The following is a 56,921-nucleotide window of genomic DNA, read 5'->3' on the forward strand; positions in this document are numbered from 1 at the left end:
CGGCGGTGCTGCCGCCGGTGCGCGGCGCCGATCCGGCGGACCGGGTGCCGCGCGGCCTCTTCCGCGACGAGCACGACGCGGACCACCGGGGCGCCGGGGGAGACGGCGGCAACGAGCGCACGCGCGAGCTGCCGCAGATCGACCCGGCGACCGGCCAGGAGCGTCCGCGCCGCCGTTCGGACTGGGCGGAGGAGACCCCGCTCGACGACCTGCCGACCCTCGCGGACGAACTGCTCGGCCCGCACGACGGTGACGAGGACGGCGAAGGGCGACGCGGGCGGCGCCGCTGAGGGAGCCCGCTCCCTGGACGGTCGGGTTCCGGTGGGGCAGGCCACACCCCGAACACTCGTGCCGGTACGCAGAGCGATCTGCGTGCCGGCACGATCGCGTGGGGCGCCGGGATTTTCTACCGTGGTCAGTGCCACGCAGCGCAGGGCTCCGACCGGCGACCCCCACGGGGCCATGCCGCTTCACCTCCCTGACCTGCGGGGTTGTGCGCTCTGGCGTCCGCTGTCAGTGGGGTGCCGCACAATGGGCGCAGCAGCGACCGGAGGTAGGGAGGGGCAGTAGATGACCGTGTGGGACGACCTGGTGGGCCAGGAGCGCATGCAGGAGCAGCTGGCCGCCGCCGCCCGGGACGCCGACGCGCTCGTCACCGCCGAGCGGTCCGGTCAGCCGCGCCCCGAGGCGTCCAAGATGACCCACGCCTGGCTGTTCACCGGCCCGCCCGGCTCCGGCGGCCCCACCGCCGCCCGTGCCTTCGCGGCCGCCCTGCAGTGCGTCAGCCCGGACCGCGCGCTGGGCGGCATCCCGGGCTGCGGCTTCTGCGACGGGTGCCACACGGCGCTGATCGCCACCCACGCCGATGTCACGGTCGTCACCACCGAGGGCCTCACCATCGGCGTCAAGCAGACCCGTGAACTGGTGCGGGGCGCCCAGATGTCGCCGTCCGGCGGCCGCTGGCAGGTGATCATCGTCGAGGATGCCGACCGGTTCACCGAACAGGCGGCCAACGCGGTCCTCAAGGCCGTCGAGGAGCCCGCGCCGCGCACGGTGTGGCTGCTCTGCGCGCCTTCCTTGGAGGACGTGCTGCCCACCATCAAATCCCGCTGCCGCCACCTCACCCTGCGTACGCCACCGGTCGAGGCGGTGGCCGACGTCCTGATCCGGCGCGACGGAATCGAGCCCGAGGCCGCGTACGCGGCGGCGCGCGCCACCCAGGGCCACATCGGCCGGGCCCGCCGCCTCGCCACCGACGCGTCGGCGCGGGCCCGGCGGGCCGCGGTCCTGAAGGTGCCGCTGCGCGTCGACGACGTGGGCGGCTGCCTCAAGGCGGCGCAGGAGCTGGTGGACACCGCCGCCGAGGACGCCAAGCAGGTGGCGGAGGAGGTCGACGTCAAGGAGACCGAAGAGCTCAAGGCGGCGATGGGCCAGGTCGCGGGCGGACGCATGCCGCGCGGCACGGCCGGGGTGATGAAGGAGCTGGAGGACAAGCAGAAGCGCCGCAAGACCCGCACGCAGCGCGACAGCCTGGACCTCGCGCTCACCGAGCTGACCGGGTTCTACCGCGACGTCCTCGCGCTGCAGCTCGGCACGAGGGTGGCCATCGCCAACGAGGACGTACGCGACGCGGTGGACCGGATCGCCCGCGCCTCCGGCCCCGAGGGCACCCTGCGCCGCATCGAATCGATCCTGGCCTGCCGCGACGCCCTGGACCGCAATGTGGCCCCGCTGCTGGCAGTAGAGGCGATGACGCTCTCGCTGAGAGCGGGCTGAGCCCCGGGGGCCGCCTCCCGCCACCCCTTCCCGCTCCCCGACCGGTCGGGCTCCCGCTCGCGGGCCGGCCGGGTCCGACGGAGTCACCCGTACGAGCCGCGCCGTCGCGCACCCGCATGCATCGCGTTACAAGGCGGCTACGCTCCGGAGATGGACTCCAGGCGCCTGCTCCGTACCTCAGCCATCGCCGTAGCCACCACCGGCCTGCTCATCTCCGGCTGCTCGTCGGGCAGTTCGTCCACCTCCGCGACCGCGTCAGCGCACACCGCGACGGACGGGGACCCGGGCGGCGCCCCGAGCGCCGAGGAACTCGCCCCGTACTCCTCGCAGAAGCTGAGCTGGCGGGCGTGCGGAGTCGCGAAGTTCGAGTGCGCCACGATGAAGGCGCCGCTCGACTACGCGAAGCCCGCCGGCCCCTCCATCAACCTGGCGGTGGCCCGGGTGAAGGCCACGGGCCCCGGCAAGCGGATCGGATCGCTCCTGGTCAACCCGGGCGGCCCGGGGGGCTCGGCGGTCGGCTACCTCCAGTCGTACGCGGGCATCGGCTACCCCGCGCCGGTGCGGGCCCGCTACGACATGGTGGCCGTGGACCCGCGCGGGGTGGCCCGCAGCGAGCCCGTCGAATGCCTGACGGGCCAGCAGATGGACGCGTACACGGAGGTCGACCAGACCCCCGACGACCCGGCCCAACAGACCGCTCTGACCAAGGCGTTCAAGGAGTTCGCCGCCGGCTGCGAAGCCAAGTCGGGCAAGGTCCTGCCCCATGTGTCCACGGTCGAGGCGGCCCGAGACATGGACCTCCTGCGCCAAGTGCTCGGCGACGAGAAGCTGCACTACGTCGGCGCCTCGTACGGCACGTTCCTCGGCGCGACCTACGCCGAGCTCTACCCCTCCCGCACCGGCCGGCTCGTCCTCGACGGCGCCATGGACCCGTCCCTCTCCTCCCTCGACATGAACCGCGACCAGACGGCGGGCTTCGAGACGGCCTTCAAGTCCTTCGCGACGGACTGCGCCAAGCAGAAGGACTGCCCGCTGGGCCGCGGCTCGGTCGAGGACGCCTCGGACCGCCTCCGCGCGTTCTTCAAGGCCGCCGACGCCAAACCGATCCCCACCGGCCAGAGCCGCAAGCTCGGCGAGGCCCTCGCCACGACCGGGGTGATCGCCGCGATGTACGACGAGGCGGCCTGGCCGGAGCTGCGCACGGCCCTGGCCCGCGCCATGAAGGGCGACGGCGCGGGACTGCTCACGCTGGCGGACTCGTACTACGAGCGGGACGCGAGCGGGAAGTACGCGAACCTGATGTTCGCCAACGCCGCCGTGAACTGCCTGGACGCCCCGCCGTCCTTCACCGGCCCCACCGAGGTGACCGCGGCCCTGCCCTCCTTCGAGCAGGCCTCCCCGGTCTTCGGCGAGGGCTTCGCCTGGTCCGCCCTGAACTGCGCGTACTGGCCCGTCAAAGCCACCGGCACCCCGCACCGCATCGAGGCGAAGGGCGCCGCCCCCATCCTGGTCGTCGGCACCACCCGCGACCCCGCGACCCCGTACAAGTGGGCCCAGTCCCTCGCCGACCAGCTCTCCTCCGGCACCCTCCTCACCTACGAGGGCGACGGCCACACGGCGTACGGCCGAGGGAGCGACTGCATCGACACCGCGATCAACACCTACCTCCTCGACGGCACCCCGCCGGCCAAGGGAAAGCGCTGCTCATAGCCCCACCACCCCGCGCACCCGGGTGACCCCGGACCTGGTCAGAAGCACTCCAGAAACTGTGTAGACTTGGCGACGCTGCTGCTCGCACCATGGTGCGCAGAGCGGTGCCGCCTTAGCTCAGCTGGCCAGAGCAACGCACTCGTAATGCGTAGGTCTCGGGTTCGAATCCCGAAGGCGGCTCTGTGGAAGCCCCAGGACTCACTCGCCGTGACCTGGGGCTTTTGCTTGTCCGCGGCGCTCCTCACCGCACCGACCGGATCCGCCCCACCAGCACCGACCCGCCCACCCCGATCGCCCCCGCCAGCGCGTACAGCACGCCGTACCCGCCCAGGTGTGTCACGACCGGCGCCGCGATCGCCGGGGCCAGTACCTGCGGGAGGGCGTTGGCGATGTTGATGACGCCCAGGTCCCGGCCCCGATCGGCGGCGCTCGGCAGGACGTCGGTGAGCAGGGCGAAGTCGACCGACGTGTACACCCCGTAGCCGACCCCCAGCACCAGCGAAGCCACCACCGCGCCGGTCCACGTCTGCCACACCGCCAGCAGCAGCGTCGCCGCCGAGATGACCAGACCCGACCACACCACGAACACCTTCCGCCGGCCCGTACGGTCCGACCAGATGCCGCCGATCACCACCGTGGCCAGCAGCGTCACCGCGTCGAGCGCGGTCAGGACGAGCACCCCGGTGTCCGCGTCACCCTCGTACCGCACCGCGTCGGTCAGGTAGTACAGCAGATACATCGTGCTGATCGAGTACGACAGGTTCATCAGGAAGCGGGTCAGCCACGCCCACCCGAAGTCCGGATGGCGCCGCGGGTCGATCCAGAAGCCCGACACGAACTCCCGCCAACGGAACGGGGGCCGGGCGGACGCAGGCAGGCGCGCGTCCCGGCGCATCGCCACGTACGGGACGACCGCGAGGAGCGAGAAGACCGCGCACGCCACATACCCCGCCGCGATGCCGCCCGCCGCCGTCGCCAGCGCCGTCCCGACCAGGATGCCCCCGACCTGTGACACCCCGAGCCACCCGCCCACCAACCCCCGCCGCCGGTACGGCACTTGATCCGGAACCGCGGCGGTCAGCGCGGCGAACGACGCGTTCAGCGCGAGCTGCACCAGGCACCAGCCCGCCGTCATCGCCGCCACATCCGGCGCCCACGCCAGGACGGCCAGCCCCGCCGCCCCACCCGCGCCGCCCGCCACCACCCACGGGATCCGGCGCCCCACCCGCGCCGTCGTCCGGTCGGACAGCGCACCGAACACCGGGTTCGCCACCATCGAGACCGCGGCCCCCACACCCGTCACCAGAGCCAGCGTCGACGCCTTGTGACCGGGCGTGAAGTGCTCCGCCTGCCGCGCCAGGAGCAGCTGCAGCGGACCGAACCAGCCCACCCACACCCCGAGGTTGGCCAGCGACAACGCCCCCACCCATCGCCCGCCCGGCTCCCCGCCGCCCTCCCCGTCCGCCCCCTCCACCGGCACGCCCGGGGCCTCGGCCCCGGGCTCCGCCGTCACCGGGCTTCCCCGGCGGACCGCGGACGGCTGCGCGCGATCACGTCCCGGTACCAGGCGTACGAGTCCTTCGGGGTGCGCGCCAGCGTCTCGAAGTCGACGTGGACGAGACCGAAACGCTGCCGGTACCCCTCCGCCCACTCGAAGTTGTCCAGGAGCGACCAGACGAAGTAGCCGCGCACGTCGACACCGTCGGCCATCGCCCGGTGCAGGGCGCGCAGATGACCGTCGTGGTAGGCGATCCTCCGGGCGTCGGCCACCCGGCCGCCGGCCGCCGGATCGGGCCCGTCCCCGTACGAGCAGCCGTTCTCGGTGATGATCACGGGCGGAAGCGCGCCCCCGTAACGGGAGCCGAAGGCCACGAGCAGCTCGTGCAGCCCGTCGGGCACCACCGGCCAGCCGAAGTCGGTCCGTTCGGGACCCCCCATGCCGGGACCCTCCATCTCGAACAGGCCGAACGGCAGGTCCGGCGGGAGCGCGATCCCCGCGAGGCTGGTGGCGGCGTCCGGCGCCGGGGCGCCGACGAGCGCCGGGTTGTAGTAGTTGATCCCGTACCAGTCCAGCGGCGCGGAGATCGTCCTCAGGTCCTCGGCGACCGGACCCGGCATCAGCTCGGCCCAGCCCTCGGGGTAGGCGCCGGTGAGGACCGGGTCGGCGAACAGGCGGTTCATGAGCGTGTCGTACAGCTCGGCCGCGCCCCGGTCCTCGTCCGTGCCGCCGGCCGTACGCACCGGGCTGTGCGAGACCGCGATCCCGATCTCCCGCGCCCCGGCGGCGCGCAGCGCCTCAACTGCCCTTCCGTGGGCGAGCAGTTGGTGGTGGGCCGCGGGGAGCGCGTCGAAGACTAGGTCCTTGCCGGGGGCGTGCTCGCCGATCCCGTAGCCGAGCAGGGTGACCTCGGCCGGCTCGTTGATGGTGATCCAGCGCGGCACGCGGTCGGCGAGCCGCTCCGCCACGACCGAGGCGTACGCGGCGAACCGTTCGGCGGTGTCCCGCTCCAGCCAGCCGCCGCGCTCCTCGAGGGCGAGCGGGGTGTCCCAGTGGAACAGGGTGGGTACGGGGGCGATCCCGGCGGCGCACACCTCGTCGACGAGCCGGTCGTAGAAGTCGAGCCCGCGCTGGTTGGCGGGGCCCGTCCCCGTCGGCTGCACGCGCGGCCAGGAGACGGAGAACCGGTAGGCGCCGACGCCGAGTCCGGCCATCAGCGCGACGTCGTCGCGGTAGCGGTGATAGTGGTCGACGGCGACGTTCGCGTGCGTACCGTCCTTGATGCGGCCGGGCTCCTTGGTGAACGCGTCCCACACCGAGGGCCCCCGGCCGTCGGCGTCCACGGCCCCCTCGATCTGGAACGCCGAGGTGGACACACCCCACAGGAAACCGGGCGGGAAGGCGGGCAGGGGCGGCTGATCGGGCGGCGTCATGGGGGAACTTTTGGGGTGGGGGGCGGGTGCTGTCAATGGAAAGTGAACAACTTTCATGTTCCTGGTTCCGGTCGGACCCAGGCGACACGGGATCCGCTTCGGTCCGGCCGGCCCCACGCGGCCCGGAAACCGCGCGGAGGCCGACTGACGTCTATGGAACGCCGGATGACAGATCCTGTCCGCCCGTCCCGCCCACCCCGCCCCCTCCGCCGCCCGAGGAGCACCCCCGTGCAGACCCCCGCCGCCACCCGCTACCTCTACCTCGCCCGGCACGGTGACGCCGGGCACGAAGGGCCCGTGCTGACCGACGCGGGGCGGCGTCAGGCGGCGCTGCTCGGGCGGCGGCTCGCCGGGGTGCCGCTGGCCGCCGTGCACCACGGTCCGCTGGGCCGGGCCGCCGAGACCGCGCGGCTGGTCGCCGCCGAGCTGGACGGGGTGGCCCCGACGGAGGCCGCCTGGGCGGGGGACTACGTGCCGTACTGGCCGCGGCGCGACGAACTCCCGCCGGCCCACGCCGAGGGCATCCTCGGCTTCCTCGGCGATCCCGGGCCGGGGGAGCGGGAGGCGGGGGAGGCGCTGCTCGCGGAGGCGGTGGCCCGATGCACCGGGCCCGTGGAGGGGAGCGGGCCGCGCCACGAGCTGGTCGTCACCCACACCTTCCTCATCGGCTGGCTGGTGCGGGCCGCCCTCGACGCCCCCGACTGGCGCTGGGCGGGGCTCAACCACGGCAACGCGGCGCTCACCGTCATCCGGTACGCCCCCGGCAGGCCCGCCTCCGTCCTCCTCTTCAACGACCTGGCCCATCTGCCCGCCGAGCTGAAGTGGACCGGGTTTCCCGAGCGGTTCGCCACCGAGTTCGGGCAGTACGCGGTGTGAGCCGCCGTGGCCGGACGGCGCCCGCCGGGGCTACTTCGCGTCCGAGTAGCGCTCCACGATCGCCGTCGTGAACGGGAAGCGCACCGGTGTGTCGCCGAACGTGATCCGCCCGGCCAGCTCGCCGGCCTCGCGGATCGCCTTCGCCACCACGTCGGCCTCGTCGGCGGGGCAGTGCACGATCACCTCGTCGTGCTGGAAGAAGACCAGCTCGGCCCGGAGCCCGGCCGCGGTGATCGCCCGGCGCAGCGCGGCGAGCAGCAGCAGCGCCCAGTCGGCGGCGCTGCCCTGCACCACGAAGTTGCGGGTGAAGCGGCCTCGTGCGCGGGCGTCCCGCGAGGCGTAGCCGTAGGTGAACTCCCCTCCTGAGGAGCCGGGTTGGGGCTCGGCCTCCTGGGGGATGCCGGCCTCGTCGGATTCGCCCGCGCCGAGCGCCGGGGGGCTGGTGCGGCCGAGCCAGGTGCGGACCAGGCGGCCCTCCTCGCCGGCCTTCGCCGCGTCGTCCACGTACGCCACCGCGAGGGGGAAGCGCCGGCGCAGGGCCGCCAGGTTCTTCAGGCCGTCGCCCGAGGTCTGGCCGTAGATGGCGCCGAGCAGGGCCAGCTTGGCGTGGTTGCGGTCGCCGGAGAACGCCCGGTCGGACAGCGAGGTGTACAGGTCGCCGTCGTGGCCGGCGACCTCCATCAGGCCGGGGTCGCGGGAGATCGCGGCGAGCACCCTGGGCTCCATCTGGTCGGCGTCGGCGACGACCAGGCGCCAGCCCGCGTCGGCGACGACCGCCTGCCGTATCACCTTGGGGATCTGCAGGGCGCCGCCCCCGTTGGTGGTCCAGCGGCCGCTGACGGTGCCGCCCGGGGTGAACTCGGGGCGGAAGCGGCCCTCGCGCACCCAGTCGTGCAGCCAGCTCCAGCCGTGCGCGGTCCAGATCCGGTACAGCTTCTTGTACGCGATGAGGGGCTCGACCGCCGGGTGGTCGAGCTCGGCCAGCTCCCAGCGGCGGGTCGACTTGATGCGCATCCCGGCCTCGCCGAACGCCTTCACCACGTCGGCCGGCAGGTCCGGTCTGACCCGGCGGCCGAAGGCCGCCGACACCTGGTCGGTGAGCTCGGCGAGCCGGCGCGGCTCACCGCCGCCCCCGGTGCGCGGCGAACCGCTCGCGTAGCGCTCGCCCAGCAGCCCGTCCAGGAGCTCGCGGTGCACATCGGCGCGCCAGGGCAGCCCCGAGCGGTGCATCTCGGCGGCGACCAGCATGCCGGCCGACTCGGACGCGGTGAGCAGCCGCATCCTGGCGGGGTGTTCGGCGCGGTCGTGGCGGCGCTGCTGCTCGGCGTACACCTCCAGGAGCGCCTCGAAGGGGAGGCCCGCGGTGGAGCGCGGCTCGAACTCGAAGAGGGAGGACTGCGAGCCCGGTTCGGCGGCCCTGGGCGGCGGGTCGGGCGGCACGGGCCGGTTGCGGAGCCGGGCCCAGGAGGCCGCCGCCGAGCGGGGTTCGCCGTAGCGGCCCTCGTGGCCGAGGAGGAGCAGCTCGGCGTCCTCGATGTCGTAGCACCGCTCGATGCGGGCGCCCGCGGCGAGCAGCCGGGGGTAGATCTCGGCGGTGGAGCGCCACACCCAGCGGCCGACGTGCGGGCGCGCGAGGACGGCGGCCGTCAGGTCGGGCTCCTCAAGGATCCCGCCCAGCGGCAGCCCGTCGTCGCCGAGGGGCGCGAGCCGTGCTCCGCCGCCCTCGGTCGCCTCGATGGCCCACCGGTCCCACCGTTCGTTCACGCGATCGAGTCTGGCATCCGGCACTGACAACGGCCCGCCACCACGACAGCGACCCGCGCCGCGAGCACCACCGCGGTCACCACCGCGGTCACCCCCACGACCGCGGGCGCCTACGCCACCGTGTGCAGCAGTGCCGCCGCCTCGCCCCGGGAGCTGACGCCCAGCTTGGCCAGGATGTTGGCGACGTGGAACTTCACCGTCGACTCGCTGATGTGCAGCGCCTCGGCGATCGCGCGGTTGCGGTGGCCCCGGGCGAGATGGCCGAGCACCTCCGTCTCGCGCGGGTGCAGTTCGGACAGCGGGTCGAGGCGGGGGCCCGGCGCGGTGCCGAGCGGCAGGGCCGCGGTGACGGTGGTGCCCCAGCCGGGCAGCGCGTCCACGGTGAGGGTGCCGCCGAGCGCGGCGAGGCGCTGGGCGATCCGGTGGGTGTCGAGTGCGGCGCACGCCGGTTCGCCGGGCCCGTCGTCGCGTACGGACGCGATCAGCCGGCACTCCGCGATGCGCCAGCGGACGTGGACGCGGCGCACACCGTCCTGTCCGGCCTGGGCGAGGACGAGGGTGCGGACGGCGGCGCGGGCCAGGTGGGCGATCTCGGCCGGGACGGGCTTCTCGGCGGTCTCCGCCTCGGGCGGCGCGACCTCCAGGCGCACCTCGCAGTGGCGCAGCAGCGGTCTGAGGGAGTCGGCGAGCCGGGTGAAGGCCTCGCCGGCGGGTTCCTCGGTGAGCTGGTGGTCGCGGTCGGCGGTGGCGCGCAGCGCGACCAGCGCGGACGCCGCGAGGTCGACGGCGCGGGCGCGGGCGTCGCGGTCGTCCAGGCTCCGGGCGCGCAGCACGCCGAGCAGGGCGGTGAGCGCGGCTTCGTGGGCCTCGCCCAACTCGGCGATGACACGGGCGCGTTCGGCGGCTGTGGAGCGTGACTGGGCGAGCGCGCCGGGCACCGCCTCGATGGAGATGCGGGCGCGGTGGCCGCTCGCCAGGTCCCACAGGTGCTGCACGGTCGTCGCGTCCTGGGCCGTCAACTCGGGGCCCGTGCCGGTGCGTACGAGGACGAGCAGGGGCGGCTGCGCGGCCATCGGCGCGGCCTCGCTCGCGGCGGCGACCACGGCCCGCTCCACGCCGCCGATGACGGCCGTGCCCTGCCACACCTGGCCGGGGGTGACGAGCGGGGCGAGCGCCTGGAGCTCGGCGGCGGTGATCCGCCCGGCCGTGGCGGTCTCGCCGCGCGGGCCGGCGGGTGTGTGGGCGCCGGTCTCGCCGTGCGGGGCGCCGTGTGTCTTGAACGGCGAGTGGGCGCACTGCCCGGACAGTTCGGCGGCGACGGTGTGCGGGACGAGCGGGGCGGTGGCCGCGGAGAGGATCGGCAGGATCCGGTCCAGCGGGGCGCGCACCAGCTCAGCGGCGTGGGCGAGCGCGGCGGCGGTGTGCGCCGGGTCGGCGGCGCGGGGTGCGGTGCGGCTCGTGCGGGGCTCCATCGCCTCAGCGTACGGTCGCCGCGGCCGCCGGCGCCCCGCCTTGTGGCCAGGTCGAACCGGCCGGAAGGCGGGCCGGTCCGGGGCGGGCCGGCACGGACGCTTGAGCCAGGGCGCCGAGGCCAGCGCGGTGACGATGCGAGGAGTGCTGTGATGGAAGCGATCGTGTACGAGCGGTTCGGCGGGCCGGACGTACTGTCCTTCACCGAGGCCGACAGGCCGGAGCCGGGCCCCGGCCAGGTGCGGGTGAAGGTGGCGGCGGCGGGCGTCAACCCCGTCGACTTCCGTATCCGCAACGGCTGGATGCGGGCCAAGTTCCCGGTGACCTTCCCGATGATTCCGGGGCTCGAAGTGGCGGGTGTCGTGGACGCGCTCGGCGAAGGTGTCACCGCGTTCGCGGTCGGCGACGAGGTGTTCGGTCACTCCGACACCGGCGCCTACGCCGAGTACGCCCTCGCCACTCATGTCGTGGCCAAGCCGGCCGCCCTCGCCTGGGAGCAGGCGGTCGCCCTTCCGGTGGCGGGCGAGACCTCGGAGCGGGTGCTGCGGCGGCTCGAACTGGCCGCAGGGGAGACCTTGTTGGTCCACGGCGCGGCCGGCGTGGTCGGCTCGGTGGGGGTGCAGCTCGCGGTGGCCCGCGGTGCCACGGTCATCGGTACCGCGTCCCTGGACAACCACGCCTTCGTGCGTGAGCTGGGGGCGGTCCCGGTGGCGTACGGGCCCGGTCTGGTCGAGCGGGTGCGTGCGCTCGCCCCGCAGGGCATCGACGCCGTGTACGACGCGGCCGGCAAGGACACGCTGCCCGACTCGGTCGAGCTGCGCGGCGGCACCGCGTCGCGCGTCGTCACCATCGCCGCGCTGGACGCCGCCGAGCACGGCGTCGAGTTCAGCGGCGCCGCCCTGGCCGACCCGGAGCCGGTCTACGAGGCCCAGGCCCGCCTGGTCGCCGAGGGCCGGCTGCGCATCCGGCACGCAGAGACGTTCCCGCTCTCCGAGGCGGTCAAGGCCCTGGAGCTGAGCGAGGGCGGCCACGCGAAGGGCAAGCTGGTCCTCATCCCCTGAGGCCCGGCGGGCGCGCGCTCACCCGGTGCGGGCCGCCGCGCGGTAGCGGCCCGGCGTCGTGCCGTACTGCCGGCTGAAGGCGTGCGAGAGGGCGTAGGGGGTGCTGTAGCCCACGCGCCGGGCGATGGCGTCGAGCGCGTCGGGGGTGGTGCGCAGCAGCGCCGCCGCGCGGGTCAGGCGCCACCAGGTGAGGTACGCCATCGGGGCGCGCCCCACCAGGGTGGTGAAGCGGCGGGCGAGGGTGGCCCGTGACACGCCGACGTGGGCGGCGAGCCCGTCGTTGCTCCAGGGCCGCGCGGGGTCGTCGTGCAGGGCGTGCAGGGCGGCGGCCACCGCCGGGTCGTGGAGCGCGGCCGGCCAGCGTGAGGTGGTGCTGTCGGCCATCCAGGCCCGTACGAGGTAGACGAGGAGCAGGTCGAGCAGGCTGGGCAGGGCGATCGCCGCGCCGGGCCGGGCGGAGCCGACTTCGCGGCCCAACAGGTCGATGGCGGCGCGCAGTTCGTGGTGGTGGCCGACCCGGTTGGGGATGTGCACGACGTCGGGCAGGTCGGCGAGGAGCGGGTGGGTGTGGTGCCGGTCGAGCCGGTACTTGCCGCACAGCAGTTCCGTGTCGCCCTCGCCGTCGGGGGAGTTGGCCGCTCGGTGCGACCACTGGGCGAAGTCGACGGCCCGTGCGAGCGCCGCCGGACCGGCGGGGTGGTCGGCGATGACGTGTCCGCTGCCGTGCGGAAGGAGCACCGCGTCGCCGGTGTTCAGGGCGAGCGCCGTTCCGCCTTCGGTCCGCATCCAGCAGCCGCCCTCCAGGACGACGTGGAAGCCGGCGCCCTCGTACGGGTCGAGCCGGGCGCACCACTGGCCGCCCACCCGCAGCCGGGTGGAGGAGGGCTGCCCCACCCGTACCGCGGAGATCGCGTCGCTCACCAGATCCATGCGGCCAGCCTACCGCCGGGTCGCCCGTGGGTGAGGTGTTCGCGTATCCAGATGAGCCGGGAGAGCATTGGGTGTCTCATGGCGAACTGTCTAGAGTCGTGGCGACGGACAGTGAGCGGAAGGCGGCAGGGCATGCGGAGCATCACGCTGGGCGAGGTCGAGGTCATCCGGGTCGTGGAGTGGGAGGGCACCTTCGGGCCGGCCCGCGCGATCGTGCCCGAGGCGGGGATCGCGACGTGGGAGGAGCAGGAGGAGATGCTCGCGCCGCACTTCTGGGAGCGCGGGAGCGACCGGTGGATCGGCGCCCTGCAGACGTGGGTGCTGCGCAGCGGCGGGCGGACCGTGCTGGTGGACACCGGTGTCGGCAACGGCCGCGAACGGCCCGGCATGCCGATGTTCCACCACCGCGACACCGATTTCCTGGGGCAGTTGGCGGCGGCCGGGGTGCGGCCCGAGGACGTCGACGTCGTCGTCAACACCCATCTGCACGCCGACCACGTCGGCTGGAACACGGTGGCGGCGGGGCCCGGCGCCTGGGTGCCGGCCTTCCCCCGCGCCACCTACCTCATGCCGGCCGCCGACCACTTCCACTTCGACCCGGCGAACGGCCGCGACCTGCGCGTGGACGACGTCGAACTCTTCGAGGACAGCGTGGCGCCCGTGGTGCGGGCCGGGCAGGCCGTGCTGTGGGAGGGCGAGTACCGCATCGACGAGAACCTCGTCCTGGAGTCCGCGCCCGGCCACACCCCGGGCTCCTCCGTGCTGCGGCTCGCCTCCCGCGGCGAGCGGGCCGTGTTCGTGGGCGACCTGCTGCACAGCCCCGTACAGATCGCCCACCCGGCGCACAACAGCTGCTTCTGCGAGGACGAGGCAGGGGCCGCCGCCACCCGCCACCGCGTCCTGGGCCGCGCCGCCGACGAGCGCGAACTCGTTGTGCCGGCCCACTTCGGCGGCCCCGGCGCCTTCGAAGTGCGGCGCGAGGGCGGCCGGTTCGCGGTCCAGGCGTGGGCCTCCTACAGCGCGTAACGCGCGCCGCTCTCCCAGGCGCCGTGCAGCGCGGCGGCGAACGCGGCCGCCAGCTTGTGCTCGCCGCTGGGGCCCGGATGCGTTCCGTCGTAGGTGTCCGTGCGGATGTCGTAACTGTCGGGGACCGCGGCGAGTATCAGCGGCGATGCCGCCGTGTCGAGGTCGGCGACGGCCTTGGCGAGCAGCACGTTGAACAGGTCGACCTCGGCGGCGAACGCGGCGTCGTCGCGGGCCCGGATGTTCGGGATGACGGGCAGCGCCACCATGCGTACGCGCGGGTTGGCGGCGCGGGCGCCCGCGACGAACGCGCGCACGTTCGCGGCGGTCTGCTCCGCGTCCGTGTAGAACCCGAGGTCTATCAGGCCGAGCGAGACCAGCAGCACGTCCGCCCGGCTCTCCGCGACGGCCGGCCCGATCAGCGGCGCCATGTGCAGCCAGCCCTCGCCCCAGCCCGCGAGGTGGCGGCGGGCCGCGGCCGGGAAGTCGGGGGCGGCGTAGTCGTGCGAGACGGGCGCCCCGGCCGCCGGGTCGTACAGCGCGGTGCGCGGCCCGACGATCTCGTACGGGCCGTCGAAGGACGTTTCGAGGTGGCGCCACATGCGGTAGCGCCAGGTGAAGTCGCCGGGGCACCCGATGGTCATGGAGTCACCGACGAAGAGAAAACGCATGGGGGTCATCATTACCGATCGGTACGCCGGCGGCGACGTGACGGTCGACACCCCGACGGGCGGGGCGGGCCAGGGAGACTGGGTCCATGCGTTCGCTTCTGAGAGTGTGCGGGACGGCCGGCCTCGTCCTGCTGTGTGCGGCGGGTCCGGCCCTGGCCGACGACGGCGGCTTCACCATCAAGGATCCCCGGATCAAGGAGTCCAGCGGGCTCGCCGCGAGCCGCGCCCACCCGGGCATCTACTGGACGCACAACGACAGCGGCGACGGGCCGTACGTCTACGCCGTCGACGCGAAGACCGGGCAGACCGTCGCGCGGATCACCATGGCGGGCGTGGGCAGGCCGCGTGATGTGGAGGCGATCTCGATCGGGCCCGACGGCGACCTCTATGTCGGCGACATCGGCGACAACCTGGACGGCTCCTGGAACCACGTCTGGATCTACCGCTTCCCCGAACCCGCCGAACTGCGGGACCAGACGGTCAAGGCGACGCAGTACGACGTCCGGTACGCCGACGGGCCGCGCAACGCGGAGGCGCTGATGGTCCACCCCAGGACGGGACGGGTCTACATCGCCTCCAAACGCGAGAGCGGCGGCGGCCTCTACGAGGGCCCCGCCACCCTGTCGTCCTCCGGTACCAACGTCTTCCACCGGGTCGGCGAGGTGCCGTGGGTGACCGACGGCGCGTTCTCGCCGGACGGTACGAAACTGGCGCTGCGGGGCTACTTCGCGCTGGCCGAATACGCCTGGAAGGGCGGTGCGGGCGACCCGCTCGGCGACTGGCACGCGGTGCCCGGCACGCCGGTGCAGGGGCAGTCGGAATCGGTGACCTACACCCCGGACGGCTCGGCCCTGATGGTCGGCTCCGAGGGCGCGGAGAGCGGCGTGGTCCGCGTCCCCCTCAAGGAGGACGGCGCCAAGTCGGGCGCGGGGGGCGGGAGTTCCACCGGATCGGGTGATGGCGCGCAGAAGGGGAACTTCATGGTCGGCGCGATGGTTCTGGCGCTCGCCACCGCGCTGGCGCTGGGTGCGAAGCGCGTGCTGCGGCGGCCGAGGAACGGCTGAGGGGCGCCGGGGCGGGGGCGGGGGCCCGCGGTGTGCGCCGCGGGCCCCCGGTCGTGCGGCGGCGCCGGCCCGCTCGTGCGGCGGGCGCCGGCCGGGTCGGGCGGTCAGCGTTGGCCGCCCGGACACTCCTTCCACGCCAGGTGGTAGATGGTCTGGATGTCGCCGTCGGTGGAGTCCATGGCGATGAAGCTGTTGGCGTGCGGGTCCGAGGTGCCCGCGCTGGCGCGCAGCTCGGTGTTGATGTTGAAGTTGCGCTGGACGCCGCAGGGGGCCCACACCAACTGGCCCCAGTCGGTGGTGTCGTTGGCCTGCCAGTCGTCGTCGTAGGGGCCGGAGAAGGGGTGCGTTCTGCTCGCCGTGTCCGACGAGCCCTGGAAGTAGTACGAGGCCTTCTGGGTGGCGCTCGCCCCGCTCTCCAGGTGGGCGTAGCCGCGGTAGTCGGCGCTCGCCACGGCGTAGGTGAAGCCGGAGGGGACGTGCACGATCAGGTTGAGCTGGCAGTTCTTGCGGAAGTCGGTCGGCTTGGCGCCGGCGCCGACCTGGGCCAGGTACTGGCTGTAGGTGACGGTGAAGGCGGTGTTGTCGGGCGACACGGCGACCGCGGCGGTGCCGATGGGGCAGCCGGAGCCGTTGACGGTCGCGATCTCGATGACGATCTTGTCGGGCGGGGCGGTGATGCCGGTCGCGGCGGGCGCGGCCTGTGTGAAGAGCGACGAGGCGAGGAACGCCGCGGTGGCGGCGCCTGCGAGAAGTGCACCGGGCATGGGGTGATGCTCCGATCGGTTGTCGGTGGCCTTGCGGAACGTGGGGAGTCCAGCCGTACGTCCATGCCGTCGCGGGCGCCGGTGCGGTGGCGCCGCGCGACTAGTTGAGACATGGACATGTCAAACGTTCGGATCGGTCCGGCCGTGCTGCGAAGCGCCGGGCCGCCTTGGATGCTAGGGACCAACTCCCTTGCGGAATAGGGCGGTTATCGGCCGCTGTGGCACGCACGAGGGCCCGGCACCAGAGCGGTGCCGGGCCCTCACAAGGCGGGTGTGCCCCGGGTCAGAGCTGCTCGATGACGTAGTCGACGCAGGCCGTCAGGGCCTGGACGTCCGCCGGGTCGATCGCCGGGAACATCGCGATGCGCAGCTGGTTGCGGCCCAGCTTGCGGTACGGCTCGGTGTCGACGATGCCGTTGGCGCGCAGCGCCTTGGCGATCGCGGCGGCGTCGATGCCCTCCGCGAAGTCGATCGTGCCGATGACCTGCGAGCGCTTCGCCGCGTCCGTGACGAACGGGGTGGCGTGCTTGGAGTCCTCGGCCCAGCCGTACAGGGCGCTCGACGACGCCGCGGTGCGCGCCGTCGACCACGCGAGACCGCCCTGGCCGTTGATCCACTTCAGCTGCTCGTTGAGCAGGAACAGGGTGGACAGGGCGGGGGTGTTGTACGTCTGGTTCTTCAGCGAGTTGTCGATCGCGGTCGGCAGCGAGAAGAACTCCGGAACGTGCCGGCCGCTCGCGTGGATGCGCTGGGCGCGCTCCAGGGCGGCCGGCGAGAACACCGCGAGCCACAGGCCGCCGTCCGAGGCGAACGACTTCTGCGGGGCGAAGTAGTAGACGTCCGTCTCGGTGATGTCGACGGGCAGACCGCCGGCGCCGGAGGTCGCGTCCACGAGGACCAGGGCGCCCTCGTCGGCGCCGGCCACGCGCTTGATCGGGGCGGCGACACCGGTCGAGGTCTCGTTGTGCGTGAACGCGTACACGTCCACGCCGGCCTCGGCCTTCGGGTCCGGGTGGGTGCCCGGGTCGCTGCTGATGACGGTCGGCTCGTCCAGCCAGGGCGCGAGCTTGGCGGCCTTGGCGAACTTGGAGGAGAACTCGCCGAAGTTCAGGTGCTGGGACTTGGTGTCGATCAGGCCGTGCGTCGCCACGTCCCAGAACGCGGTGGAGCCACCGTTGCCCAGGATCACCTCGTAACCCTCGGGCAGGGAGAACAGGTCGGCGACGCCCTGGCGCACCTCGCCGACCAGGTTCTTGACCGGGGCCTGGCGGTGGGAGGTGCCGAGCAGGGAGGTGCCGGTGGCGGCCAGGGCGTCCAGCGCCTCGGTACGCACCTTGGAGGGGCCCGCGCCGAAACGGCCGTCGGCGGGCTTCATGTCAGCGGGAATCTGGATCTCAGCCACGGTCGCGAGCGTAGCCGGTTCCGGTGTGTCCGGGGTGCCGGGTCCGCCCGGTGAGACGGTCCCCACAACCCGCGGGGCTCCGCCCCACTGAACGCGACCGGTCGGCTCCGGGTGCCCTACGTCTTTAGGGGCGCGGGGAACTGCGCGGGTGCCCCAGCACGGTCCGCACCCGAGGTCCGGGGGTCGGGAGGATGCCCCACCCCGCCCCTTCCCTAAACCCTCCGGGGGCGGGAAAGGGGGCTGGGGTTCAGGAACTGGGGCTCTGCCCCAGACCCCGTTCGCGCCCGAAAGGCGCTCGTCCTCAAACGCCGGACGGGCTAAAGGGCGCTCGTCCTCAACGCCGGCCGGGCTGGACCGCGCTCGTCCTCAAACGCCGCCCGGCGCCGAGCAGTCGGACCGGCTGAGGAGGTCCGGAGGGGCACCCTGCCAAGGACAAGCCCTCAGCGGGCCGGGGGTCGGTCAGGTCAGGCGGACCGGGAGGTCGTGGAGGTCGTTCTGGGTGACTATCGGCTTGTTGCGGAGCGACGTCGCCGGGACCGCCAGGGCCAGGGAGGGGAAGCGGGCGTACAGGGCCGGGAGGGCCACCCCCGCCTCCAGGCGGGACAGCGCCGCCCCGGGGCAGACGTGCGGCCCGTGCCCGAAGGAGATGTGCCGGTTCGGGGTCCGGGTGACATCGAAGTCGCCCGCCGTCGGCCCGTGCTGCCCAGCGTCCCGGCCGATCGCCCCGAACGACACGATCAGCGCCTCGCCCGCCGGCAGCACCCGCTCACCCACCGCCACATCCTCCGTCGCGAAGCGGAACAGGACGTGCGAGGTCGGCGTCGACCAGCGCAGCGTCTCCTCGATCACGTTCTCCCACGGCACCGCCCCGTCGAGGACCAGCTTGCGCTGCTCGGGATGGGTCTCCAGCGCCACCACCGCGTTCACGATGAGACTGATCGTCGTCTCGTGACCCGCCGCGATCATCAGCTGGAGCGTGTTGGTGATCTCCTCCGTCGTGAGGTGGTCGCCGCCCTCCGACGCCGCGAGCAGCGCGCTCGTCAGGTCGTCGCCCGGCGCCCGCCGCTTCGACTCGACGATCCGCGCGAACAGCTCGCCCAGGTCCGCCATCATCTGCGGCACCTCCTGCGGCGGCGTCTGCGTCGAGAAGAACTTCTCGAACAGGGCCTTCAGACGCGGATGGTCGGCCGCGTCCACCCCCATCAGTTCGCTGACCACGTTCATGGGCAGGGGATAGGCGAACTCCGCCTTGAGGTCCACCACTTCACCCGCCGGCAGCCCCGCCAGCCGGTCCAGCATCGACGTCGTCAGCGTCTCGATGCCCGCCCGCAGCCGCTCCACCCGCCGCACCGTCAGCGCCTGCGCGACCAGCGTGCGCAGCCGGCGGTGCTCCTCGCCGTCGACGGTCAGCATCGACCGCCCCGGGTTGGCGAGACCGATCAGCGGCCAGTCCATCGGTATCTCGCCGCGCTGCCAGGCGCCCCAGCTGTTGATGTCCTTCACCAGGCGGGGGTCGGTCAGCAGCGCCCGTGCCTCCGCGTGGTGCGTCACCGCGTAGCAGCCCACCCCGCCGGGAAGCACGACCCGTACCAGCGGGCCCGCCGCGCGCAGCGCCGCGCTCTCCGCGTCGAGGTCGGCGACGAACGGGTCGAGAGTGAGGGCACCGCTGTGGTCCACGGGGCACTGCGACGGACTGCTCATCTGGCTGCTCCAAGGGCGGGAGTGGGAGTGAACATGACGGGAAGCTCGGTCAGGCCGCGCAGCCACGGCGACGGCCGCCGGGCCAACTCCCCGGCGGACACCGCGAGATCGACGTCCGGCAGCCGGTCGAGGAGCACCTCGATCCCGGTCCGGGCGATGACCTCGGCGACCTCCTGTGCGGGGAAGGGACAGCGGTGCTCGCCGTGCCCGAACGAGAAGAACGCGCTGTTGCCGCCGGTCAGCGCGCCCGCGTCGGTGCGCACCTGCGGGTCGCCGTTGGCCGCCGCGAGCCCCAGCAGCAGCAGATCGCCGGCGCGGATGTGCTGGCCGCCGAGCCGGGTGTCGCGGGCGGCCCAGCGGCCCGCCACGTTCTGCGTGGGGGTGTCCTCCCACAGCACCTCGTTCATCGCCTCACCGACGCTGTGCCGCCCGCCCGCGAGCGAGGCCGCGAACCGGTCGTCGGTGAGCATCAGCCGCAGCGAGTTGCCGATCCAGTCGGCGGTGGGCTGGTGCCCGGCGGCCATCATCACCATCAGGTCCTGGCCGACCTCCTCGACGCTGAACCCGTACGGGTTGGCGAGCATCCGCGACGCCACGTCCTCGCCCGGCTCGACCTGCTTGGCGGTGAGCAGCGCGTACATCGACTCGGCGAGGTGGCGCTGGCCCTCCAGGGCGCCCTCCCGGCCGTTGATCATGTCGTTCATCGCGGTGACCAGGCCGGGCCCCTGCTCGTCGGCGAACCCGTAGAGCCGGGCCAGGACGCGGACCGGCAGGAGCATCGCGTACTGGCCGACGATGTCGCAGCTCCCGGCGCCGCACAGCGCGTCGATGAGCTCGTCCGCGAACCGCTCGGCGTGGCTGCGCAGTTCGAACGGGTCGACCGCCTCCAGCGCCTCGGAGACCATCGCCGCCCGCTCGCGGTGGCGCTCGCCGACGGTGTAGAGGATCGACGGCTGCTTGCGCCCGATCATCGGGAGCAGCGGCCAGTCGGCGGGGATGCGGTCCCACTGGTTCCACAGGTCGGAGTCGCGCGAGAACAGCATCGGGTCGCTGGTGACCTGGTGCAGCTCGCGGTAGCCGAGCACCAGCCAGGCCGGCACGTCGCCGTCGAGGACGACGGGCGCCACGGCGCCGTGGTCGCGCCGCATGTCGCGGTAGAGCGCGTTCGGCTCGGTCTGGAAGCGGGGGCCGCTCAGCGGGACGGGGGCGGGGATCGGGCACGTCACGGTATGAGCTCCGGTGCTTGTCGCAGGCGTGCGAGATGTTCTACGAGAGTGATCAGTACGGTCTTGCTCGACTCGCGGGCGCGGGCGTCGCAGCGCAGCAGCGGCACCTCGGGCGGCAGGTCGAGCGCCTCACGGACCTGCGCCTCGGTGTGCGCGGGCCCGCCGAAGTCGTTGCACGCCACGACGAACGGCGTGCCGTGGTGCTCCAGACGGTCGATGGCGTACCAGGAGTCCGCCAGGCGCCGGGTGTCGACGAGGACGACCGCGCCGAGCGTCCCCGCGAACAGCCGGTCCCACAGGAACCAGAACCGCTCCTGGCCGGGAGCCCCGAACAGGTACAGGACGTTGCGCGCGTCCAGGGTGATGCGGCCGAAGTCGAAGGCGACGGTGGTGGCGGACTTCGCGCCGACCCCCTTGAGGTCGTCGACCGCCTCGCCCGCCTTCGTCATGGTCTCCTCGGTGTTCAGCGGACGGATCTCGCTGACCGAGCGCACCATGGTCGTCTTTCCGACGCCGAAACCTCCGACGACGACGATTTTGAGGCCATTGTCCGCGGTCCCCGCCAGGGCGGGCCGTTCAGAGATTTCGGAGGCCAACGAGCACCTGCTCCAGGATGTCGGGGTCGGGAAGGCGGTGGGCGGAGAGCGGATGGCGGGCGCTGATGCGGCCGGTGTCGTGCAGATCGGCGAGCAGGATGCGGACCACCGTCACGGGCAGGCCGAGCTCGGCGGCGATCTCCACGACCGCGGTCGGGAAGCGGCACATGCGCAGGATCGCCGCGTGCTCGGACTGCATGCCCGGTGCCGGTTCCGACTCGGTGACCACCAGGGTGACCAGGTCGAAGGCGTCCGAGCCGGAGCGGCTGCGGCCGCCGGTGAGCGTGTAGAGCCGGTCCGGCGAGTCGTCCCGGCCCGGCCGGCTCATGCCCGCGGCTCGGCGCTGAGGTAGTCGCCGAGCTGCTCCACCAGCTCGGACATGTTGTGTCCGACGAGCCCCGCGTCGGCGTCCTCGGCGGCGACCACCGCGAGGTGCGCGCCCTCGCCGGCCTCGACGATGAACAGGATGCCGCCGTAGAACTCGGCCATCGCGGAGCGCACCCCGCCGGAGCCGTCGCCGAACTCCATGGACGCCCCGTGCGACAGGCTCTGGATGCCCGCGGCGATCGCGGCGAGCTGGTCGGCCTGGTCGACGGAGAGCTCCGGAGTACGGCACAGCTTGAGGCCGTCACGGGAGAGCACCAGGCCGTGGCGGGCCCCCGGGGTGCGCTGGAGCAGGTTCTCCAGAAGCCAGTTGAGCTTCTCGTCGGTCGTGGTGCCGGTCATTCTGTGGTGCCTTCCGGGGTGGGGGACTTCGCGCGTACGGCCTGGCGGAAGCTGCTGAAACGGGCCGCGGCGTCCGATGCGGCGGCGGTGGCGCGGGCCGGGGCCGCCGGGGCGCCGGGACCCTCGGGGTGCGCCGCGGCCAGCGCACGGCCGCGCTTGCGTTTGGGCAGCCCGCTCTCGCCGAACTGCGGGAACTCGCCGCTGGTCTCACTGTCCGCGCCGGCTCCGCCGGGGGATCCGGGCGCCGTGGCGGCCGTCCGGGCGGCGGGGGCGGGACGGACGCCGGCCCGGTCGTCGGCCGGCTCGTGGACGGCCTCCGGCTCACCGGCCGGGGCCGGCGCCGGCGGTTCCGGTACCGGTTCCGGTACGGCGGGCTCCCGCGCGGCGGCGTCCCGCGCCCCGGGCTCCGGCGGCTTCAGGTCCTGCGGTACGTCGACGACGGGCGCGGCCGGGGCCTGGCCCGGTACCGCGGTGACATGGGAGATCAGCTCGTGCGGCAGCAGCATCAGGGCGCCCGTGCCGCCGCGCGCGGAGGGCCGGAACGACACCGTCAGACCGTGCTTGCGGGCGAGGCGCCCGACGACCGCGAGGCCGAGCCGGGTGCCGGAGAGCCCCGCGAGGTCCGACGACTGCCCGGACACGGCGAGTTCGGCGCGGCGCTGCTGCACCTCGCTCATGACGAGACCGCTGTCCTCGACGGTGATGATCACCCCGGCCGGCACCTCCTCCACGTACACATGGACCTCGGCGGTGGGCGGCGAGAAGTTGGCCGCGTTGTCGAGGAGTTCGGCGAGCGCGTGCATGACGCCCTCGGCGGCGTGCCCGGCGACGGCCGCGTCGCTGGTGGAGTGGAGCCGCACGCGCTGGTAGCCGCCGATGCGGCCCATGGCGCCGCGCAGGATCGACTCCATGACGATCGGCCGCGACCAGCGGCGGCCCGAACGCGCCCCGGTCAGGACGGCGATGGAGTCCGCGAGACGGCCGGCCTGCGCGGTGCGGTGGTCGAGGTGCAGGAGGTCGCCGAGCACCTCCTCGTCCGCGTGCCGGTGCTCCATGTCGCGCAGGTCGGCGAGCATGCCGGTGGCCAGCGCCTGCATGCGGCCTGCCGCGTTGGCGGTGGCGGCGAGCGCCGCGGCACGGGCCGACTCGGCGCGGCGCAGCTGGGCGGTGTGGGCCGCGATCAGGGCCTTGCGCTCGGCGGACTGCGCGGCGTCCAGGCGTACCGCGTCGGCGCTGCGCCGGGCGGCGTTGGCCTCCTGGGCGCTGATCTGCGCGTTGAGCGCGGTGAGCCGCTCGCGCAGCACACGGTTGCGCAGCACGGAGTACGTCGTGGTGTACGCACCGGCGCTGAGCAGGGCCGCCGCGGCTCCGAGGCTCCAGCCGACCAGATCGCGGGAGGCGGGCGCGGCCGAGACCACCGCCGCCGTGCAGAACGCGCCGGTGACCACCGCGGTGATCAGCAGGGCCAGCGCGGAGGGGCGAATGGGAGAGGGCGACGCCGTCATTGATCAATGCCTTACAGCGCTTATGGCGGGCGGGCGAGGGGGTGGTGGAGGGGCGGGCGAGGGGGACGGGTGGGGAAGGCGGTGTGTCTGTTCCACAGGGAACGAGGGGCAACTATAGGAGAGTTGGTGATCGATTTGGATAGTTCTTGGTGAACATTCCCGCTCATTGGGACCGTTGACCAGCCGCATTCAGGTCATCCGGGTAGTTTCAGGACACTCCATTCGTGACGCTGCGTCAAGTCCGCTGTGGTGAACGCTCGGGGCATCCTGGGTCCATGGCAGATGGCGCGAAGGGCCCGGGAGCGGAACGAGAACTGGCGCGGGAGCTGTCCCGGGTGGTCCGGGGCCGGGTGGACCTCGGGGTCACCGCCCGCGCCCTCACCACGATGGACGCCTCCAACTACCGCCGGGTCCCGCTGGGCGTGGTCGCCCCGCGCGACGCCGACGACGTGGCGGCCACCCTCGCGGTGTGCCGGACGTACGGGGTGCCGGTCGTGCCGCGCGGCGGCGGCACCTCGATCGCCGGCCAGGCCACCGGCACCGGGATCGTGCTCGACTTCACCCGCTTCATGCGCTCCCTCGTCTCCCTCGACGCCGAGGCCCGAACCGCCGTGGTGCGGCCGGGACTTGTCCTCGAAGTCCTCCGGGACGCCGCCGCGCCCCACGGCCTCACCTTCGGACCCGACCCGTCCACGCACAGCCGGTGCACGCTCGGCGGGATGATCGGCAACAACGCGTGCGGCGCGCATTCGGTGGCGTGGGGGACCACGGCCGACAACGTCCTTGATCTGACCGTCGTCGGCGCACGGGGCGACCGGTACCACCTGGCACGGGGGTGGGAGAGTTCGACAGCGCCCGATGGACTGCGCGATGTCGTCAGCCGTCATCTGTCACTCCTGCGCACCGGCTACCCCCAGGACCTGCCGCGCCGCATCTCCGGCTACGCCCTGGACGCCCTGCTCCCCGAACGCGGCGCCGACCTCGCGCGGGCGTTCTGCGGCAGCGAGGGAACGCTCGGCGTGGTCACCGAGGCCACCGTGCGTCTCGTGGAGTCGCCGCGCGCCCGCGCCCTCGCGGTGCTCGGCTACCCCGACGAGAGCGCCGCCGCCGAAGCGGCGCCCGGCCTGCTGCCGTACCGGCCGCTGACCGTCGAGGGCATGGCCGCCGATCTCGTACCCGCACGCGACGGCGCCGGACTGCCGCGCGGCGGGGCCTGGCTCTTCGTCGAGACGGGCGGGACGAGCGAGGCCCAGGCCCGCGCCCGCGCACAGGAGTTGGCCGAGGCGGGCGACGCGCTCGACACCGCCGTGGTGAGCGACCCGGCGGCGATGCGCGCGCTGTGGCGGATCCGCGAGGACGCCGCCGGCACCGCGACCCGCATGCCCGACGGCACCGAGGCGTGGCCGGGATGGGAGGACTGCGCGGTGCCGCCGGCCCGGCTCGGCGCGTACCTGCGCGCATTCCGCTCCCTGCTGGCCTCGTACGGGCTGCGCGGGGCGCCGTACGGACACTTCGGCGACGGCTGCGTCCACGTCCGCATCGACTTCGACCTGGTGAGCCCCGGCGGCATCGGACGCTTCCGCGCGTTCTCCGAGGAGCTCGCCGCACTCGTCGTGGCGCACGGCGGATCGCTCAGCGGCGAACACGGCGACGGGCAGGCCCGCGCGGAACTCCTCCCGACGATGTACGGGCCCGAACTGGTCGGCGTGTTCGGGGAGTTCAAGGACGCGTGGGACCCGGACGGGCTGCTCAACCCGGGCATCCTCGCGCGGCCCGCCCGCCTCGACGAGAACCTGCGCTTCGCGGTGCTGCCGAAGCGCGGGGCGGTGGACGTCGCGTTCGGCTACCCGCACGACGGCGGCGACTTCTCGGCGGCGGTGAGCCGCTGTGTGGGTGTCGCCAAATGCCGTACGGAGCAGGCGGGTTCGGCGTCGGTGATGTGCCCGTCGTTCCGGGCGACCGGCGAGGAGGAGCACTCCACGCGGGGCCGGGCGCGGCTGCTGCACGAGATGCTGGCCGGCGAGGTGGTCACCGACGGTTGGCGCTCGCGGGAGGTGCGCGACGCGCTCGACCTGTGCCTGTCCTGCAAGGGCTGCCGCAGCGACTGCCCGGTGGGCGTGGACATGGCCACGTACAAGGCGGAATTCCTGCACCACCACTACGCGGGCCGCCGCCGCCCGGCCGCCCACTACGCGCTGGGCCGGCTGCCCGAGTGGCTGCGGCTCGCGGCGCCGGCGGCGCGCGTGCTCAACGCGGCGGCCCGGGTCCGCCCGCTCGCGGCGCTCGCGAAACGGTTCGCGGGGATCGCGCCGGAGCGGACGATCCCGCGGCTGGCGGCGCGGACGTTCCTTGCGGAGCTGGGGGAGGGGGCGGAAGTACCGGAAGGGGGCGGGGTCGTGCTGTGGCCGGACACGTTCACCGATCACCTCTCCCCGGAGGTGGGCCGGGCGGCGCTGCGGGTGCTCGCGGACGCGGGAGTCGAAGTGGGGGTGCCTGCCGGGCGGGTCTGCTGTGGCCTCACCTATGTGTCCACCGGACAGCTCGACCGCGCGAAGGTGGTGCTGCGCCATACGCTCGACGTGATGGAGCCGTATCTGTCCGAGACGGGCCGGCCGGTCGTCGTACTCGAACCGAGCTGCGCGGCCGCCCTGCGCTCGGATCTGCCGGAGCTGCTCCCCGACGACCCGCGCGCGGCCCGCCTCGCCGCGTCGGTACGCACCTTCGCCGAAGCGGTCGAGGAGTGCGCGCCCCACTGGGTGCCGCCGCGGCTCGACCGTCCGGTGGCCGGGCAGACCCACTGCCACCAGCACGCGGTCCTCGGTGACGCCGCCGACCGCCGCCTGCGCGAGAAGGCCGGCCTCACCGGTGAACTCAGCGGGGGGTGCTGCGGTCTCGCCGGGAACTTCGGGTTCGAGCGCGGGCACTGGGAGGTCTCGCTGGCCTGCGCCGAGGACCAGCTGCTCCCCGCGGTACGGGCCGCCGCACCCGGCACGGAGGTCCTGGCCGACGGCTACTCCTGCCGTACGCAACTCGCGCAGCTGGCGGGCCGCCGGGCCAGACACCTGGCGGAGGTGCTCGCGGAGGGGCTCGGCGAGGGGGCCGGGGGGTGAGGGTCCGTTGCCCTCGGTGCCGCTTACATTGGATGGACGGAGTCATTCCGCTTGGCGTGGCCGCGACGACGCGAAAACGGTTGCGGCGGATGCGGGCGGTGCAGAATACTGAATCCGCTAGTTCAATGTGGTGAACCAGGAGTGGGGTGAGCGCCGGTGAATCCGGTCAAGGGCGCGGGTGCGGCCGAGCCGGTCGCGGCGGCCTCCGTCGCCGTACCCGAGGCCGCCGGTGTGGCGGCGGGCGGGGGTGCGGGTGCGCCCGGCGACGGCTCGCGGGGCCCGGCCGGCGGCGGACGCCGGGCGGCGCTCGGGTCGGTGGCGCTCGTGGTGTCCGGCGGCATCTCGGTGCAGTTCGGTGCGGCCGTCGCGGTGACGCTGATGCCCCGGGCGGGCGCGGCCGGCGTCGTGACGCTGCGGCTCGTCGCGGCGGCGCTCGTCCTGATGCTGGTGTGCCGGCCCAAGCTGCGCGGGCACGCGCGGGCGGACTGGGGCACGGTCGTCGTCTTCGGCGTCGCCATGGCCGGCATGAACGGGCTGTTCTACCAGGCCGTCGACCGCATCCCGCTCGGTGTCGCCGTCACCCTGGAGGTGCTCGGCCCGCTGGCCCTGTCGGTCTTCGCGTCCCGGCGCCTGGTCAACGTCCTGTGGGCGGGGCTCGCCCTGGCCGGCGTCGTCCTGCTCGGCGGGGGCGGCTTCGGCAGCCTGGACCTGGTCGGAGTGGCGTACGCGCTGGGGGCGGGCGTGTGCTGGGCGCTGTACATCCTGTTCAGCGCTCGTACGGGGCGGAGGTTCCCGCAGGCCGACGGGCTCGCGCTCGCGATGGCGGTCGGGGCGGTCGTGTTCCTGCCGATCGGCATCGCGCAGGCCGGGGGCGCGCTGATCGTGCCCTCCACGATGGCGCTGGGCGCGGTGGTGGCGGTGCTCTCCTCGGTGCTGCCCTACACCCTGGAACTCCTCGCCCTGCGGCGCCTGCCCGCGTCCACCTTCGCGATCCTGATGAGCCTGGAGCCGGCGATCGCCGCGGCGGCGGGATTCCTGATCCTGAACCAGGCGCTGTCCTGGCCGCAGGCGCTGGCGATCGCGCTGGTGATCGGGGCGAGTATGGGGGCGGTGCGGACGCAGATTCGGGGGGTTTCGGGGTAGCTCCGGGTGGTTCCCTTGCCGGGGCGGGTTGGGTTCTGCGGCTGGGCGGGGGTGCGGCTCCCCGGGGCTCTGCCCCGGACCCCGGCGCGTTTTCCCACCCACCCGCCCGTGCGGCTACGTGAGAGTGCGGCCCCCGGGCCCCGGGTGGGTTGGTTCGTGCGGCTGCGCGAGGGTGCACCCTCGGGGCTTCGCCCCTATCCGCGGTGGGCCGTTCGTGCGGCTACGTGAGGGTGCGGCCCCCGGGCCCCGGCCGGCCCGTTCGTGCAGCGGCGCCCGGGTGCGGCTCCCCGAGGGTTGCGACTGGCCCCGGCCCGTTCGTGCGGCCGGCGCCGCCGTCCAGGCGGGTGCAGCGCCGCCTCCCCCGCAGGGTGGAGTGGGACCGCGCCGTGCCGCCTCCCCCCGCGGAGCGGGGCGCGCTCAGTGGCCCTCCCCCGTATCCCCGGCGGGGCTCCGCGTTCAGCCGCCCTGGCCCGCGCTGCCCATGGGGCCGACCTTGACCTGGGCGCCGCCGGACTCCGTGACGGGGAGGGACGCGGCGCCGGGCCACGGCAGGGTGGCCGACTTGGTCTCTCCGGGCGGGGTCACCACGAGGCCCGTGATGCGGGCACCCGAGCCGCCCGAGTCGTTGGCCGGGTAGGTGATGCCGAAGAAGACCGACTTGCCGTGCTTGAGGGTGTAGGGCGTGGCCGCGGCCCCCGTGCGCTTGGCCGACACCGTGCCCGCGTTGGTCTTCAGGTCGACGCCCGCGAAGCCGGACACCATGCAGTCGTGGCCGCTGGAGTTCATGAACTCCACGGCCACGGTGCGCTCCGCGTCACCGCCCACCGTGGCGTCCGCCGCCGTGATGTTCAGGTCGAGGGTGCGGCACTTGGCGACCCCCTTGGCGCTCCCGGCCCCGCCGGACCCGCTGGAGCCCGTCCCGGCCGTCGTGGCCTTGCCGCCGCTGCCACCCGTGCTCTTGTCGCTGCCCTGGTCCGACCCCGTACCCGAGCCGGAAGCCGAACCGCCGCCCGTGGAGGGCGCGTTGGAGGCGGCGGGCGGGTCGCTCTGCGTGGAGCCGTCGTCGCTCTGGCAGGCCGTGAGCGAGAGACCCGCGGCAACGGCCAGGGCGGCGAAGGTGAGCTTGCGAACGCGCATCGGTTCTTCCTCAGTATCGGTTGGCTGGGTGGGCCGCTCGGTACGGTCGGTACCAGCGAGCGCTTGTGCTCAACATGACCACACGGAAGGGCGAATCGTTCCGCCCGCCCACCGCCTAAGACACTCCTGTTACACGCACAGATGTCGCACAGGCGGCGGCCTCTTCGCTGGTCGGCGACCCGGATGCCCGTCAACCGGCGTTCCTGGCACGTGTTTCCGTGCCGCTCGCGCACCCCTCCGCGGCAACTCCCTTTCCCGGCCCGCTGGGACAGAGCCGTGACTCGGCGGATCTTGACGGTCGCGGGGCGCGTCCCGTCGCGCGGCCGAAAATACATGCAAGCACGCTTGCTTGTTTCTGTGGGGGCTGCCATGCTCCGGGGCACACCCGCTGTCCGCTGTCCCGGAGGGGAGCGCACCGTGTCCGAACCGGCCGGTCCGACCGACGCCGCACTCGACGTTCTTGACGACCTGCGTGCCGAGGGCGGTGAACTCGACGTCCTGATCGGCGAGTTGAGTCCCGTCCAGTGGGGCACCGCCACCGCCGCGCCCGGGTGGACCATCGCCCATCAGGTCGCCCACCTCGCGTGGACCGACACCGCCGCGCTGCTCGCCGTCACCGACCCCGACGCCTTCGCCGCCGAGGTCGACAAGGCGGCTGCCGCGCCGGACACCTTCGTGGACGACGGCGCCGAGGCAGGGGCCCTGCTGCCGCCCGCCGAGCTGCTCTCCTGGTGGCGGGACAGCCGCGTACAGCTCCAGGACGCGCTGCGGGCGGCGCCGCCCGGGGCGCGGTTCCCCTGGTACGGGCCGCCCATGTCCACCGCGTCGGTGGCCACCGGCCGCCTGATGGAGACCTGGGCGCACGGACAGGACGTCTTCGACGCCCTGGGTCGCACCCGCAAGCCCACCGCCCGGCTCCGCCACGTCGCCCGCATCGGGATCCGCGCCCGTGACTACGCTTTCGCCGTACGGGGGTTGGAGCCGCCGGGCGAGGAGTTCCGGGTCGAGCTGACCGCGCCGGACGGCGCCGGCGTGTGGGCGTACGGACCCGAGGGCGCCCAACAGCGGGTCACCGGGCCCGCGTTGGACTTCTGCCTCCTCGTCACCCAGCGCCTGCACCGCGACGACACCGCTGTGACGGCCGAGGGCGCCGACGCCGAGCGCTGGCTCGGCATCGCGCAGGCCTTCGCCGGCCCCGCGGGCCCCGGCCGCCCGCCCCGCGCCGCCGAGGACGCCTCGTGAGCCGGGACGGGCACATGGGCGCGGGCTTCGGCGCGGGCCGCGTCCTGCGGATCGGCAACGCCTCCGGGTTCTACGGCGACCGCTTCGACGCCCTGCGCGAGATGCTCACCGGCGGCCCGCTCGACGTCCTCACCGGCGACTACCTCGCCGAACTCACCCTGCTCATCCTCGGCCGCGACCGGCTGCGCGACCCGCGGCTCGGCTATGCCAAGACGTTCCTGCGGCAGCTGGAGGAGTGCCTCGGGCTCGCACGGGAGCGCGGGGTGCGCATCGTCGCCAACGCCGGTGGTCTCAACCCGGCCGGACTCGCCGCCGCCGTACGGGAGTTGAGCGAGCGGGTCGGCGTTCCCGTACGGGTCGGCCATGTCGAGGGGGACGCCCTGCCGCTGCCCGAGGGTGCGCTTACCGCCAACGCCTACCTCGGCGGCGGCGGCATCGCGGCCTGCCTGCGGGGCGGCGCGGACATCGTCGTCACCGGCCGCGTCACCGACGCCGCCCTCGTCACCGGGCCCGCCGCCTGGTGGTTCGGCTGGGGGCCCGGGGACCACGACGCGCTCGCGGGCGCGGTGGTCGCCGGGCACGTCCTGGAATGCGGCACCCAGGCCACCGGCGGCAACTACTCCTTCTTCACGGAGTTCGCGCCCGGCGCGCTCGCCCGCCCCGGCTTTCCCCTCGCCGAGATCCACGCCGACGGGTCCAGCGTCATCACCAAACACCCCGGCACGGGGGGCGTCGTCGACGTCGGCACGGTCACCGCGCAGCTCCTGTACGAGACGTCCGGCGCGCGGTACGCGGGGCCCGACGTCACGGCGCGGCTCGACACGGTACGGCTCGACCAGGAAGGGCCCGACCGGGTACGCGTCACCGGCGTGCGGGGCGAGGCGCCGCCGCCCACCCTCAAGGCGGGGATCACCCGCATCGGAGGCTGGCGCAACGAGGTCGTGTTCGTGCTGACGGGACTCGACGTCGAGGCGAAGGCCGCCCTGGTGCGGGAGCAGATCGAGGACGCGTTCCGGCGCGCCAAGTCCCGCCCGGAACAGGTGCGTTGGGAGCTGTCCCGGACGGACCGGGCCGACGCGGCGAGCGAGGAGGCCGCGAGCGCGCTGCTGCGCCTCGTGGTGCGGGACCCCGACCCGGCGGCGGTGGGCCGGGTGGTGAGCGGCGCCGCCATCGAGCTGGCGCTCGGCAGCTACCCCGGCTTCCACGTCACGGCGCCGCCGGGGAAGGGGGCGCCGTACGGGGTGTTCTCGGCGGAGTACGTCGATGCGGGGGCGGTCGAGCAGGTGGCCGTACTCCCGGACGGCGTACGGGAGTTGATAGATCCGCCCGTCCGTACCGCCGCTTTGTCGCCGGTCCCGGAGCCTCCGCTGCCGGCGTCCGCCGTCGACCTCTCGGGCGGTACCCGGCGGGTGCCGCTGGGGGCCGTGGCGGGGGCCCGGAGCGGGGACAAGGGCGGGGACGTGAATGTGGGGGTGTGGGTGCGGTCGCAGGCGGCGTGGGAGTGGCTGGTGGGGGAGGTTTCGGTGGACCGCTTTCGTGAACTCCTGCCGGAGACGGGCGAGTTGAAGGTGGTGCGCCATGTTCTGCCGAACCTGTGGGCGCTGAACTTCGTGGTGGAGGGGCTGCTGGGGGAGGGGGTCGCCTCGCAGGCGCGGTTCGATCCGCAGGGGAAAGGGGTGGGGGAATGGCTGCGGGGGAGGGTGGTGGAGGTGCCGGCGGGGTTGGTGTGAGCTTCTCCTTCCCCACCCCGCCCCTTCCCGAGACCCTCCGGGGGATCGGCCGCGCGGGCCGGAATCGGGCCGGGGAGGGCCGCCCGCGCAGTTCCCCGCGCGCCTGGCGGCACGCATGCCCCTCGGGGTCCGCTGCTCGCGCCCATCGTCGTGGGGCCGTGCCCGTGTCGCCGCCCGGCGTCTCTGGCGGCACGCATGTCCTCCGGGGTCCGCTGCCCGCGCCCGCCGTGGGGGGGAGCCGCGCTCGCGTCACCGCCCCGTGTCCCCGGCCACGCGGTGTCGGCGGCACGTACACCGCCCCGCGCCCCCGGCCACGCGGTGCCGGGCGGCACGTACACCGCTGCTCCCGCCCCCCCATCAACCCCACCCACCAAGGAGCCCCATGCCCACCCTCCCCACCTCCCTCGATCCCGCCTCCGCCGAGTTCCGGCAGGCCGCCGACGCCATGCGGAGCAGGCTCGACGAGCTGGGCCGGGAGCACGGCAAAGCGCTCGCCGGCGGGGGCGAGAAGTACACCGAGCGCCACCGGCGGCGCGGCAAGCTCCTGCCCCGGGAGCGCATCGAGCTGCTGCTCGACGCGGACACGCCGTTCCTCGAACTGTCGCCGCTCGCCGCGTGGGGCAGCGACTACCCCGTCGGCGCCTCGATGGTCACCGGCATCGGCACCGTCGAGGGCGTCGAGTGCCTGATCACCGCCAACGACCCCACCGTCCGCGGCGGCGCCTCCAACCCGTGGACACTGAAGAAGGCCCTGCGCGCCAACGAGATCGCGTACGTCAACCGCCTGCCCTGCATCAGCCTCGTCGAGTCCGGCGGCGCCGATCTCCCCTCGCAGAAGGAGATCTTCATCCCGGGCGGCGCGATCTTCCGGGACATCACGCGGCTCTCCGCCGCCGGCATCCCGACCGTCGCCGTCGTGTTCGGCAACTCCACGGCGGGCGGGGCCTACGTCCCCGGGATGTCCGACCACACCGTGATGATCAAGGAGCGGTCCAAGGTGTTCCTCGGGGGGCCGCCGCTCGTGAAGATGGCGACGGGCGAGGAGAGCGACGACGAGTCGCTGGGCGGCGCCGAGATGCACGCCCGGACCTCCGGGCTCGCCGACCACTTCGCCGTCGACGAGCACGACGCGATCCGCCAGGCCCGCCGCATCGTCGCCCGCCTCAACCACCGCAAGGCGCACCCGGATCCGGCCGGTCCCGCCGAACCGCCGAAGTACGACGAGGAGGAGCTGCTCGGCATCGTCCCCGAGGACCTGAAGACGCCGTTCGATCCGCGCGAGGTCATCGCCCGCATCGTCGACGCCTCCGACTTCGACGAGTTCAAGCCGCTGTACGGGACCAGCCTGGTCACCGGCTGGGCCGAGCTGCACGGCTACCCCGTCGGCATCCTCGCCAACGCGCAGGGCGTGCTGTTCTCCGCCGAGTCGCAGAAGGCCGCCCAGTTCATCCAGCTCGCCAACCAGCGCGACATCCCGCTGCTCTTCCTGCACAACACCACCGGCTACATGGTGGGCAGGGAGTACGAGCAGGGCGGCATCATCAAACACGGCGCGATGATGATCAACGCGGTGTCCAATTCGCGCGTGCCGCACCTGTCCGTCCTGGTCGGGGCGTCGTACGGGGCCGGGCACTACGGGATGTGCGGGCGGGCCTACGATCCCCGCTTCCTGTTCGCCTGGCCGAGCGCCAAGTCGGCCGTGATGGGCCCGCAGCAGCTCGCCGGCGTCCTGTCGATCGTGGCCCGCGCCTCCGCGCAGGCCAAGGGGCAGCCGTACGACGACGAGGCGGACGCGGGGCTGCGCGCGATGGTCGAGCAGCAGATCGAGGCCGAGTCGCTGCCCCTGTTCCTGTCGGGGCGGCTGTACGACGACGGCGTCATCGATCCCCGTGACACCCGGACCGTCCTCGGGCTGTGCCTGTCGGCGATCCACACCGCTCCCGTCGAAGGCGCCCGCGGCGGCTTCGGCATCTTCCGGATGTGAGGGCCATGACCGAGCCGAAGGCCATGATCGAGTCCGTACTCGTCGCCAACCGCGGCGAGATAGCCTGCCGGGTCTTCCGTACCTGCCGCGAGCTGGGCATCGCCACCGTCGCCGTGTTCTCGGACGCCGACGCGGGCGCCCTGCACGTGCGCGAGGCCGACACCGCGGTGCGGCTGCCGGGGGCCACGCCCGGCGAGACGTATCTGCGCGGCGACCTCGTCGTCGCGGCGGCCCTCGCCGCGGGCGCCGACGCCGTGCACCCGGGGTACGGGTTCCTCTCCGAGAACGCCGGCTTCGCGCGGGCCGTGATCGCCGCCGGGCTCACCTGGATCGGGCCGCCCCCCGAAGCCATCGAGGCCATGGCCTCCAAGACCCGCGCCAAGGAGCTGATGGGCCTGCCGCCGTTGCGTCTCGACGATGTCGGGGAGAGCGATCTGCCGCTGCTCGTCAAGGCGTCCGCCGGGGGCGGCGGACGGGGAATGCGGATCGTTCGTCAACTGACGGATATCGACAGTCAGTTGTCGTCCGCCCGCGCCGAGGCGCTCAACGCGTTCGGTGACGGCGATGTCTTCGTCGAGCCCTACATCGAGGGCGGGCGCCACGTCGAGGTGCAGATCCTCGCCGACGCCCACGGCACGGTCTGGGTGCTCGGCACCCGTGACTGTTCGCTCCAGCGGCGCCACCAGAAGGTCATCGAGGAGGCCCCGGCGCCCGGCCTCGCCCCGGAGACCGCCGCCGAACTGCACGCCCTCGCCGCGCGGGCCGCGAAGGCCACCGACTACCGGGGCGCGGGCACGGTGGAGTTCCTGGTCGCCGACGGTACCGTCCACTTCCTGGAGATGAACACCCGCCTCCAGGTCGAACACCCCGTCACGGAGGCCGTGTTCGGAGTCGACCTCGTCGCGCTCCAGCTCCGGGTCGCCGAGGGCGGGGCGCTCGCGCCGGCCCCGCCCGAGCCGCACGGCCACGCCATCGAGGCCCGCCTGTACGCCGAGGACCCGGCCGACGGCTGGGCCCCGGGCACCGGCACCGTCCACCGGCTGGCCGTCGACGGTGTGCGGCTCGACCGGGGGTACGCCGACGGCGACACCGTCTCCGTGCACTACGACTCGCTGCTCGCCAAGGCCGTCGCCCACGCCCCGACTCGCGCCGAGGCCGCCCGCGTGCTGGCCCGCGCCCTGGAGCGCGCCCGCGTCCACGGCCCGGCCACCAATCGTGACCTGCTCGTCCGCTCGCTGCGCCACCCGGAGTTCACCGAAGGGGCCGCCGGGGGCGGTCTCGACACCGGGTTCTACGACCGTAACCTCGCCGAGCTGACCGTGCCTCCGCCCGGCGCGCACCACGCGGCGCTCGCCGCGGCCCTCGCCGACGCGAGCGCCCGGACCGGCCGGTTCGGCGGCGGCTGGCGCAACGTCCCCTCGGGACCCCAGGTCAAGCGGTACGGCGACCACGAGGTCCGCTACCGGCTCACCCGGCTCGGCCTCGAAGCGGACGGCCATCCCGGGGTCCGTCTCGACTCCGCGGAGCCCGGCCGCGTACGGCTCGAAATCGACGGGGTGGTAAGGGAGTTCGGCGTCCGCCGCTACGACGGCACCGTGTACGTCGACTCCGCTTCGGGGTGCCACGCCCTCGCCGTCCGTCCCCGCTTCACCGACCCCAGCGACCTCGTCGCGCCGGGCTCGCTGCTCGCCCCCATGCCGGGGGTCGTGGTGCGGGTCGCCGACGGGGTCGAGGAGGGCTGCCGCGTCGTCGCGGGGCAGCCGCTGCTCTGGCTGGAGGCCATGAAGATGGAGCACCGCGTCATCGCTCCGGCCTCCGGCACGCTCACCGCGCTCCACGCCGTCCCCGGCCGCCAGGTCGAGGTCGGTGCCCTGCTCGCCGTAGTCGCATCGGAGGACGAAGACGTATGACCGGTGTCATCGAAAGCCAGGAGAACAAGGATCTGCGGGCCGCGGTCGCCGCGCTCGGCGCCCGGCACGGCCGTGGTTTCGACCGCGCCGCCCTGTGGTCGGAGGCGGCCAAGCTCGGCTACCTCGGCGTCAACCTGCCGGCCGAGCACGGCGGCGGGGGCTGCGGCATGGCCGAACTGTCCATCGTCCTGGAGGAGTTGGGTGCGGCGGGCTGCCCGCTGTTGATGATGGTGGTGTCGCCGGCCATCTGCGGCACGGTCATCGCGCGCTTCGGCACCGAGGAGCAGAAGCGCACCTGGCTGCCGGGGCTCGCCGACGGCACCCTCACCATGGCGTTCGGCATCACCGAGCCCGACGCCGGCTCCAACTCGCACCGCATCACCACCACCGCGCGGCGCGACGGCGACGGCTGGATCCTGACCGGCCGCAAGGTCTTCATCTCCGGTGTGGACATAGCGGACGCGACGCTGATCGTCGGCCGCACCGAGGCTGTGTCTGATGGAAACAGGGGCCGCACGGGTGGCCTCAAGCCGTGCCTGTTCATCGTTCCGCGCGACACCCCCGGCTTCGGGCGCTCCCAGATCGACATGGAACTCCAGGCGGCGGAGAAGCAGTTCGAGCTGGTCCTCGACGACGTACGGCTGCCCGCGTCGTCGCTGGTCGGCGACGAGGACGCGGGGCTGCTCCAGCTCTTCGCCGGACTCAACCCGGAGCGGATCATGACGGCCGCGTTCGCGATCGGCATGGGCCGCTACGCGCTCGCCACCGCCGTCGACTACGCCACGACCCGCCAGGTGTGGAAGCAGCCCATCGGCGGCCACCAGGCCATCGCCCATCCGCTGGCCCAGGCCCACATCGAGCTCGAACTGGCCCGTCTGATGATGCAGAAGGCGGCCGCCCTGTACGACGCGGGTGACGACATCGGGGCGGGCGAGGCGGCCAACATGGCGAAGTACGCGGCGGCCGAGGCCTGTGTGAAGGCCGTCGACCAGGCCGTCCACACCCTGGGCGGCAACGGGCTGACCCGCGAGTACGGCCTGGCCTCGCTGATCACGGCGGCCCGGGTCGCGAGGATCGCGCCGGTCAGCCGGGAGATGATCCTCAACTACGTCTCGCACCAGTCCCTGGGTCTTCCCAAGTCGTACTAGGCGTACTAGGAGATCCCCCTATGGACTCCCCTGGCTCCACTCCCTCCACTCCCTCCACTCCCTCCGTTCCCTCCCGTGCCGTGGCGGACTCCGGCGCTCGTCGCGTCTTCCGCAGCGAGTACGCCGATGTGCCCGTCCTCGACGAACCCATCCACGAGGCGGTCCTCGCCCGCTCGACCGCCTCGTTCCCCGATGCCGTCGCGCTCGTCGACGGCGCCGACCCGACCGGCACGACCACCCTCACCTACGGCCAACTCGACGTCCGGCACCGCCTGTTGGCGTCCGAACTGGTCCGCTCCGGGCTGCGCAAGGGCGATGTGCTGGCGCTGCACAGCCCCAACACAGTGCTCTACCCGGTCATTTTCTACGGGGCGACGCGCGCCGGGGCGGCCGTCACCACCGTCCATCCGCTCTGTACGGCGGAGGAGTTCGCCAAGCAGCTCAACGATGCGGGCGCCCGGTGGATCGTCACCGTATCGCCGCTCCTCGCGACGGCCCGCCGGGCCGCGGAACTCGTCGGCGGAATCGAGGAGATCTTCGTCTGCGACCGCGCCGACGGCCACCGCTCGATCGTCCACGACCTCCTGTCCGCGGCGCCCCCGCGGACGGCCGGGGCGGACATTGCGATCGACCCCGCCGAGGACATCGCCGTCCTGCCGTACTCCTCGGGCACCACCGGCGTCCCCAAGGGCGTCATGCTCACCCACCGCAGCATCGCCACCAACCTGGCGCAGCTGCACCCGCTGGTGCCGATGGTGCCCGGCGACCGCATCCTCGCGGTGCTGCCGTTCTTCCACATCTACGGCATGACCGCGCTCCTGAACGCACCCCTGCGGGCCGGCGCCACCGTCGTCGTGCTGCCGCGCTTCGACCTCGACCAGTTCCTCGGCGCGATCGAGAAGCACCGCATCACCGGCCTGTACGTCGCCCCGCCGATCGTGCTCGCCCTGGCCAAGCACCCGGCGGTCGCCCGGTACGACCTCACCAGCCTCGAATACGTGGTGAGCGCGGCGGCCCCGCTCGACTCCCTGCTGGCGCAGGCCTGTTCGGACCGGCTCGGCCTGCCGCCGGTGCGCCAGGCGTACGGCATGACCGAGCTGTCGCCCGGCACCCATGTCGTCCCGCTGGCCACGGTGGACCCGCCGGCCGGCGCGGTCGGCAAGCTGCTGCCCTCCACCGAGATGCGGATCCTGCGCCTGGACGACCCGGCCCGCGACGCCGGGCCCGGCGAGGAGGGCGAGATCGCGATCCGGGGCCCGCAGGTGATGAAGGGCTACCTCGGCCGGCCCGAGGCCACCGCCGAACTGATCGACGCGGACGGCTGGGTGCACACCGGTGACGTGGGCCGCGTCGACGAGGACGGCTGGCTGTTCGTCGTCGACCGGGTCAAGGAGCTCATCAAGTACAAGGGGTTCCAGGTCGCGCCCGCCGACCTGGAGGCGCTGCTGCTCACCCACCCCGGCGTGGCGGACGCCGCCGTCATCGGTGTTCTCGACGCGGACGGCAACGAGGTGCCCAAGGCCTTCGTGGTGCGCGGGCCGGACGCGCCGGGCCTCGGCGCGGACGAGGTGATGGCGTACGTCGCCGAACGCGTCGCCCCGTACAAGAAGGTCCGCCGGGTCGCGTTCGTGGCGGCCGTGCCCCGGGCCGCGTCCGGCAAGATCCTCCGGCGTGAGCTGCGGCAACGAGAGAAGGACGACGCGTGACACTGATCAGGTCCGCCCATGAACGGGGCATCACCACCCTCGCCCTGGACTCGCCCGCCAACCGCAACGCGCTGTCCGCGGCGCTCGTCGCCGAGCTGGGCGCGGCGCTCGCGCGGTGCGCGGGTGACCCGGGCGTACGGGCCGTGGTGCTGACCCACACCGGCGGCACGTTCTGCGCGGGCGCCGATCTGAAGGCGCCGCCGGACCCGGAGGCGTTCGTCGCCCTGATGCGGGCCGTGGTCGGGCTGCGCAAGCCGGTCGTGGCGCGGGTGACCGGGCATGTGCGGGCGGGCGGCCTCGGGCTGCTCGCGGCGTGCGACATCGCGGTGGCGGGGCCCGGGTCGTCGTACGCGTTCACCGAGGTGCGGCTGGGTCTGGCGCCTGCGGTGATCTCCATGCCGGTGCTGCCGCGCATGGATCCGCGGGCGGCGAGCCGCTACTACCTCACGGGGGAGCGGTTCGACGCGGCGGAGGCGGCCCGCACGGGCCTGGTCACGATCGCCGCCGACGACGTGGACGCGGCGCTCGGGCCGGTCCTCGACGGGCTGCGCAGGTCCTCGCCCGAGGGGCTGGCCGCGTCGAAGGCTCTGGTCACGGCTACCGTGTCGGAGACCTTCGACCGCTGGTCGAAGGAGCTGACCGCCCGCTCGGCGTCCCTCTTCGCCTCCGCCGAGGCGCGGGAGGGAGTGACGGCCTTCCTCGAACGACGGGACCCCGCATGGGTGTTGTGACACCGCCGAACACCCCGCCGGACACGCCGTCCGGCGCGCCGCCGAAGGCCGTGCCGAAGACCGTGCCGAAGGCTCCGAAGCAGGACCGCAGCCGGGCCACCCGGCAGCGGCTGCTCGAAGCCGCCGTGTCCTGCCTGGCCGAGCACGGCTGGGCGGGTTCCACGGTGTCGGTGGTGGCCGAGCGCGCCGGGGTGTCGCGGGGCGCCGCCCAGCACCACTTCCCGACCCGCGAGGACCTGTTCACGGCGGCGGTCGAGTACGTCGCCGAGGAGCGGTCGTTCGCGCTGCGCGCCCTGGACCGCAGGGACCGCGGGGAGGTGGTGGCGGCCCTCGTCGGGCTGTACACCGGCCCGCTGTTCCGGGCCGCGCTCCATCTGTGGGTCGCCGCGTCCAACGAGCCCCAGCTGCATGCGCGGGTGACGGAGCTGGAGGCGAGGGTGGGCCGCGAATCGCACCGGATCGCGGTGGAGCTGCTCGCGGCCGACGAGTCCGTACCGGGTGTACGGGAGACGGTGCAGGGCTTCCTCGACATGGCGCGCGGGCTGGGCCTGGCCAATGTGCTCACCGATGACGCGGCGCGCAGGGAGCGGGTCGTGGCGCAGTGGGCGGTGCTGCTGGACGAGGCGCTGCGGTAGGAACGCCGGCTAGGGCGTGGGGGGTGTGTCGGGGCGGCCCAGGAGGCGCCCGACGAGGAGTTCGGGGTAGCCGGCGGCCGGTGGGTCGATGCCGAAGATCGCGCGGAGGTAGAGCGGCGCGATGAGCTGGTCCAGGATCTGGTCGAGCGGCGGCGGGTCCTCGCCGCGCGCCGCGGCCCGCTCCCGGATGGCTTCGATGGCGTGGGTACGGCGCTGGAAGTGCCGGCCGCGTTCGCCGTGTGCCTCGGCGCTGCCGGGCATGGACAGGGCGACGGCCCGGACGAGGATCCGGCCTTCGGGCTTGAGGATGCTCGCGACCCCGGCGGCGGCCCAGGCGGTGAGGTCGCCGCGCAGGGTGCCGGTGTCGGGCAGCGGCCAGTCCCGTTCGAGGCGGGTCACGACAACGTCGGCGAGGAGCGCCTCGCGGCTGCCCCAGCGGCGGTAGACGCTCGTGTGGTTGACGCCGGCGCGCTGGGCGATCGCGGGGATGGTGAGGTCGCCGCCGTCGGTGTCGGACAGCAGGTCGACGACGGCCTGGTGGACGGCGGAACGTACTTGTTCGGGGCTTTTGCGGGTGCGGGGTGTCGGCTGGTTCGGGCTCACCCCACCATCGTAAGCACATTTATTTGCTTCGCGTCGGCGGATGGGTCTACAGTCATCGGCGTACGCACAGATCTGTGCTTAAGGAGAGAAGCCATGAAGCAGCTGCTGTTCCCGGGCAACACCCAGTTCTGGTACGAGACCCTGCGCTCGATGAGCCACATCGCCTACGGCGGCGCCGACTTCGGCGAGGTCGTCTCCACCGCCGAGCGCATCACCGAGGGCGACTACGGCAGCTGGCACACCGAGTGGCTCGCCACCGCCGACCGCGTGGCCGCCGAGGCGCACAAGGCGCTCGACGCCGGTCACTCGATCAGCGCCCGGGACGGCTTCCTGCGGGCCTCCAACTACTACCGCTCGGCCGAGTTCTTCCTGCACGGCAACCCGTGCGACCCGCGCCACGACCACGCCTACGACCGGAGCGTTGCCTGCTTCCGGGCGGCCGCGAAGCTCTTCACCCCGCGCATCGAGCCGGTCGCCATCCCGTACGAGGGCACCACGCTGCCGGGCTACCTCTACCGGGCCGGCGCCCCCGGTGAGCCGCGCCCGACCCTGATCATGCACAGCGGGTTCGACGGCACCGCGGAGGAGCTCCACTTCAGCGGCGCCCTCGCGGCCGTCGAGCGCGGCTACACCGTGCTCGCCTTCGACGGGCCCGGGATGCCTGGGCCGCGCCACCACCAGGGCCTGGTCTTCCGTCCCGACTGGGAGAACGTCATCACCCCCGTGATCGACTTCGCCGAGAGCCTGCCCGAGGTCGACAACAGCCGTATCGCACTGTTCGGTTCGAGCATGGGCGGCCTGCTCGCACCGCGGGCCGCCGCCTTCGAGCACCGCCTGGCCGCGGTGATAGCCGTCGACGGCGTCTTCGACCTGGGCGAGGTGTCCGTACGGAACATCCCCGGCGGCCGCGAGGAGGCCGAGCGGCTGCTGCGCGCGGACAGCGCCCCCGAACTCGACGCGGCCCTCGCGGAGTTGATGGAGCGCGACGCCACCTCGCGCTGGGCGATGAACCACGGCATGTACGTCATGGGCGTGGACACCCCGCGCGCCTTCTGCGCCGCCTACCTCGACTACACCCTGCGGGACGGCACGGCCGAGCTGATCCAGTGCCCGACCCTGGTGTGCGACGCCGTCGAGGACGAGTTCTTCCGGGGCCAGCCCGAGGAGCTCTACGCCCGCCTGACCTGCCCCAAGGAGCTGATGGTCTTCACCGCGGAGGAAGGGGCCGGCGCACACTGCCACCCCGGCGCCATGCGGCTCGCCCTGGCCCGCGTCTACGACTGGCTGGACGGAGTCCTGGCGCGGCCCGCCGCCTGAAGCGGGCGCGTCCTTGCGGCCGTACGGTCCGGCCGGGACCGTGCGTACGGTGTCCGGACATGCAACAGCCGGCCCCGGGTGACCCGGGACCGGCCGTTGTTCAGGCTGCGCGGACGGCTCAGTTGTTGCCGGCGCCGTTGCCCGAGAGGACCGGGATCTGGTCCAGGATGTGCGACAGGGGCTCGTCGCCCTTGGCCTGCGTCGAGTTCTCGGTGCACTGCTGGTTCTGCGGCGCGGAGAGGATCGGCACGTCCTGGAGGACGGTGACCGGCACGAGACCGACGAGCGAGGCCAGGTTGGCCTTGACCGGAACGCCGGCGCAGACCTTGTTCAGCGAGCCCTGGACCAGGGTCATCTGCGGGCTCATGTCGCCCTCGGTCTTCGAGTTGCCGAAGGCCTGCTCGGCACCGTTGCCGCTGAGCGACGTCGTACCGCCGTCGTTGCCGATCGCCATCGCCTGCGGCGCGGCCATCATCGCGACACCGGAAACGGCTGCGGCGACGGCTGCGGCCGACCACAACTTCTGCATGTCTACTCCTGTTGGTCTGATTCCACTGACGGGGATCTGTGAAGAGAAACGGTAAGAATCTCTTTTGGTTGCGCCCTGTCCCCCGGACAGAGCATTGCGGAATCGACTCCGCCCGATTCGTGGTAATAGGCAGTGACCACGAACCGATGGTGAGGAAACATGACTGAGACGCAGGGTGCATGGCGCCGGCAGACTTTCATCCCGATCACCCGTCGACGATTCGAGAGCGAGGCGGCGGCCGAGCCCGTCTATGCGGACCTGGTGCGTTCCTGGGCCGCGGAAGGGCGTACGATTCCGGGCCGCCCGGACTGGGAATGGAACCAGCTCGTCAACGGTTCCTGCTGGCCCTCGTGACACCTGCTCCCGTGCGCGCGGAGGCCGCCGCCATGGCCGCCCGGCCCCGGACACCGCGAAGGACCGGACCGCCCCTGTGCACCGGCGGCCCGGCCGTGAACATCAGGGTGCCGGACCGCCGAAGGGATTGACAGCGGTCCGGCCGTCCTGCGGAGCCCCGGCTCAGTGGTTCGCGGCACCGTTCCCGGAGAGGACCGGGATCTGGTCCAGGATGTGCGACAGGGGCTCGTCGCCCTTGGCCTGCGTCGAGTTCTCGGTGCACTGCTGGGTCTGCGGCGCGGACAGGATCGGCACGTCCTGCAGCACGGTGACCGGCACGAGACCAACGAGGGACGCCAGGTTCGCCTTGGCCGGCAGGGCGATGCAGGGCTTGTTGAACGAACCCTGGATCAGGCCGATCTGCGGGCTCATGTTGCCGTACGTGGAGGAGTTCCCGTACGCCTGCATCGCGTTGTTGCCGCTGACCGAGGTCGTGCCGTGGTCGTTGCCGACCGCCATCGCCTGCGGCGCCATCGCCGCGGACGCGCCGACGACGGACACGCCGACGGCTGCTGCCGCCATAGCCTTCTTGATCACGCTGGTCCCTTTCTGGTGGATGCCCCATACGGAGCCACCTGACCAACTGGCCGCACCGAGGATTGGTTTCTGCCCTTCACTCTTTCGGCCGTACGAAAATGGGGCCGAACAGGTTCTGTCCGGCGATACGGGCTGGGATTATATGGAGATCCGATACGGCGTTCCCGGGCGTTGTGTTCGGTATCCCTCGCGCCTCCTGGGGAACCGTTCGGGTGAAGCGCCGGAACCAAACCAGGGCAGCGAAGTTGACCAGGCAGTAGTACGGCGCAGTGGATATGAGCGCGGTACTGCACGTGCTCTCCACCAAGAAAAGGGAAGACCATGCTCAAGAAGGTTATGGCCGCGTCCGCTGCCACCGTTTCGCTCGTCGGCGCGTCCGCCATGCTGGCCCCCCAGGCCATGGCCATCGGTGACAACCACGGCACGACCTCGCTCAGCGGCAACGGTGCGAAGAGCGCCTTCGGCAACTCGAAGACCGACGGTGACATGAGCCCCCAGCTCTCGCTGGTCCAGGGCACGCTGAACAAGCCCTGCCTCGGCGTTCCGGTCAAGGCCAACCTGGCCTCGCTCGTCGGTCTCGTGCCGGTCACCGTCCTCCAGGACGTGCCGATCCTCTCCGCGCCGCAGAACCAGCAGTGCACCGAGAACTCGACGCAGGCCAAGGGCGACGAGCCCCTGTCGCACATCCTGGACCAGATCCCGGTCCTCTCGGGCAACGGCGTCGGCAACAACTGAGTCGTCTGCGCACCCGCGCGGGCTGCCGCGGTCCTCTTCGGACCGCGGCAGCCCGCGTTCTTTATCCACCCAATTGCCGTGCGGCTAAAGGGCCGAGGAGCGGCGGGCCGCCCCCTTCCTGCCATTTGGGTGAGGAACGCGGCAGCACTGTTCCCGTTCGGTTTCCTTTGCCTGGATCGATCGTTATCAGGTGGTCAGCGGCACCTTGGGCGAAAGCTCTGGCAACGCGCCGTGAGCAACGACTGGTTGCGCGACTTTTTGACTGAGGGAAGGAAATCCACGTGAAGTACATGAAGACTGCGACCGTTCTGGCCGGTCTGGTCATCGCCGCGGGTGGTGCCGCTCCGGCGTTCGCCGACGCCGGTGCCGAGGGTGCCGCTGTCGGCAGCCCGGGTGTCCTGTCCGGCAACCTGCTCCAGGTTCCGGTCCACATTCCGGTCAACATCTGCGGCAACACCGTCAACGTCATCGGTCTCCTGAACCCGGCGTTCGGCAACACCTGCATCAACAAGTGATGTAGCGCCAGGACTCTCCACTCTGATTTTGGGGCGTGCTCACCGCACGCCCCAAAGTCGGTTTCCACCACTTTTCCCCGCGACGGAAGACAGCCCATTGCGCCAGGTCATCAGTAAGACCCTGTTCACTGCCGTGGCAGCCACGAGCGTCCTTTCGATGAGCGCGAATTATGCTCAGGCCGCCGGTACCGATGCCGAGAACACGGGCTCGCCGGGTCTGTTGTCGGGGAACACGATCTCCGCTCCGGTGGAAGTGCCGGTCCAGGCGTGCGGAAACTCCGTGAATCCGGTCGGCGGGCTCAACCCGTCCTTCGGGAACAACTGCGCTACGGTCTCGCCCTCGGCGGCCGAGGAAGCGGCCGACTCCATGGCCGACCGCGCGGGCACGGAGGGCGGCGACGGCGCGGGCGGTCACCGCGGCGCGCCCTCCTCCGCCGACGCGGACGAGTACGGCGCGTCGTTCGAGCGGGAGTACGCCGCGGCGTACGGCCTCGACCACCACGAGCCTGCCGCGAGCCAGGCGACGAGCGTCACCAGCGGCTCCCCGGGTGTCCTTTCGGGCAACTCCGCGGCGGCGCCGGCCGATGTGCCGGTGCAGGCGTGCGGGAACACGGTGAGCGTGGTGGGTCTGCTCAACCCGGCGATGGGCAGCCACTGCACGACGGGCCCGACCACCCCCGCCCACGCGGCCCCCCACCCCGCGCCCCACCACAACCCCCCAATGCGCCACACCCCACAGCCCCACGAGGCTCCGCCGGTGCATGAGGCTCCGCCGGTCCACCAGGCTCCGCCGGTCCACCAGGCCCCGCCGATGCATGAGGCTCCGCCGGTGCACCACGCGCCGCCGGTGCATGAGGCTCCGCCGGTGCACCACGCGCCGCCGGTGCATGAGGCTCCGCCGGTGCACCACGCGCCGCCGGTGCATGAGGCTCCGCCGGTGCACCACGCGCCACCGGTGCATGAGGCTCCGCCGGTGCACCACGCGCCACCGGTGCATGAGGCTCCGCCGGTGCACCACGCGCCACCGGTGCATGAGGCTCCGCCGGTGCACCACGCGCCGCCGGTGCATGAGGCTCCGCCGGTGCACCACGCACCTCCGGCGCACCAGGCTCCGCCTGTCCACCACGCACCTCCGGTGCATCACGCACCTCCGGCGCACGAGGCTCCGCCCGCGCATCACGTGCCGCCGCACCACTGCCCGCCGGGTCACGAGGCGCACCACGCCCCGCCGGTCCACCACGCCCCGCCGGTGCACGAGGCTCCGCCCGTGCACCACGCACCTCCGGCGCACCAGGCCCCGCCCGTGCATCACGCGCCGCCCGTCCATCACGCACCCCCGGCCCACGAGGCTCCCCCGGTGCACCACGCCCCGCCCGTGCACCACGCACCCCCGGTCCACGAGGCCCCGCCCGTCCACCACGCACCCCCGGTGGACCACGCACCCCCCGTGCACCACGCACCCCCGGTCCACGAGGTGCCGCCCGCGCATCACGTGCCCCCGCATCACTGCCCGCCGGGTCACGAGGCGCACCACGCGCCCGAGCGGCACCTTCCCCCGGTGCACGTCCCGCCGGTTCACGAGGCTCCGCCCGTGCACCACGCACCTCCGGTGCATGAGGTCTCGCGCGGGCGGCACGCCGCGCCCGTTCTCGCGTACCCCGGTGCTCGGGTCGTCGCGCCCGTGGCGGCCGCGCACCTCGCCGACACGGGGGCCGACCCGGCGCTTCTGGCGGCTGCCGCCGCCGGTGCCGCAGGGCTCGTGCTCGGCGGTGGTGTCCTCTACCGGCGCGGCAGGGCGATGGCCAAGGTCTGAGCCCGGTGTCCGCCGGCCCCCACCCGCGGCAAGTGACGGCCGAGGGTTCGGTGTGGGGGTCTGGCGGCACCCCGAGGAGGCCTCAACAGGTCATCGGTAGAAGGTAGTTGACCCAGTACCAGCAGGCGCGCTTCACCGTTCGTCGTAGGGCCCGTCCCCTTGGGGGGCGGGCCCTCCGACGTCTTAGGCGCCCACGGCCGAGAACCCGCCGTCCACATGCAGCACCTGACCCGTCATGGCGCGGGCCGCGTCGCTCAGCAGGAACGCGACCGTGTCGGCCACGGGGGTGGCGTCCGAGGAGTCCCAGCCGAGCGGGGCCCGCTCGGGCCACACCTTCGCCAGTTGGTCGAAGCCCGGGATGGACTTGCCGGCCATCGTGGTGATCGGGCCGGAGTCGACCGCGTTCACGCGGATGCGCCTGGGGCCCAGCTCCCTGGCGAGGTAGCGGTTGACCGATTCCAGCGCCGCCTTCGTCGGGCCCATCCAGTCGTACACCGGCCAGGCCACGGCGGCGTTGAAGGTGAGGCTGACGACAGAGGCGCCGTTCTCCGCCTTCTCCAGCAGCGGCAGCATGCTGCGGACGAGGCCCTTGAGGGAGAACGCCGAGACCTTCATCGCCGTGGCGACGGACTCGAACGGGGTGGTGAGGAAGTTGCCGCCCAGCGCGTCCTGCGGGGCGAATGCCACGGCGTGCACGACACCGTCGAGCCCGTCCCAGTGCCGGCCCACTTCCGCGGCCAGGGCCCGGAGGTCCTCCTGCTCGGTGATGTCCGCCGACAGGCAGGCGACGGGCTCCTTCGGCAGCCGCTTGGCGATGCGGCGCATGATGTCGCTCGGCTTGCCCGGAGCGTTGACCAGGATGACGTCCGCGCCCTGGTTCAGTGCCGCCTCGGCGACCTTGTAGCCCATCGAGGTCTCGATGAGGACCCCGAAGACCAGGATTCGCTTGCCGGTCAGATTCATGTGTTCGCCTCTTGTTTCCGTTCTCGTGTTTCCGTTCGCCACAGTGACCGCGGGCCCCGCCCCGACGAGTCTGCTCGGCCGGCGCGGCGATGAGAGTGGCGTCCCGCGCCAGAACGTCGGCCTCATCGCTGTGGGATGTCGCTACGGACAAGTCGCGCTGTCGCCGGGGGAGCGCGGGGGCTCTGAGGGGGCATCAGATGGCCCAGTTCGCGGCGTACGGCCGTTCGGGGGGCTTCCGGCGTGGGCTGCTTAGGTTCCCTATCGGCGCAATAAGAATATTTTCAACCCGGAACCCGGGAGGTCCTCCGAATCAAGGGAGCGCACATGCGTCGACGACGTCATCGAGCGGCCACCTTCACGACGAGCGTTCTGGTGGCGGGTGCTCTCTTCAGCCTCGCTCTCGCGCCCGGACCCGACGCCACCCACCCGGCGGGGGGAGCGGAACCCGTCCACCCGTCGGGCGGATCCGGCGTCACGCGCCCCGTCCCCGCACCCGGAGCCACCCCACCGGCCGGCGGCGCCCAGGCCACCCCGCCGGCGGGCGGGCCGCAGGCCACCCGGCCGGGGAGCGGGGCCGATCCGCCCGGCGGGCATCCCGTCGCGAACTTCGGGGCGTTCCTGGACTCCGGGCTCCTCGGCGTCAAGCGGATCCCGGCGCTGGAGAAGTGGCTCGGCGGCGCGGACATCAAGGTCGGGCACACCTATCTGCCCGGCAACACCTGGTCCGACATCGAGGGCCGGGCCGGGTTCCTCGACGACTGGGCCTCCTGGCGCAGGGCGCGCGCCGACCGCACCCTCGTCCTCAACGTGCCGATGCAGGCGCTCAACGAGGCCGGCATCCCCGACAGCCGGGTGCGGCAGCTCCTCGCCAAGGGCGCCGCGGGGGAGTTCGACGAGCACTTCACGCGGCTGGCGGAGCGGCTGGTCGAGCTCAAGATCCCGGAGACGGTGATCGTGCTCGGCTGGGAGATGAACGGCACCACGTACACCCACCGCTGCGGCCCGGACCCGGCGGCGTGGAAGACGTACTGGAAGCGGGCGGTCGCCGCGATGCGGGCGGTCCCGGGGCAGAAGTTCCGCTTCGACTTCACGCCGAGCCGCGGCCGGGACGCGGTGCCGTGGACCGAGTGCTACCCCGGTGACGACGTCGTCGACATCATCGGCATGGACTCCTACGACCAGCCGCGCGGCATGGACTTCGACAAGCAGGTCAAGGAGCCGTACGGGCTCCAGCAGCACGTGGACTTCGCCGCCGCGCACCACAAGCCCGTCTCCTATCCGGAGTGGGGGCTCTTCCACAACGGCGACAACCCCGAGTACATGCGGCGCATGCTGGCCTGGATGGACGTGCACAAGCCCGTCTACAACACCATCACCGACTACTGCCCGCACGGCGTGTGGGGGTGCGCCGACAACCCGCAGTCCTCGGAGGTCTACCGCGCGCTCCTGTTCGGCCGCACCGACGCGACCCCCCAGCCCTCGGCCCCGGTCAGCCCGCTGCCGTCGGCCCCGGTGAGTCCGCTGCCCTCCGCCCCCGTCAGCCCGCTGCCCTCGACCCCCGCCAGCCCGCAGCCGGCCGCGCCCGCGCCGGTCGCGCAGACGCCGAAGCCGCCGGAGAAGTGCGCGCCGGTCGATCTCGGTTCGTGGGTGGAGTACTGGATCGGGGGCAAGCTCTGCCTCCGCTTCGACTGGTTCTCACGCCGGTCCTGAGGACGCCGGTCCTGAGGACGCCGGTCCTGAGGACGCCGGCTCCGCGGCGGGGCGGCTCCGCTCGTCCCGCCGCCGGCGCAGTTCGCGCAGCGCGGCGCCCGCGCGGCGGCGGAGCCGGGCGTGCAGCGCACTGGCCCACAGCAGCGGCAGCGTGCGCCGCCGCGCGAGCAGGAAGCGCTGGTTGACGAGGACCTCGGGCCGCCAGTGCTGTTTGTACGGTTCGTTGCCGCGCAGCATGCTCAGGGAGGCCCGGCCGCTGCCGTCGATCCGCTGGGCGCAGGCCCGCAGCAGCATCGTGGCCACGTCCACCTTGCGGCCGCGCAGGCCCGGGTGGGCGCCGTACAGGTAGCCGCCCGCGAGCGCCGGGGAGAGCAGCGTCAGATCGGCCGCCACGACCTCCCCGTCGAGGCGGAACTCGGTGACCACCGCGTCGCCGTGGCGGCTCATCTCGCCCACCGCGCGCGCCAGATGCTCCTCGAAGCGCGGGCGGGTGTGCTCGCGGGTCACCCCACGGCCCTGCCACTGGAGGCCGTGCAGTTCGAGCAGGGTGCGCAGGGCGCCGGGCACCTCGTCGGGCGGCACGTCGCGCTGCTCGATGCCCAGCGCGTCGATCTTGCGGAGCTTGGCGCGGGCGCGCTGGGCCCGGTTGGCGGGCAGGCGCCCGAGGAGTACGTCCATGCCGGCGGCGGGCAGTTCGAGGCAGCCCGAGTCCGTCAGCCGGTGCCGACGGCCGGGCCAGGCGGCGTGGATGCGTTCCGCCGCCGCGCCGGGCCGTACCTCGCCCAGGTCGATCAGGGCGCCACGCGCCGAGGCCATCAGGGCGCCGGTGAGGGCGGCCGCGGCCTCCTCGGCGCGGTCGTCGTCCAGGAGGACATCGGTGAAGTCGGAGATGGGGCCGCCGAGCGGCACCAGGGCGGGCAGCGGGCGCAGCACCCGCATCAGGGGGGCCGCGCCGATCAACTCGTCGTCCCGGTACACCAGATGGACGCGCAGCCGGCCCGGCGTCCCGTACGAGAGCCACCACGAGTGCAGCCACGCGTGGCTCTGGAACGGAGTCGCCGTCGAGCAACGGCCGTGCAGGCGACGCCAGTTCGGGGCGAGGTCGGCGAAGGGGAGCTCCTCGGCGCACACCTCCACGCGGAGCCGGGACACTAGCCGACCTCCTGCGGTACGGAGGCCGCGCCGGCCGGTCCCGGGACCGCCGCCACGAACTCGTTCTCGGTGCCGGCGCGGCGGCGCGGCCGGGTCAGGAGGGCGAGCCCGCCGAGCAGTCCGCCCGCGCAGCCGCCGACCAGCGCGGTGAGCGCGGCCGAGGGGGACGAGGGGGTCAGGGGCTTGGCGGCGCGCGAGAACTGCACCACGCGCACCCCGGTGTCCTTCTGGCTGTGGGCGCCGTTGACGGTGAGCGCGCGGGCCACCGCGTTGGCCATGGCGGCGGCGTCCGCGGCCCGCGACGAGCTGGCGGTGATCGCGATCATCGGGGCGTCGGGCGAGGTCGCCGTCTGCACGCCGGCGCGCAGTGTGGCCGCGCTGACCCCCGCCCACACCTGGGCGTCGCCGATCACGGCGACCTCGGTCGCGACCCGGCCGTAGGCCTGTGCGAAGCCGAGGGCGACCGACGGGTCGGCCTTCTCGGCGGGGGTGACCACGACATAGCTGGTCGCGCTGTACTCGGGCGTCTGCACCACGCCGTAGGCACCGCCGGCCGCCGCGCCGAGCAGCGCGCACACGGGCAGCGGCCACCAGCGCGGCAGCGACCGGGCGCGCAGCGGACCGCGGGTGCCGTGCTGTTGGCGCGGGCCGGAGACTCTGCTCATCTGGACTCTTCTTTCTCCGAGGTGTTCGTCGTGAGGTGCGCGGCGCCGGGAGCGGTCCCGGGCGCCGCGTCGTAGGCCGGGCGGGGCAGCGGCACACGGGCCGCCGCCGCCTCGTACACCCGGACCAGCTGGGCGGAGGTCGTGGTGACGCGGTAGCGGTGCACCGCGCCCGGCACGGGCAGCCGGGTGCGGCCCGCCTCCTGGAGCGTGCGCAGGGCGCCGGTGAACGCGGCGGCCGTGCGGCCGGTGCGCAGGGCGCCGGGCACGGAGCCCGCCGGCAGGTCGTCGATGGCCGGGCAGGTCACGTACGCCACCGGGAGCCCGGCCGCGAGCCCCTCCACGACGGCGAGGCCGAACGCCTCCTCGCCGGAGGGTGAGGCCAGGCAGTCCACCGCGGAGAGCACCCCGGGCAGCGTGAGCCGCGCGCCGCCCGGCGCGGGAGTGTCCCCGGGCGCGTCCTGCGGGCATTCGCCCGCGAAGACCACCCGGCCGGCCACGCCGAGCCGTTCGGCGCGCTCCCGCAGCGGCTGCTCCTGTTCGCCGCCGCCCGCGAACACCAGCCAGGCATCGGTGAGTTGGGCGAGCGCGTCGAGCAGGACGTGGAACCGTTTGCCCGCCGCGAGCCTGCCGACCGCGCCGATCGTGAACGCGCCGTCGGGCAGGCCGAGCCGACGGCGTACGGTCGCGCGCGCGTCGGGGTCGAACGCGAACCGCGCGGCGTCGATGCCGTTCGGCACGACCTGGATGCGGCGCTGCGGCACGCCCCAGCGCGCGAGGCGCCGGGCGATGGTGGGGGAGACCGCGACGGTCGCCGTGCCGAGCCGCTCGCTCGCCAGGTAGAGGCCGCGTACGCCGGGGCCGAGGGGGCGGCCCTCCATGCGGGCCTCGCCGAGCGAGTGCTCGGTGGCGACGACGGTCCGCACCCCGGCGAGCCGGGCCGCGAGGCGCCCGTACAGGCAGGCCCGGTAGAGATGGGTGTGGACGAGGTCGTAGGAGCCGTCCGCGATGAGCCGGGTGAGCCGGGGCAGCGCCGCGAGGTCGCGGTTGCCCGCCATGGCGAGGTCGCGGACCCGGCCGCCGTCGGCGGTGATGGCGCGGGCCACGGCGCCCGGGTTGGTCAGGGTGATCACGTCGGCCTCGTACGGCAAGTGGCGCAGCAGCAGGCGCAGTTGCTGCTCGGCGCCGCCGACGCCGAGGCCGGTGATGACGTGCAGGACCTTCACGGGCCCTCCGCGAGGTCGGCGGGGTCGTCGCGGCGCCAGCGGTGCAGGCTGCGCTTGAGCTGGAGGCGCCAGGCGGTGTCGCGCTCCCCGACGTGGACGCGGGGCAGGGCGAAGCGGCCGGTGAGCGGGCCCGGATCGATGGCGCAGGCGTACTGGTAGCCGGCCGCGCGGACCGCGTCGGCAGCGCGCACGTCGACGGCGCCGTACGGGTAGCAGAAGCCCGTCACGTCGTGGCCGGTGAGCTCCTTGAGCAGCTGCCGGCTGTCGCGGACCTCGCGGCGCAGGGTGTCCTCGTCGGCGTCGACCAGGTCCACGTGGCGCAGGCCGTGCGAGGCGACCTCCATGCCCCAGGTGACGGCCTGCTGGATGCCGCGCTCGTCGAGGAGGGGCCGGCGCGGGCCGAGCGGGTCCCACTCGTTGGTGGCGCCCAGCAGGCCCGGCAGCACGAACACGGTCGCGGTGCACTCGTAGCGGCGCAGCAGCGGCAGCACCTCGCTCGTGAAGTCGGCGTACCCGTCGTCGAAGGTGAGGCCGACCAGACCGCGGGCGGTGCCGGCGGCACGGGCCCGCAGGAGTTCGGCCATCCCGACGCCCGTGAGGCCGTGCCGGCGCAGCCAGCGCAGCTGGCGTTCGAAGCGGGGCGGCGAGACGGTGATGCGGTAGGGATCGTCCGTGGTGTGGGACACCGAGTGGTACATGGCCACCCACAGCGGTGCGGCGGGGCGCGGTCTCGAACCAGTCAGTGGACCTCGTGGGTCGCCGACTGCCGTGTCAACGGGCATGCCTGAGCTTTCGTGTGACGGGACGGAACAGCAGACAGAACTCCCTGACCCGCAGCAGACGGGCCACGACGGCGAAGGTGACGGCCGCGGCGAGGGCGCCGAAGGCCGTGGCGAACAAGGGACTTGACGGCGCGGACGCCCCCCACCAGGCGGCGGCGGTGGCGCCGCACGCGGCGACGACGAGACGGGCGAGCTGGCCGCCCACCCAGCGCACGGACAGCGCGGTGCGGCGCCGTCCGCTGCCCCACAGCAGGAGCAGCGCGGTCAGCGTGATGCCGAGCGCGTTGGCGGCGGCGATGCCGGGCGCGCCCCACACGGGGACGGCGAGCGTGCCGGCGACGGCGGTCACGGTGAGCCCGGCGAGCATGGCGCAGGCCGGGAACCACAGGGGGCGGGCCTCGGAGAAGTACGAGCGGGCCAGCACCCCGACGAGGGTCTGGCCGAGCAGTCCGAGCGCGTACACCCGCATCACGGCGGCGGTGGCCGCGGTGTCGTGGGCGGTGAACGCGCCGCGCTGGAACAGGAGATGGATGATCTGCGGGGCGCACGCCACCACCACCGAGGCGCCGAGCAGCACGATGGTGCCCGCCACGATCAGGTCGCTCTCCACGCGCCGCCTGGCGCGTTCGGTGTCGCCGGCGGCGAGGGCGCGCGCGATGAGAGGGAAGGTGACGGTGCACAGCATCAGGGAGAGCACCATCGGCATCTGCGCCACCTTCTGGGCGTAGTTGAGGTGCGAGATGGCCCCGGCGGGCAGCGGCGCGGCGAGGAAGCGTTCGATGAGGACCTGTGTCTGGCGGCTCAGGGCGAACACCACGATGGGGGCGACCAGCGCGAGGCGCAGGGCGCCCGCGTTGCTGTCGCCGGGCTCGCGCCGCGCGGCGGGCACGGTGGCCGGCCGCTCCCGGTGGTGCCAGCTGCGCCACAGCGCGGGGAGCTGGATGAGCACCATGAGGACGCCGCCGAGCGCGACCCCGGCCGCCGCGGCCCGTACCCCCCAGGCCCCGCCGAGCAGCAGGAGCAGGGCGATGATGCCCACGTTGTACGCGACGTAGATGGAGGCGGGCGCGAGGAAGCGGCCGTGTCCGCGCAGCGCGGCGCTGCAGTAGCCGGTGAGCCCGAAGGTGAAGACGCAGGTCGCGGTGAGCCGGGTGCAGTCGACGGCGAGGTCGGCGCGGGGCAGCCCGGGGGCGAGGACGGCGACCACGGCGGGCGCGGCGGCGATGACGACGGCGGCGCCCGCGGTGAGGGCGAGGGTGAGCCGGGGCAGGGTGGCGGCGACCAGGGCGCGGACCGGGTCGGGTCCGGGGCGGCCGCGTTTGACGAGGGCGAGGCTGAACGCCGGTACGAGGACGAAGGCGAGCCCGTCCTCGATCAGCAGGGTCGCGGCGACCTCGGGGACGGTCCAGGCGACGAGGAACGCGTCGGTGTCGGTGTCGGCGCCGAAGACGTGCGCGAAGGCCTGGTCGCGGAGGAGCCCGAGGACGGCTCCGGCGACGGTGAGGACGGCGGTCAGGAACGCGGCCCGCGCCAACAGCCGCCCCGATGAGCCGGGTTCGGGGGGCGCGGCGGGCGCCGGCAGCAGGGGGCGGGCGGTCTCCGTCACGTCGTGGCCGTCCCTCGCGTCGCGAGGGCCCACCACGCGGCGAGGCCGAGGACGAGCGCGGTCAGGGCGGTGGAGGGGCCGCCGATGTCACCGTAGAAGAAGTCGACGAGGAGCCAGGTCAGGAGGCCGGTGGCGACGAGCGCGCAGTCCAGCGGCGCGCCAAGGCGGCGCGCCCGGTGCAGTCTGCGCGCCCCGGCGACCAGGAGCGCCGCCCAGCCGCCGACGAGGGTGACCACGCCGATGAGGCCCTGCTCGCTCAGGACGAGGAGGTACATGTTGTGTGGGGAGAGCAGGGGCTGGCGCTTGAAGGCGGCGCCGGCGCCCGCGGTGTCGCTGCCGGAGGACAGGGCGAGCGAGGAGTTCGCGTCGCGGTGGTCGGGGAAGCCCTTCAACCCCACGCCGGTGAGCGGGGATTGACGCCACATCAGTTCCGCCGCCGCCCACATCGTGTATCGGTCGGTGACGGACTGGTCGGGGGCGCTCTCGACCTGGGTGATGCTGGAGAGGCGTTCCTGGAGCATCTGGCTGCCGGAGCCGCTGGCGCCGACGAGGACGACGGTCGCGGCGGCCAGCGCCGCCAGGACGACGAGGGCGCGCCGCACCCCGGAGAGCACGAGCACCGTGCAGGCCGCGACGGCCGTGGCGATCCAGGCGCCGCGGCTGAACGACACGGCGAGCGGGACGAGGAGCAGCGCGGCGCAGCCGAGCGCGGCCCGGCGCCGGCCGCGGCTCGCGCCCGGCGTCGGGTCGAGGGCGAGGCCGATCGCGCAGAGCAGTCCGCAGGAGACCACGGTGGACATGCCCATGATGTCGGAGGCGCCGAAGGTGCCGACCGCGCGGATGTCCTCGCCCATGTAGGAGGCGCCGGTCGACGTCAGGTACTGCTGGACGCCGACGCCGCCCTCGAACAGGGCGAGCCCGATCACGGCGCACGCCGCGAGCCGGAAGTCGTCGCGGTCGCGCAGCAGGAGCAGCACGGCGAGCGGGACAAGGACGAAGATCTGGAGGTAGCGGCCGAGCCCGGCGATCGCGGTGGACGGGTCGGCGGCGCCCATCGCGGCCACGCAGATCCCCGTCACCGGCAGGCCCATGACGATCGCGGCCCGCCGGCTCAGCGGCCGCTCGCCCGAGCGCACCACCGCCAGCAGCGCCCACAGGACGAGCACGGCGCACGCGGCGTCGGCGGCGGTCGCCGAACCGTCGCCGCCCAGCGGGGGAGTGGCGAGCAGGGCGATCACCGCGAGCAGCGGCAGCAGGTGCGGGGCCCGGCGCGCGGGGGCGGAGAGCGGCAGCGGCGGCGCGGCCGCGACGGCGTGCACGGTCAGCTCCCCGTGGGCCGGACGAGGCAGGCGGCGGTGCGCAGCAGGATGCACAGGTCCCGCCAGAGCGACCAGTGGTCGATGTAGTAGTTGTCGTAGCGCGCCCGGTCCTCGATCGAGGTGTCGCCGCGCAGCCCCTCGACCTGGGCGAGCCCGGTGAGCCCGACCGGCATCCGGTGGCGGGCCGCGTAGCCGGGGTGCGCGCTGCTGAACTGGGCGACGAAGTAGGGGCGTTCGGGGCGCGGGCCGACGAGGCTCATGTCGCCGCGGATCACGTTCCACAGCTGGGGCAGCTCGTCGAGGGAGGTGCGCCGCATGAAGTGCCCGGCGCGGCTCATGCGGTGGTCGTCGGCGATGTTCCAGCGGGTGGCGGCCTCGTGGACGGTGTCGGGGCGCAGCGTACGGAACTTCAGGAGCGTGAACGGGGTGCCGCGCACTCCGACGCGTTCCTGCCGGAACAGCACCCCGGGCCCGTCGCTGCGGCGCAGCAGGACGGCGCACACCAGCAGCACGGGCGACGCGGCGATCAGCGCGGGCACGGTGAGTGCCAGGTCGAGGAGGCGCTTGAGGAAGAGGCCGACGGCGCCGGCGGGGGTGCTGGTCAGCGGGGAGCAGGGGAAGGCGGCGACCTCGTCGGCCTGCCCGCCGGGCACGGTGTGGCCGGGGGCGCGGGTGTCGAGCTGCCACAGCGCGCAGCCCATGGCTTCGAGGAGCGCCGGGGAGGCGGGGGTGGGGCCGGCCGCCTCGACGGCGTACGTGAACAGGCAGTCCCGTACGCCGTTCTGGATGACGGCGCGCTGGACCTCCTCCAGGCTGCGCAGGACCGGCACCGGGCCGGCCTCGACGGGGGTCTCGGACGGCGGCACGACGACCCCGACCGGGCGGACCCCGCCGCCGGACTGGCGCACCAGCGCCGCCGTGACGCGGACGGCGGTCGCGGCGGGGCCCACCACCAGGGCCGGGCGGGGCCTGCGGGCGGCCTTGCGGCGGCGCAGCCACAGCGCGGCGCCGCGCCCGGCGCAGCTCGCCACCGTCTGGACCGCGCATCCCGCGGCGACCGCGGAGACCGCGAGCGGCACGTCGCCCGCCTCACGGGCGAGGGCGTTCTGGTGGGTCAGGACGGCGGCCAGCACGCACCAGCCGGTCAGGGCGCGCACGAAGAGGGCGGGCACGTCGCCGAGCACCCCGCCCGCCATCACCGGCCGGTAGAGCCCGGCCTGGGCGTTGAGCAGGAGGACGGTGGCGACGAGCAGCCCGGCGGGGCCCGGCGGCAGCCCGGAGTACGGCAGGGCGAGCATGCCGAGCAGGCCCGCCGCGCAGTCGACGGCGAGCAGCACCGACACGAAGGTGCCGCCGGTGCGCGGCCGTCCGGCCGGGTGGACGAAGT

The 56,921-nt window shown here is 73.5% G+C and carries 49 protein-coding genes, 1 tRNA gene and 1 pseudogene (2 of these 51 cut by a window edge); 25 read left to right on the forward strand and 26 right to left on the reverse strand.

Translation table 11 applies throughout. The features are described from left to right. The 4 genes from tmk to OOJ98_RS00260 form a co-directional block, all read left to right on the forward strand. Positions 1–290: the end of a dTMP kinase gene (tmk, locus tag OOJ98_RS00245; RefSeq protein ID WP_267052566.1), read on the forward strand. 3,061 nt of this gene lie to the left of the window's left edge; the window shows 290 of its 3,351 coding nt (coding positions 3,062–3,351); its start codon lies off the left edge, out of view; its stop codon occupies positions 288–290. Positions 291–570: 280 nt separating this feature from the next. Beyond that, a complete protein-coding gene (locus OOJ98_RS00250; RefSeq protein ID WP_267052567.1) occupies positions 571–1,776 on the forward strand; it encodes a DNA polymerase III subunit delta' in 1,206 nt (401 codons plus the stop codon). Positions 1,777–1,926: 150 nt separating this feature from the next. Continuing rightward, positions 1,927–3,486, forward strand: coding sequence for an alpha/beta hydrolase (locus OOJ98_RS00255; RefSeq protein ID WP_267052568.1), 1,560 nt, complete (start codon positions 1,927–1,929; stop codon positions 3,484–3,486). 106 nt (positions 3,487–3,592) lie between these two features. Further along, positions 3,593–3,666: transfer RNA gene (locus tag OOJ98_RS00260), tRNA-Thr, on the forward strand. 61 nt (positions 3,667–3,727) lie between these two features. On the opposite strand, the gene OOJ98_RS00265 is transcribed toward OOJ98_RS00260, so the two are convergent. Continuing rightward, positions 3,728–4,966: an MFS transporter gene (locus tag OOJ98_RS00265; protein ID WP_267055444.1), complete on the reverse strand. Its 1,239-nt coding sequence runs from the start codon at positions 4,964–4,966 to the stop codon at positions 3,728–3,730. Positions 4,967–4,995: 29 nt separating this feature from the next. Continuing rightward, positions 4,996–6,417, reverse strand: coding sequence for a glycoside hydrolase family 1 protein (locus OOJ98_RS00270; RefSeq protein ID WP_267052569.1), 1,422 nt, complete (start codon positions 6,415–6,417; stop codon positions 4,996–4,998). Positions 6,418–6,645: 228 nt separating this feature from the next. On the opposite strand from OOJ98_RS00270, the gene OOJ98_RS00275 reads away from it, so the two are divergent. Continuing rightward, the gene (locus OOJ98_RS00275) at positions 6,646–7,293 is read left to right on the forward strand and encodes a histidine phosphatase family protein (RefSeq protein WP_267052570.1); all 648 of its coding nucleotides are present in this window, start codon (positions 6,646–6,648) and stop codon (positions 7,291–7,293) included. Between the two features lie 30 nt (positions 7,294–7,323). Here OOJ98_RS00275 and OOJ98_RS00280 read toward each other — a convergent pair whose 3' ends face one another. Beyond that, the gene (locus OOJ98_RS00280; RefSeq protein ID WP_267052571.1) at positions 7,324–9,057 is read right to left on the reverse strand and encodes a bifunctional 3'-5' exonuclease/DNA polymerase; all 1,734 of its coding nucleotides are present in this window, start codon (positions 9,055–9,057) and stop codon (positions 7,324–7,326) included. Between the two features lie 110 nt (positions 9,058–9,167). Then, complete coding sequence (locus OOJ98_RS00285) at positions 9,168–10,529, reverse strand: response regulator transcription factor family protein (protein WP_267052572.1); 1,362 nt, start codon at positions 10,527–10,529, stop codon at positions 9,168–9,170. Positions 10,530–10,679: 150 nt separating this feature from the next. Here OOJ98_RS00285 and OOJ98_RS00290 point away from each other — a divergent pair, with 150 nt between their 5' ends. Beyond that, complete coding sequence (locus tag OOJ98_RS00290; RefSeq protein WP_267052573.1) at positions 10,680–11,588, forward strand: NADP-dependent oxidoreductase; 909 nt, start codon at positions 10,680–10,682, stop codon at positions 11,586–11,588. 18 nt (positions 11,589–11,606) lie between these two features. On the opposite strand, the gene OOJ98_RS00295 is transcribed toward OOJ98_RS00290, so the two are convergent. Beyond that, a complete protein-coding gene (locus OOJ98_RS00295; protein ID WP_267052574.1) occupies positions 11,607–12,518 on the reverse strand; it encodes an AraC family transcriptional regulator in 912 nt (303 codons plus the stop codon). 132 nt (positions 12,519–12,650) lie between these two features. Here OOJ98_RS00295 and OOJ98_RS00300 point away from each other — a divergent pair, with 132 nt between their 5' ends. Further along, positions 12,651–13,544 carry an MBL fold metallo-hydrolase gene (locus OOJ98_RS00300; protein WP_267052575.1) on the forward strand — a complete coding sequence of 298 codons (894 nt, stop codon included), beginning with the start codon at positions 12,651–12,653 and terminating at the stop codon, positions 13,542–13,544. Here the strand turns inward: OOJ98_RS00300 and OOJ98_RS00305 are convergent. Then, positions 13,532–14,212, reverse strand: a complete 681-nt coding sequence (locus OOJ98_RS00305) for a GDSL-type esterase/lipase family protein (protein WP_267052576.1) — start codon at positions 14,210–14,212, stop codon at positions 13,532–13,534. The genes OOJ98_RS00300 and OOJ98_RS00305 overlap by 13 nt on opposite strands. Positions 14,213–14,298: 86 nt before the next feature. Here OOJ98_RS00305 and OOJ98_RS00310 point away from each other — a divergent pair, with 86 nt between their 5' ends. Next, positions 14,299–15,276, forward strand: coding sequence for a WD40 repeat domain-containing protein (locus OOJ98_RS00310; protein ID WP_267052577.1), 978 nt, complete (start codon positions 14,299–14,301; stop codon positions 15,274–15,276). Between the two features lie 104 nt (positions 15,277–15,380). Here OOJ98_RS00310 and OOJ98_RS00315 read toward each other — a convergent pair whose 3' ends face one another. The 8 genes from OOJ98_RS00315 to OOJ98_RS00350 all read right to left on the reverse strand — a co-directional run bounded on the left by OOJ98_RS00315 (position 15,381) and on the right by OOJ98_RS00350 (position 23,196). After that, positions 15,381–16,040, reverse strand: coding sequence for a DUF4360 domain-containing protein (locus OOJ98_RS00315; RefSeq protein ID WP_267052578.1), 660 nt, complete (start codon positions 16,038–16,040; stop codon positions 15,381–15,383). Positions 16,041–16,323: 283 nt separating this feature from the next. Beyond that, entirely contained in the window at positions 16,324–17,442 is a 1,119-nt protein-coding gene (gene serC / locus OOJ98_RS00320; protein ID WP_267052579.1) for a phosphoserine transaminase, read from the reverse strand. A gap of 459 nt (positions 17,443–17,901) precedes the next feature. Beyond that, on the reverse strand, positions 17,902–19,143 hold the full coding sequence (locus OOJ98_RS00325) for a cytochrome P450 (protein WP_267052580.1): 1,242 nt from the start codon (positions 19,141–19,143) through the stop codon (positions 17,902–17,904). Continuing rightward, positions 19,140–20,369, reverse strand: coding sequence for a cytochrome P450 (locus OOJ98_RS00330; protein WP_267052581.1), 1,230 nt, complete (start codon positions 20,367–20,369; stop codon positions 19,140–19,142). The genes OOJ98_RS00325 and OOJ98_RS00330 overlap by 4 nt, the downstream gene beginning before the upstream one ends. Beyond that, positions 20,366–20,965 carry an ATP/GTP-binding protein gene (locus OOJ98_RS00335; RefSeq protein WP_267052582.1) on the reverse strand — a complete coding sequence of 200 codons (600 nt, stop codon included), beginning with the start codon at positions 20,963–20,965 and terminating at the stop codon, positions 20,366–20,368. The genes OOJ98_RS00330 and OOJ98_RS00335 overlap by 4 nt, the downstream gene beginning before the upstream one ends. Next, on the reverse strand, positions 20,946–21,293 hold the full coding sequence (locus tag OOJ98_RS00340) for a DUF742 domain-containing protein (RefSeq protein WP_267052583.1): 348 nt from the start codon (positions 21,291–21,293) through the stop codon (positions 20,946–20,948). The genes OOJ98_RS00335 and OOJ98_RS00340 overlap by 20 nt, the downstream gene beginning before the upstream one ends. Then, positions 21,290–21,691: a roadblock/LC7 domain-containing protein gene (locus tag OOJ98_RS00345; protein WP_267052584.1), complete on the reverse strand. Its 402-nt coding sequence runs from the start codon at positions 21,689–21,691 to the stop codon at positions 21,290–21,292. The genes OOJ98_RS00340 and OOJ98_RS00345 overlap by 4 nt, the downstream gene beginning before the upstream one ends. Continuing rightward, on the reverse strand, positions 21,688–23,196 hold the full coding sequence (locus tag OOJ98_RS00350; RefSeq protein WP_267052585.1) for a sensor histidine kinase KdpD: 1,509 nt from the start codon (positions 23,194–23,196) through the stop codon (positions 21,688–21,690). Before OOJ98_RS00350 ends, OOJ98_RS00345 begins: the two co-directional genes overlap by 4 nt. A 275-nt stretch (positions 23,197–23,471) precedes the next feature. Between OOJ98_RS00350 and OOJ98_RS00355 the strand changes: the two genes are divergently transcribed. Both OOJ98_RS00355 and OOJ98_RS00360 read left to right on the forward strand, forming a co-directional pair. Beyond that, positions 23,472–26,306 carry an FAD-binding and (Fe-S)-binding domain-containing protein gene (locus OOJ98_RS00355; RefSeq protein ID WP_267052586.1) on the forward strand — a complete coding sequence of 945 codons (2,835 nt, stop codon included), beginning with the start codon at positions 23,472–23,474 and terminating at the stop codon, positions 26,304–26,306. 156 nt (positions 26,307–26,462) lie between these two features. Next, the gene (locus tag OOJ98_RS00360; protein ID WP_267052587.1) at positions 26,463–27,449 is read left to right on the forward strand and encodes a DMT family transporter; all 987 of its coding nucleotides are present in this window, start codon (positions 26,463–26,465) and stop codon (positions 27,447–27,449) included. A 456-nt stretch (positions 27,450–27,905) separates the two neighbouring features. Here the strand turns inward: OOJ98_RS00360 and OOJ98_RS00365 are convergent, their stop codons facing one another. Further along, positions 27,906–28,586, reverse strand: coding sequence for a DUF4232 domain-containing protein (locus OOJ98_RS00365; RefSeq protein ID WP_267052588.1), 681 nt, complete (start codon positions 28,584–28,586; stop codon positions 27,906–27,908). A 417-nt stretch (positions 28,587–29,003) separates the two neighbouring features. Between OOJ98_RS00365 and OOJ98_RS00370 the strand changes: the two genes are divergently transcribed. The 8 genes from OOJ98_RS00370 (at position 29,004) to OOJ98_RS00405 (ending at position 39,672) form a co-directional block, all read left to right on the forward strand. After that, entirely contained in the window at positions 29,004–29,828 is an 825-nt protein-coding gene (locus OOJ98_RS00370) for a TIGR03084 family metal-binding protein (protein ID WP_267052589.1), read from the forward strand. Positions 29,829–29,842: 14 nt separating this feature from the next. Then, entirely contained in the window at positions 29,843–31,558 is a 1,716-nt protein-coding gene (locus OOJ98_RS00375) for an acyclic terpene utilization AtuA family protein (protein ID WP_267055445.1), read from the forward strand. Positions 31,559–31,940: 382 nt separating this feature from the next. Further along, positions 31,941–33,542: an acyl-CoA carboxylase subunit beta gene (locus tag OOJ98_RS00380; RefSeq protein ID WP_267052590.1), complete on the forward strand. Its 1,602-nt coding sequence runs from the start codon at positions 31,941–31,943 to the stop codon at positions 33,540–33,542. Positions 33,543–33,565: 23 nt separating this feature from the next. Further along, entirely contained in the window at positions 33,566–35,452 is a 1,887-nt protein-coding gene (locus tag OOJ98_RS00385; RefSeq protein WP_267055446.1) for a biotin carboxylase N-terminal domain-containing protein, read from the forward strand. Then, positions 35,449–36,600 (forward strand): acyl-CoA dehydrogenase family protein, encoded by a 1,152-nt coding sequence (locus OOJ98_RS00390; RefSeq protein ID WP_267052591.1) that lies wholly within the window; start codon positions 35,449–35,451, stop codon positions 36,598–36,600. Before OOJ98_RS00385 ends, OOJ98_RS00390 begins: the two co-directional genes overlap by 4 nt. A 20-nt stretch (positions 36,601–36,620) precedes the next feature. After that, on the forward strand, positions 36,621–38,306 hold the full coding sequence (locus tag OOJ98_RS00395) for a 4-coumarate--CoA ligase family protein (RefSeq protein ID WP_267052592.1): 1,686 nt from the start codon (positions 36,621–36,623) through the stop codon (positions 38,304–38,306). After that, complete coding sequence (locus OOJ98_RS00400) at positions 38,303–39,037, forward strand: enoyl-CoA hydratase family protein (RefSeq protein ID WP_267052593.1); 735 nt, start codon at positions 38,303–38,305, stop codon at positions 39,035–39,037. Before OOJ98_RS00395 ends, OOJ98_RS00400 begins: the two co-directional genes overlap by 4 nt. Continuing rightward, positions 39,025–39,672 carry a TetR/AcrR family transcriptional regulator gene (locus OOJ98_RS00405; RefSeq protein WP_267052594.1) on the forward strand — a complete coding sequence of 216 codons (648 nt, stop codon included), beginning with the start codon at positions 39,025–39,027 and terminating at the stop codon, positions 39,670–39,672. The genes OOJ98_RS00400 and OOJ98_RS00405 overlap by 13 nt, the downstream gene beginning before the upstream one ends. A 9-nt stretch (positions 39,673–39,681) precedes the next feature. On the opposite strand, the gene OOJ98_RS00410 is transcribed toward OOJ98_RS00405, so the two are convergent. Beyond that, complete coding sequence (locus tag OOJ98_RS00410; RefSeq protein ID WP_267052595.1) at positions 39,682–40,275, reverse strand: TetR/AcrR family transcriptional regulator; 594 nt, start codon at positions 40,273–40,275, stop codon at positions 39,682–39,684. A 93-nt stretch (positions 40,276–40,368) separates the two neighbouring features. Between OOJ98_RS00410 and OOJ98_RS00415 the strand changes: the two genes are divergently transcribed. Then, complete coding sequence (locus OOJ98_RS00415; protein ID WP_267052596.1) at positions 40,369–41,592, forward strand: S9 family peptidase; 1,224 nt, start codon at positions 40,369–40,371, stop codon at positions 41,590–41,592. Positions 41,593–41,710: 118 nt separating this feature from the next. On the opposite strand, the gene OOJ98_RS00420 is transcribed toward OOJ98_RS00415, so the two are convergent. Further along, positions 41,711–42,121 (reverse strand): rodlin, encoded by a 411-nt coding sequence (locus OOJ98_RS00420; RefSeq protein WP_267052597.1) that lies wholly within the window; start codon positions 42,119–42,121, stop codon positions 41,711–41,713. Positions 42,122–42,280: 159 nt separating this feature from the next. On the opposite strand from OOJ98_RS00420, the gene OOJ98_RS00425 reads away from it, so the two are divergent. After that, positions 42,281–42,475: a hypothetical protein gene (locus OOJ98_RS00425; RefSeq protein ID WP_267052598.1), complete on the forward strand. Its 195-nt coding sequence runs from the start codon at positions 42,281–42,283 to the stop codon at positions 42,473–42,475. Between the two features lie 162 nt (positions 42,476–42,637). On the opposite strand, the gene OOJ98_RS00430 is transcribed toward OOJ98_RS00425, so the two are convergent. Further along, positions 42,638–43,051: a rodlin gene (locus OOJ98_RS00430; protein ID WP_267052599.1), complete on the reverse strand. Its 414-nt coding sequence runs from the start codon at positions 43,049–43,051 to the stop codon at positions 42,638–42,640. Between the two features lie 321 nt (positions 43,052–43,372). On the opposite strand from OOJ98_RS00430, the gene OOJ98_RS00435 reads away from it, so the two are divergent. The 4 genes and pseudogenes from OOJ98_RS00435 (at position 43,373) to OOJ98_RS00455 (ending at position 46,114) form a co-directional block, all read left to right on the forward strand. Beyond that, on the forward strand, positions 43,373–43,786 hold the full coding sequence (locus tag OOJ98_RS00435; protein ID WP_267052600.1) for a rodlin: 414 nt from the start codon (positions 43,373–43,375) through the stop codon (positions 43,784–43,786). Positions 43,787–44,076: 290 nt separating this feature from the next. Then, positions 44,077–44,301: a chaplin gene (locus OOJ98_RS00440; protein ID WP_267055447.1), complete on the forward strand. Its 225-nt coding sequence runs from the start codon at positions 44,077–44,079 to the stop codon at positions 44,299–44,301. A 157-nt stretch (positions 44,302–44,458) separates the two neighbouring features. Further along, positions 44,459–44,902: pseudogene (locus OOJ98_RS34805) on the forward strand (chaplin family protein); the annotation flags it as partial. Between the two features lie 990 nt (positions 44,903–45,892). Continuing rightward, positions 45,893–46,114, forward strand: coding sequence for a hypothetical protein (locus tag OOJ98_RS00455; RefSeq protein WP_267055655.1), 222 nt, complete (start codon positions 45,893–45,895; stop codon positions 46,112–46,114). A gap of 183 nt (positions 46,115–46,297) precedes the next feature. On the opposite strand, the gene fabI is transcribed toward OOJ98_RS00455, so the two are convergent. Next, positions 46,298–47,077, reverse strand: coding sequence for an enoyl-ACP reductase FabI (gene fabI, locus OOJ98_RS00460; protein ID WP_267052601.1), 780 nt, complete (start codon positions 47,075–47,077; stop codon positions 46,298–46,300). 324 nt (positions 47,078–47,401) lie between these two features. On the opposite strand from fabI, the gene OOJ98_RS00465 reads away from it, so the two are divergent. Continuing rightward, positions 47,402–48,787, forward strand: coding sequence for a glycoside hydrolase family 26 protein (locus tag OOJ98_RS00465; protein ID WP_267052602.1), 1,386 nt, complete (start codon positions 47,402–47,404; stop codon positions 48,785–48,787). On the opposite strand, the gene OOJ98_RS00470 is transcribed toward OOJ98_RS00465, so the two are convergent. From OOJ98_RS00470 to OOJ98_RS00500, 7 genes are all read right to left on the reverse strand, one after another. Then, a complete protein-coding gene (locus OOJ98_RS00470; protein WP_267052603.1) occupies positions 48,773–49,939 on the reverse strand; it encodes a GNAT family N-acetyltransferase in 1,167 nt (388 codons plus the stop codon). The two genes, OOJ98_RS00465 and OOJ98_RS00470, sit on opposite strands and share 15 nt — an antisense overlap. After that, positions 49,939–50,604, reverse strand: coding sequence for a lipopolysaccharide biosynthesis protein (locus OOJ98_RS00475; protein WP_267052604.1), 666 nt, complete (start codon positions 50,602–50,604; stop codon positions 49,939–49,941). The genes OOJ98_RS00470 and OOJ98_RS00475 overlap by 1 nt, the downstream gene beginning before the upstream one ends. Further along, positions 50,601–51,827, reverse strand: a complete 1,227-nt coding sequence (locus OOJ98_RS00480) for a glycosyltransferase (RefSeq protein WP_267052605.1) — start codon at positions 51,825–51,827, stop codon at positions 50,601–50,603. Before OOJ98_RS00480 ends, OOJ98_RS00475 begins: the two co-directional genes overlap by 4 nt. Then, a complete protein-coding gene (locus OOJ98_RS00485; protein ID WP_267052606.1) occupies positions 51,824–52,525 on the reverse strand; it encodes a polysaccharide deacetylase family protein in 702 nt (233 codons plus the stop codon). The genes OOJ98_RS00480 and OOJ98_RS00485 overlap by 4 nt, the downstream gene beginning before the upstream one ends. Before the next feature lie 73 nt (positions 52,526–52,598). After that, positions 52,599–54,215, reverse strand: coding sequence for a murein biosynthesis integral membrane protein MurJ (gene murJ, locus OOJ98_RS00490; protein WP_267052607.1), 1,617 nt, complete (start codon positions 54,213–54,215; stop codon positions 52,599–52,601). Beyond that, positions 54,212–55,534 carry an O-antigen ligase gene (locus tag OOJ98_RS00495; RefSeq protein ID WP_267052608.1) on the reverse strand — a complete coding sequence of 441 codons (1,323 nt, stop codon included), beginning with the start codon at positions 55,532–55,534 and terminating at the stop codon, positions 54,212–54,214. Before OOJ98_RS00495 ends, murJ begins: the two co-directional genes overlap by 4 nt. A gap of 2 nt (positions 55,535–55,536) precedes the next feature. Then, a protein-coding gene (locus OOJ98_RS00500; RefSeq protein ID WP_267052609.1) for an exopolysaccharide biosynthesis polyprenyl glycosylphosphotransferase crosses the window boundary here: on the reverse strand, positions 55,537–56,921 show its 3' portion. The gene runs 49 nt beyond the window's last position; the window shows 1,385 of its 1,434 coding nt (coding positions 50–1,434); its start codon lies beyond the right edge, outside the window; its stop codon occupies positions 55,537–55,539.

It is taken from the genome of Streptomyces sp. NBC_00083, from assembly GCF_026343295.1.
Classification (GTDB): Bacteria; Actinomycetota; Actinomycetes; order Streptomycetales; family Streptomycetaceae; genus Streptomyces.

Coding starts and splice junctions, on each gene's coding strand:
- OOJ98_RS00415 (WP_267052596.1), top strand. CDS start 40,369: ATGAAGCAGCTGCTGTTCCCGGGCAACACCCAGTTCTGGTACGAGACC.
- OOJ98_RS00315 (WP_267052578.1), bottom strand. CDS start 16,040: ATGCCCGGTGCACTTCTCGCAGGCGCCGCCACCGCGGCGTTCCTCGCC.
- OOJ98_RS00355 (WP_267052586.1), top strand. CDS start 23,472: ATGGCAGATGGCGCGAAGGGCCCGGGAGCGGAACGAGAACTGGCGCGG.
- OOJ98_RS00395 (WP_267052592.1), top strand. CDS start 36,621: ATGGACTCCCCTGGCTCCACTCCCTCCACTCCCTCCACTCCCTCCGTT.
- OOJ98_RS00255 (WP_267052568.1), top strand. CDS start 1,927: ATGGACTCCAGGCGCCTGCTCCGTACCTCAGCCATCGCCGTAGCCACC.
- OOJ98_RS00305 (WP_267052576.1), bottom strand. CDS start 14,212: ATGCGTTTTCTCTTCGTCGGTGACTCCATGACCATCGGGTGCCCCGGC.
- OOJ98_RS00300 (WP_267052575.1), top strand. CDS start 12,651: ATGCGGAGCATCACGCTGGGCGAGGTCGAGGTCATCCGGGTCGTGGAG.
- OOJ98_RS00420 (WP_267052597.1), bottom strand. CDS start 42,121: ATGCAGAAGTTGTGGTCGGCCGCAGCCGTCGCCGCAGCCGTTTCCGGT.
- OOJ98_RS00350 (WP_267052585.1), bottom strand. CDS start 23,196: ATGACGGCGTCGCCCTCTCCCATTCGCCCCTCCGCGCTGGCCCTGCTG.
- OOJ98_RS00435 (WP_267052600.1), top strand. CDS start 43,373: ATGCTCAAGAAGGTTATGGCCGCGTCCGCTGCCACCGTTTCGCTCGTC.
- OOJ98_RS00340 (WP_267052583.1), bottom strand. CDS start 21,293: ATGAGCCGGCCGGGCCGGGACGACTCGCCGGACCGGCTCTACACGCTC.
- OOJ98_RS00285 (WP_267052572.1), bottom strand. CDS start 10,529: ATGGAGCCCCGCACGAGCCGCACCGCACCCCGCGCCGCCGACCCGGCG.
- OOJ98_RS00290 (WP_267052573.1), top strand. CDS start 10,680: ATGGAAGCGATCGTGTACGAGCGGTTCGGCGGGCCGGACGTACTGTCC.
- OOJ98_RS00345 (WP_267052584.1), bottom strand. CDS start 21,691: ATGACCGGCACCACGACCGACGAGAAGCTCAACTGGCTTCTGGAGAAC.
- OOJ98_RS00295 (WP_267052574.1), bottom strand. CDS start 12,518: ATGGATCTGGTGAGCGACGCGATCTCCGCGGTACGGGTGGGGCAGCCC.
- OOJ98_RS00250 (WP_267052567.1), top strand. CDS start 571: ATGACCGTGTGGGACGACCTGGTGGGCCAGGAGCGCATGCAGGAGCAG.
- OOJ98_RS00475 (WP_267052604.1), bottom strand. CDS start 50,604: ATGAGCAGAGTCTCCGGCCCGCGCCAACAGCACGGCACCCGCGGTCCG.
- OOJ98_RS00390 (WP_267052591.1), top strand. CDS start 35,449: ATGACCGGTGTCATCGAAAGCCAGGAGAACAAGGATCTGCGGGCCGCG.
- OOJ98_RS00385 (WP_267055446.1), top strand. CDS start 33,566: ATGATCGAGTCCGTACTCGTCGCCAACCGCGGCGAGATAGCCTGCCGG.
- OOJ98_RS00270 (WP_267052569.1), bottom strand. CDS start 6,417: ATGACGCCGCCCGATCAGCCGCCCCTGCCCGCCTTCCCGCCCGGTTTC.
- OOJ98_RS00405 (WP_267052594.1), top strand. CDS start 39,025: ATGGGTGTTGTGACACCGCCGAACACCCCGCCGGACACGCCGTCCGGC.
- OOJ98_RS00380 (WP_267052590.1), top strand. CDS start 31,941: ATGCCCACCCTCCCCACCTCCCTCGATCCCGCCTCCGCCGAGTTCCGG.
- OOJ98_RS00485 (WP_267052606.1), bottom strand. CDS start 52,525: ATGTACCACTCGGTGTCCCACACCACGGACGATCCCTACCGCATCACC.
- fabI (WP_267052601.1), bottom strand. CDS start 47,077: ATGAATCTGACCGGCAAGCGAATCCTGGTCTTCGGGGTCCTCATCGAG.
- OOJ98_RS00440 (WP_267055447.1), top strand. CDS start 44,077: ATGAAGACTGCGACCGTTCTGGCCGGTCTGGTCATCGCCGCGGGTGGT.
- OOJ98_RS00325 (WP_267052580.1), bottom strand. CDS start 19,143: ATGAGCAGTCCGTCGCAGTGCCCCGTGGACCACAGCGGTGCCCTCACT.
- OOJ98_RS00465 (WP_267052602.1), top strand. CDS start 47,402: ATGCGTCGACGACGTCATCGAGCGGCCACCTTCACGACGAGCGTTCTG.
- OOJ98_RS00310 (WP_267052577.1), top strand. CDS start 14,299: ATGCGTTCGCTTCTGAGAGTGTGCGGGACGGCCGGCCTCGTCCTGCTG.
- OOJ98_RS00425 (WP_267052598.1), top strand. CDS start 42,281: ATGACTGAGACGCAGGGTGCATGGCGCCGGCAGACTTTCATCCCGATC.
- OOJ98_RS00375 (WP_267055445.1), top strand. CDS start 29,843: ATGGGCGCGGGCTTCGGCGCGGGCCGCGTCCTGCGGATCGGCAACGCC.
- OOJ98_RS00365 (WP_267052588.1), bottom strand. CDS start 28,586: ATGCGCGTTCGCAAGCTCACCTTCGCCGCCCTGGCCGTTGCCGCGGGT.